The sequence below is a fragment of the Streptosporangium sandarakinum genome, assembly GCF_013409935.1.
Classification (GTDB): Bacteria; Actinomycetota; Actinomycetes; order Streptosporangiales; family Streptosporangiaceae; genus Streptosporangium; species Streptosporangium nondiastaticum.
The window spans coordinates 1-55,603 of record NZ_JACCCO010000002.1; the positions used below are offsets into that span (position 1 = coordinate 1).

Below are 55,603 nucleotides of genomic sequence, written 5' to 3' on the forward strand. Positions count from 1 at the left end.
CGCCGCCGGCATGCCGTCCCCGTCGTCATCCGGCGCCGCCGCGGCGGGTTCGATCTCCGGTGCGGCACCGGCGCCACCGGAGACCTGACGCAGCCGGGTGAGGGTGTGGTCGAGCTGCGTCGCCAGGTGGGGGATGGTCGCCGGCGGCAGGTACGCCTCCGCGCCGGCGTCCAGCATGCGCCGTACCGGGCCGTGGTAGTTGACCCCGAGCTCGTCGTCGTCGATCTCGGTGATGACGAGCCGGGCTTCCGGGAACATCGACCGGAGGCTCCCGATCAGCTGGGGGCTGATCGGCGGTGTCAGCAGTACGTCGGCCGTCCTGGGGGCGGCGTGCATGTCGAGCACGACGTAGTCCGGGCCGAGTTTGTCGGACAGCGACACCCGGGCCGACGCCGGCAGCTTCATCGCCGTGGCGACGACCGTCACGCCGTCGTAGTCGATCGGAGGTCGTTCATCCGGAGGTCGTTCGCCGGTCTCCTCCGCGGTGGCGGAATCGACGACGGCGCCGTGGAGCACGGGAAGGGTGCTGGAGATCACCGCGATCCGCTCGCCGCCCTTTGTGACGGCCAGCTCCTCCCCGGGTTCGAGGGCGTCGACGAGCGCCAGGACGTCCTCGGGAAGGCGGGTGACGTCGATCGACCGGGCGGTCCGCGCGGCGCGCTTGCCCGCCATCAGGGCCGGAACGCGCTCGGGGCGGCGGATGGAGGCGGTGCCATGGAACAAGATTCTTCCACATCGGCCCGCTGTTCCCCCGGAAGACGGCGACCGTGGACCTGAGACGAGCGATCGGCCTCCCGGCTCCACGTCACCGGCGCCGGCCGACGGTGAGGACGTCCGGCCGGTGGCGGGTGAGCCGTCCGTCCGGGCGCGCGGCGAGGAGGCTACCGCCGGACGTACTCCCGGATGGCCAGGGTGGCGGCCAGGAGGTACGGGCCGAGCAGCAGGGCCGCGCACAGCAGCGCGTACCAGAACCGCGGGCTGAGCGGTCCGAGCAGCAGCCCCTCGGCCGCCCAGGCCAGCACGGTCACCGCGACGGGGGCCACGAAGAAGACGAACCAGGCCAGCACCACGGCGAACCCGGCCAGCCACACCCACCGGAACCACCGCCCGGCCCGCACGTCGGCGGGAGCGGCCGAGTCCAGCTCCGCGGCCTGCGCCGGGGTGAGCCCGCCGAACGCGCGCCGCAGCAGCAGCGTCTTGACCCGCCACAGGTCGCGGCAGCCGAGCGCGTTGACCAGCACCCCGTACAGGTCGGTGCGCAGGAAGACCATGCACTGCCACAGCAGGCCCGCCAGCTTCACGAACACCCAGGTCGAGAGCGTCGCGTCCACCACGGGGTCCGGCGACCACGCTCCCTGCCGGATCAGCAGACGGGCGCCCAGCAGCAGGCTGAGCAGGACCACGTCCACCGCCATCCCGCCGAGCAGCGGCCCGTAGCGGCGACGGCGCGGCACCGTCCAGATCTGGGAGAGATCGGTCTCCAGGACGAGCAGCATCATCCGCCGGTCCACCCCGAACCGGGACTCGACACCGATCGCCCGGGCGGCGAGCCAGTGCCCGCACTCGTGCAGAAACGTCGAGACCAGGACGAACGGCATGAGCAGCAGCGCGCTCAGCCCGATGTCGTCGAGCAGGAACGCGTCCCGGGCCGGGTCCGGGAAAAGGGACGGCGAGACGACGAAGACGGCCAGGCAGAGCAGTGCGAGGACGGCGTAGCAGGCCCAGGCCACCGGCCCGAAGAAGGGGCGGGCCACGCGCCGGCTCACCCCCGCCATCCAGCGCCGCATCTGGATGGGCGCGGTGCGCACGGCCCGGCGTTCCATATCGGGCCGGTCGTCGACGAATCCCAGTTCGGCGAGGGTCGCCACGAACGACGGCATGTCCACGGGCTCACCGGCGAACGCCTCGGCCTCGGCCGCGGCCTCCTCCTCGGTCGCGCCGCGCAGCAGCGCCGAGATCACCACTCCGCCCACGGCGGGCATGGACACGAAGGTGCCGGTGGCGGGATCGCCGACCAGGACCTCGTCGCCCTCCTCGACCACGCTGAGCGGACGCAGCTGGACCGTGCCGCTCATCGGCTCACCGCCGGGCCAGCGCGCACGCCGGGCAGTCGGGGTCACGGGGGAACGGTTGCCACACCGGGACGAGCCCGTTGAGCAGGTCGATGACGACCCGGGACCCGGCCGCGCGCGGCTGCTCGACGCCGGTCAGGTAGCGCATGGCCTCGTAGGCGACCAGCGACCCGACCTGCATCGCCATCGGCCCGGTGAGGCCGTTGGCGAGCCGCAGCCCGCGGGTGAGCCGCTGGGCGACCGCCGCGGTCGTGCGCTCCCGCGGATCGGGGAGGTCGGACTCGTCGCAGCGCAGGCAGGCGCTCACGCCCGGGTCGACGGAGAAGTAGATGAGCTGGGTGCGGGTCATCCCGCCGGCGACCCAGGGGACGCCCGCGCGCAGCGCCGCCTCGTTGACCCACAGGTTCGCGTCCGGATCGCCGTCGAGGCCGCCGGCGATCAGGTGGACGTCCTCGGTGAGGTCCTTGAGGTCGTCCGGGCCGGAGATCCACCGGTCCACGGCGCGGACCTCGATGCCCGGGTCGTACTCGCGCACCCATTCGGCGGCGCGGTCCACCTTCGACCGGCCGACGTCGGCGTGCCGGTAGAGGAACTGGCGGGCGAAGTTGCGCGGAGCGATGTCGTCGCGGTCCACCAGTGTCAGCGCGCCGACGCCGAGCCCGGCCAGGCACTGCACGAGGGACGAGCCGCCGCCGCCCGCGCCGAGCACGAGGACGTGGGAGTCTCGCAGCCGCCGGACGAACTCCGCCCGCGACCTGCCGAGCCGGGCGAAGACCCCGAAGAACGTCAGGTTGGAGAAGTGCCGCTCGTCGGCGTCCGGGTCGCCCAGCAGGCGTTCGGCGGCGTCCTCGACCAGGCCGAGGGAGTCGAGCCCGGCGAGACCGTCGCGGACGTCGTCTTCCGTGACGGGTACGCCTCGCGCGCTCAGCGCCGCGCTCAGTTCCTCCGCCGTGGCCGGCCCGCGGGCCAGCTCGTCGAGGAGCGCCGCGATCCGGCCGTCCGGATCGGCCAGCGTGTACGCCTCGCGCGGGTCGTGGACCACCACCAGCTCGTCACCGAGAGACTCCCAGGCGCACTCTTTCAACATCACCTGCATCGCTCATCCGCATCGCTCGTCGGGAGGGAGAGGGCCGGGAGGCGGCCAGAGCCGCCTCCCGGCCTACTGAGAGGCGGTGCCTCAGGTCATGAACTGGGTCGCCTTGACGGCCTCCACCTTGCGAACCTCGATCTTCACCTTGTCCACCTCCTTCTTTCCGATGTCCTTGATCAAGGTCCTCCCTTCGCCCACAGAAACCGCATATGGTCGCCATAGAAGGGACAGAACCGCTGATCGTTCGGGGAGACGAAGTGGACTTCGCGGTCCTCGGACCGGTCCGGGCCGCCGACGCCGGGCAGCCGATCCGGCTGGCTTCCAAGGCTCGTACGGTGCTCGGCGTCTTCCTGCTCCATCCGAACACCGTCCTGTCCAGGGACCGGCTGATCACCTCGGTGTGGGACGACCCGCCCCGGTCCGCCCTGCCGAACCTCCAGACGTACCTGACCGCGCTGCGCCGCGCCGCGATCGAGGTCGAGACCGTGCCGTACGGCTACCGCCTGTGTCTGGGCCCCGACCGGCTCGATCTGCTCGCCTTCGACGAGGCCGTACGGCAGGCCCGGCTGGAGGCGGCGCGCGGCGACGCCGCCACGGCGAACCGGCTGTTCACGGAGGCGCTGGCGCTGTGGCGCGGCCGGCCGGCAGAGGACGTACCGCTGGCCGCGGCGATGCAGGCGCGCGTCGCCGAGCTGGAGGAGCGCCGGGAGAACGCCCGGCTCGGCTGGATCGACGTGCGCCTGCGGCTCGGCCTGCACGACGAGCTCGTCGGTGAGCTGACGCCGCTGGTGGAGGCCGCGCCGCTCAACGAACGCCTGTGGCACCGGCTCATGCTGGCGCTGCACCGGGCGGGCCGCCGCGCCGAGGCGCTGGAGGCGTACCGGCGGGCCCGCTCGACGCTCGTCGCCGAGCTGGGCGTGGAACCCTCCCAGGAACTACGCGGCCTGCAGGCGGCGATCCTCGACGACGCCCCCGTCCCGCCCCCCGCGCTGGAGACGGTCCGGGAACCCGTCTGGACGGGGATCTGCCTGCTCCCGGCCGACATCGCCGACTTCTCCGGCCGCGAGGGCGAGACCCGCGACCTGGTCGCCGCGCTGGACGGCACCGGGACGGCACCGGTGATCGTGACGTTGTCGGGGCCGCCCGGGGTCGGGAAGAGCACGCTGGCGGTCCATGTCGCGCATCTGGTGCGGAAGCGGTATCCCGACGGGCAGCTGTTCGTCCGGCTGTGCGACGCCTCGGCGTCGCCCCGCGACCCGTCCGACGCGCTAGCGGAGCTGCTGCGGACGCTCGGCGTGGACTCCGCCGGCATGCCCTCCTCCGTCGGGGAGCGGGCGGCGATGTACCGGGCCAAGGTCGCCGACCGGGCGGTTCTCCTGCTGCTGGACGACGCGGCCGGCGAGGCCCAGGTGGAACCGCTGATCCCCGGGACCCCCGGATCGGCGGTCCTCGTCACCTCCCGTGGGCCGCTGCCCGCGCTGCCCGGCGCGATCGCGTACCCGCTGGACGTGCCGCCGCCCGCCGACGCCCGCGATCTGCTCGCCGGCGTGGCCGGGGCAAGCCGGGTGGCGAGCGACCCCGAATCGGCGGAGGCGATCATAGGCGCCTGCGGGCGGTTGCCCCTCGCGCTGCGCATCGCCGGAGCGCGGCTGGTGACCCGGCCGGCCTGGCCGCTGGCCGAGCTGGCGCGGCGGCTCGCCGACGCCTCGGCGCTGAACGAACTGCGTGCGGGCCACCTGGACGTCCGCGCCACGTTCGAGGCGAGCTACGCGGCGCTGTCGGCGCCCGCACGGCACGCGTTCCGGCTGCTCGGGTCGGTGGCCGCCGACGGCGTGGCCGCCTGGACGGTGGCCGCGCTGGCGGGCACGAGCACGCACGAGGTGGACGGCCCCCTGGAGGAGCTGGCCGCCGCCGGGCTGGTCACCGCCGGTGACGCCGACGCCGCGGCCGAACCCCGCTACCGCATGCACGACCTGCTGCGCGGCTTCGCCGCCGAGCTGTTCGCCGCCGAGGAGAACGGGCGGAGCCGGGCGGCGGCGCTGCGCCGGGTCGCCGCCACGGCCCGGGACCACGCCGCCGCCGCCGCTCGCGAACTGCCCCTCGCCTTCGCCCCGCCGCCGCCCGGCGTCCCGGACCGGACGCCGCCCTGCCCGGAGGGCGGTGCCTGGCTGGCGGCGGAGCGCGCCGTGCTCGTCGCCGTGGCCGAGACCGCCGCCCGCGCCGGGCTGGTACGCGAGGCGGCCGAACTCGCCTACGCGCTGGCGCCGTTCCTGATCGTGCGCGGTTTCCACGACGACGCCGTCCGCGTGCTGGGGACGGCCTCCGGCGCCGCCGCGGCGGCGGGGGACGTCACCGCCGAGACGCACCTGCGGCTGGTGCGCGCCGATGTCGAGGTGGACCGCATACGCGCTCGCGGGGTCGCCGACGAGTTCCGCCATCTGCTCGGCCGCTGCTCACGGGACGGGGATCGGCACGCCGCCGCGTACGCGTTGCTCGGGGTCGCCGCCACCCTGGAGACGGACCTGGGGTCCGCGCTCGCCACCGCCACCCTGGCCGCCGGGCGGTTCGACGCGCTGGGCGACCCGCACGGCCTGCTGAGCGCGTGGACCGAGATCGCCGCGGTCCAGTTCTACCTGGGCCGCTACGATGACGCCGCGGCGACCTGCCGCCGGGCCCTCGCCCACGCCGAGGGGCACAGCGCCGTCCACCGGGCCCGCTTCCTGCGCACGCTCGGCGTCGCCCGCTACGAGACGGGCCACGTCGAGGAGGCGATCGGCCACTACCGGGCCTGCCTGGACCTCTGCCGGGACCTGCGGTGGGCCACCGGGGAACGGCTGGCGCTGCGCCGGCTGGCCCAGGCCGAGGCCGCGCTGGGCCGCCATGACACCGCCATCGGCATTCTCGCCCAGTGCGCGGAGATGTACGTCAACGCCGGAGACACCCAGGGAGAGGCGCTGATCGCCTACACGCTGGGCGAGATCAGCCGGTGGCGGGGCGACGAGCGGGCCGCGCTGGCCCACTTCACCACCTGCCTCCACCGGCTCGACCCGCTCAACGAACCCGTCTGGTCCGCCCGCACCCGCGACCAGATCGCCCGCTCCCGGGCCGCCCTCGGCTGACCGGTCACGCGGTGCCCGTGGTCGCGCCACGGCCCGGGTGTGTGACGTCTCCTCTTCCGGCGTGCCCGGCGATGCGATCAGCAACTCTTGTCGCGGGTGGGCAGGTTTCCGGTGGTCAGGAAGGAGGTGACGGTCTGGTCGCCGCAGGTATTGCCGTTGGCGAGGTAGACACCGTGACCGCCGGAGTCGACGGCCACCATGCGAGCCCGCTGCCCGAACGCCCGGCGCATCTTCAGCGCTCCGCCGTAGGGCGTGGAGGGGTCACGCAGGTTCTGGATGAGCAGGACGTTGGCGGGCCCACGCGAGGTGATGCGCACGGGGGGTTCGGCGGGCTTGAAGGGCCAGAACTGGCACGGCCCCGCGTTGACGGGCATGCCCGCGGTCAGCGGGTGGGCGGACCGGCTGCTCGCCACCTGGCGCTCGTACCCGCTGGTCGAGTCCTGCCACTCGACGTCGTTGCACATGGTGGCGCCGGCGGTGGCGGCGGTGTTCTGCATGGCCGCGGCCGGGGGTGTGTTCGACGGAGGCAGTTCGCCGGTGGTCAGGGCGGCGTGCATGAGGGTGGCGAGCATGGGGAAGTTCGCGTCGGAGTACAGGGCGTTGAGCATGGTCTCGCGCAGGAGGTTGCCGTTCAGTTCTTCCGGATTGGCGCCCGGCCAGGGCAGGGGCTCGCGGTCCAGCTCGGCGGCGAGGTCGAGGAAGGTCCGGCGGACCTGCGCCGGGTCGGTGCCGAGGCCGTACTCGCCGTCGCGGGTCGCGGCCCAGGTGGCGAAGTCGGGGAAGCGGTCTTCCACGCCGACGGTGTAGTTGGCCAGCCACCGGCGCGCCACGCGGCGCGGATCGGGATCGTCGTTGCTGTCCAGGATGACCCGGTCGGTGCGCTGCGGGAACATGGTGGCGTAGACGGCGCCCGCGTAGGTGCCGTAGGAGACGCCCCAGTAGGAGATCTTCTTCTCGCCCAGCGCCTGGCGGATGCCGTCGATGTCGCGGGCCTCGTTGCGGGTGCTGATGTGCCGGATGAGCGGTCCGCCGTTGTGGGCGCAGGCCTCGGCGATCCTGCGTGACCAGGCGAGGTTGTCCGCGATGCCGCCGTCGGCGTCGGGATACGGCTTGAGCTTGGTGACCGACAGGTCGCCGGTTGCGAGGTCGCACGAGACAGGCGAGCTCTGGCCCACGCCGCGCGGGTCGAACCCGATGATGTCGTAGCGGTCGAGCACGTCCTGCGGCAGTTTCTTGACCTGGACGCTGGGGCGGTTCAGGCCGGGGCTGCCCGGCCCGCCGGGGATGAGCAGCAGCACGCCACGGCGCAACGCGGGCTTGGCGGTCTTGATCCGCGACACGGCCAGCGAGATCGTCGGCCCGCCGGGCTTCCGGTAGTCCATGGGGACCCGCAGGGTGGCGCATTCCTGGCGCGGATCCACGCCGGAGCCCGCGGGGCAGGAGGCCCATGAGGTGGCCGCCGCCTGGGCGGGGGTCATGAGGGCTGTGGCAAGGATGGCGGTGGACGCTCCGACGGCTGACAGTCTCGCGAGGCTTCGCATCAGGATTTCCCTTTAGTGATCGTTCGGCTTGTGTCAACGACACTGCCGCACCGCTGATCTCCAACCCAGAGACCTGGTCATCGAAGACCCATGACGTCATCACGAACGGGACAGAACCCCCAGTCGGCGGCATAGCAGTACCAGAGCCTGTACGAAGTCCGGATCTTCAGGCCCGCCGGAGGCTTCGAATCCGCAAGACGGTTCCGGCGGGCAGGTCAGACAGCCGCCGGGTGTCCTGCCGAACCGGAGGGCCGGCCCACGCCGCTCCTTCATGGGGTCCCGGTGGTCCTGGCCGAAAAACCACCCGCGGACCGGCGGTGCGGCGTGTCTCGTTGAGCGGACCTCGATTGAGACGGTCAAGATCGCAGTCGCACTTCGTGGTGGCTGGCGACATCCGTCACCGCAGGTAGCCGTGTCGGCGATCGGCGGGTGTTTGTGTTACTGGTTGTCCTTGAGGAGTTGTCGTGTGCGGGTGAGGAATGCCTGGCGGACCTCTTCCGGGTGCAGTATCCGGAGTGGTCGGCCGAGGCTGAGCAGGTAGCGGGCCAGGCCGTCGGCGTCTGGCCCGCCGATGTCGATGATCGTGGCGTCATCGCCGTCCGGGTGGTGGACGCCGACCGTTGGTGGCACCAGCCTGCGGGCCTCATCGGCCGGTACGGCCAGGCGGATGGTCACCCGCACCGGGTAGGGCTTCAGCGCGATGCCCGTGCTGACCATCTGTGCTGGATCTGGTGGGTCGGGCAGGGCAGTGGCCTGCCCGGTGGCTGTGGCATCGATGATGCGATCGGTACGGAAGGTGCGCCAGTCCTGCCGCGTCAGGTCGTAGGCGAGGAGATACCAGCGGCGGCCGGTGTAGATGAGCCGGTAGGGGTCCACCCGGCGGGTGGACGTCGTTCCGCCCCTGTCGCGGTAGGTCAACTGGGTGCGTTCGCCTCGCCGGCACGCGGTGGCCAGGTCGAGCAGCAACGCGGGGGAGATCTGGCTGTCGTCGGGTCGTGCGGTGTGAGTGAACGCGGCGTCCAACTCGCCGAGCCGGTCGGCGATCCTGGCCGGCAGCACCTGGCGTAGTTTCAGCAGCGCCGACAGGGCTGCCTGGTCGCTGCCGGAGACTCCGCTGAAGGCGGCGGTGCGCAGCCCGACAGCGACCGCGAGGGCCTCCTCCTCGTCAAGGATCAGTGGCGGAATGCTGGTTCCGGGCCCGAGGTGGTAGCCGCCCCATGGGCCCATCTCCGATTCGATGCCGTAGCCGAGTTCACGTAGCCGGGCGATGTCCCGGCGAACCGTCCGTTCGGTGATCTCCAGCTGGGCGGCCAGATCAGCGCACGTCCAGGACCGCCGCGTTGACAGCAAAGACAGCAGCCGCAGCAGCCGCGCCGAGGTGTTGATCACGGCTGACAGTCTGCTCGATAACCAGGACCGTTTCTGACCGGGTCATACCGTAACGTCGCCGGCATGACCGAGAACTCCTCGGCCGAGAAGTCCATTACGACGACGATGACCTCCGCCAAGGTGCGTTAGATGGCGGGCCCGGATGGGCGCACGTGACCGACGAGGGGCAGGCCCCATGGAAGCACGCATGAAGAGCGTGGCGAATCCCGACGTGATCACAGGGATCCAGCATCTCCACAAGGCGATTCACGCCGGTGGCGTCGACCCGCTCGTGCTCGAGCTGGTCCATCTGCGGGCCAGCCAGATCAACGGCTGCAGCCCGTGTGTTGTTCGCCGGCGTCCAGTCGGCGAAGAAGCATGGAGAGACCGAGGAGCGGCTGCACAACGCGGTCACCTGGCGCGAGACCCCGTTCTTCACCGAGGCGGAGCGGGCGGCGCTCGCGCCGACCGATCCAGCGCCACTTCCGGCAGGCCCCCGTCCTGGGCTCCCACCTTCGGGTGACCGCCGACGACCATACCTTTGATGATCATCAGGGGCACATGACGATGAGCGACGAACTACTGGAACTGACCGTTACCGATGCCCGAGCCTGGCGGGAGTGGCTCAGCGGACACCACGACGGCTCGGCAGGGGTGTGGCTGGTCCTCGCCAAGCAGAACACGACCCACCCCACCAGCCTGACCTATGACCAGGCGCTCGACGAAGCCCTGTGCCACGGCTGGATCGATGGTCGGCTACGACGGCGGGATGAGACCACCTTCTGCCGGCGCTTCACCCCTCGCGGAAGGCAGAGTCCCTGGTCAGCGCGGAATGTTTCCATCGTCACCCGTCTGATCAGCGAGGGCCGGATGCATCCGGCCGGAATGGCCGAGGTCGAACGCGCCAAGACCGACGGCCGCTGGGACACGGCCTACGCGGGACAAGCCGGTATCGAGGTACCAGCCGACCTGGCCGCCGCATTGGCCGCGAAACCCCAGGCGCAAGCGATGTTCGACATCCTCACCTCCCAAAACCGCTACGCCGTTCTCTATCGGATCGCGAACGCCAAACGCGCCGAGACCCGAGCCCGCCGTATCACCCAGTTCGTTGACATGCTCGCCCGCGGCGAGGCGATCCACCCACAAAAGCGCACCCTCGGCAGTTGAAGGCCGACCCACTCCTCTCCCCGCCTCGCTCCTCCAAGCCCACGCACATGGCGGCTCGGTGTTCGGCCAGACCCGGACCCCCCGAGAACCCGTCATGGGCGCAGGCTCGGCTCGACAACGGCCGGGCGCAAGGGGTGCCGGCCGCCTCCGTCCGACCGGCGAGGTGCGGCGTGGTGATGGTGCCCTGCTGGGCGTCGCCGGCACGTTCGGGGTGAACCACCGCAGGTCGGCAACGCCGACAAATCCAGCAGATGCGCGTCCATGCCGCGCATCCACTCCAGCTTCTCGATGGTCGCCTTCACCGGCCTGGCCGTCGCCTCCACCGCCGGAGTCGTCGGCCAGGCCGGCGCGTTCGATCAGCGCCCGGATCGAGGCCCCCGAACCGGGGCTGAACGGTGCCGCATCAACCGATGAGATTCTCTATACCGATCCCCGCGGCCGCGAGGACGGCGGAAAGGGACGTGATGGCGAGCACGACGAGAACGCACCCGCCCGAGGGAGGTTTCGGCGAGTTCATTTTGGCGGCGGTCTCGTGGTAGAGCTTCACGGCGGGGTCGTTTTCGTCGTCGTAGTCCCCGTTGTGGTAATTGACCATTTTCGCGGCACACAATGCGCAGAGTCTTCCCTCTGACACCTCATTGCCGCAGGCGTTGCACTTCGCCATGCTCTCACCCTCCGCGTGGTTCGGATATCGGAGCGTATCGATCCAGGCGGAGCCTCACACCTGATATGCCTGCCGGATGTGTTCCCTGGCCGTCAGTTCACCGATACCACCGGGACCTCTCAGCGCTGGCGCCGCAGAGTCCAGAACAACCAGTTGCCGTTGGCCGCGCACGTGGCCACGTCCCAACCCTGACCGCCGAGTTCGGAAAGCACCGCGACCACCTCGTCGTAGCTGCCGGAGAACTTACGCTCGCCGCTCCCGGGCATGTTCACCCGGATGGCCTCCAGATCCCATAACCACTCGACAACGCCGAACTCGTACCGGAACATCATCGCCCCACATCTGTCGGTCGCCGCAGGCAGCAGGAAAATAACACGGCCTCGTGACCTTCGGACGGAATGCCGTCGGGAAAAGGGGTCGAGAAGAATCGCCACAGGATATGGAGGCAGCCCGTCCACCGGTCGATGGTGAGTCGGCCCACCGCATGGGCCCTATCCGCTTCGGTGGGCCTTTCCGGTGGCGGGGGTGAGGCGGCGGACGCCGTCACCGCGGTCAGGACGAGCGGCGCGCCGGCGGCGATGGTGATCCCTGAGGCGTGTCTGACAATTCAGCGTGGCGGAGCCAGAGCAGCAGGGAAGCGATGGTGACACCCGCGAGGTAGCGGCCGGCGATCTGGTCGGACCGCTCGGGGATGACCGCGCCGATGAGGGTGTTTCGGACATCCAGTCGTTTGCAACAACTCATGAAACATGATCGCCGCAGGTGGACCGCCGGACGGTGGGGTGCTTCATGAGCGACCGCCTGTGAAACATCGAGAAGTACGTCGACGCGTGGTGCCCTGCCGGTAGCAGGCCCGGCCGTTGCATCGAGGCCTCTCACCGTAGGCGGCGGGCGTTGACCTCTTGGTCGAGCCGCCAGGTGTGTCCGCCGTCGGTCGATCGTTCGTTCCGCCAGTGGAACGTGTCGGCGGTGATGTCGGCGAAGGCCCAGCGGACCAGGTCGCTGCCTGCGGCGCGTTCCATGACGATCTCATCGTCGATCTGTCGGGCGTACATGTGCACCAAGTCGCCGCGGGCGGTGCCGTGGAAGGTGAACCGCCACAGTCGCAGGCGCGGGTCCCAGATTCGTACGCACAGGCCGCACTCCTGGTCGGGCGCACGCCCCGTGTCGGGGAGTTCCTGGCGCCCGGGCCATTGCCAGACGTCCAAGACTGCTCTGCCCTCCAGGGCGTAGCCGAACTCCCATTCACCGCTGACGCTGCGGGCCGGTGAGCCGTCGGTGGGGTAGTAGGTGATCTGGGTCACCCAGTGTCCGGCCAGGCGTCCGAACTGCTCCATCTCGGTCGCATACAGGTCGCTGGGGCCGTCGGCGAGCAGCGTCTTCATGCGTGCGCCTCCACGGTCGCAAGCGGGGTCAGAGCGGAGGCGAGGCAGTCGACGATGGGGGCGGCGTACACGCCGTCCGGGTCGCGTTCCGGATCGTAGATGGCGACGTCGAGCCCCACCACCCGGCCGGTGCCGACCAGGGTCGAGACGAGCTCGGCGAGCTGGGAGAAGTCCAGGCCGGGACGGCCCGGAGAGTCCACTGCGGGCAGGACGCGTTCGTCGAGCACATCGAGGTCGAGATGGAGCCAGGCGCGGTCCAGCCCGCGCCGCTCCAGGTGGGTGATGATCCGCCCGCCCAGATCGGCGATGCCGATCCGCTGGATCTGCTGAGCGGTGAACCGGGTGACCGGGGGCATCCCCGCGTCCTCCCGGTCACCGATCTGGATCACGTCCTCGTCGGCGACCAGCGGTCGGCCCACCACCGGCCAGTGCGTGAGCAGCAGCTCACCACGGCCGGTTGCCAGGGCCAGATCCATCCCGGCTGCCGAGCCGAGGGACGAACCGGCGTCGTAGTTGCCAGGATGCCGGAAGTCGCTGTGGCCGTCGAGATGAACCAGGCCGCAGCGTCCGTCGCGCCGGGCCCCTAACAGGCACCCCAGCAGGATGCTGCAGTCGCCGCCCAGCACGACCGCGAACCGGGACGCGGCGAGCGCGGCCTGGACCGCCTCGCCAAGCCGCAGCGCGTGCTCGCGGATGGTCACTCCGTTGCGGACGCGGGTCGCCGGCTGCGCGTCGAACTCGTACGGCGGACGGGCGAGTTCCACCACCCGGGCCGGCCGCAGCCGCGCCTCCAGCCCCGCCGACAACAGCGCTCGCGGGGCCCGCCACGTGCCGGGCTCGCGGCCCGGCGCGGGCGGTCGCAGGCCGAGATTCCAGGGGGCCGCGATCACCTCAACGGCAGCAGCCATGGCCCTCTCCTTTCAACCGGAAGACATTCCAACCGGATAACATCATTACACTGGTTGGATGGAACGAGGCAAGCCGAGGAAGGCGGTCATGGGCAGTGGGAAGCATCCAGGCGCACACCTTCAGGCCCCGCGACCTGGTCGGTGGGCACATCATCATCGACCTGGTGAACACGGTCACAGCGCGTGACACCGAGCCGATCGACTGGCTCGATGGCTATCCGCGCCTGCTGGAATGGGCCGCCCTCACCAGTCAGTTCGACCCCGTCGCCCTCACGGTCTTGCAGCGGCTGGCCGACACCGAGCCCGACAACGCCGCGCTGGCCCTGGACCGCACCCGCGAGCTGCGCGAGGCTCTGCACGATCTCATCACGACACTGATCCGCAAAGACGCTCCAGCCTCTCCGCAGGCGGTCGACCAGGTTGAGAAGCACTGGAAGCACGCGGTCGCCAGTGCTCGCCTCACCGTCCGCGGGAACACGCCACAACCCCAGGTCAACGTCGAGACCTCGGGGCTTGAGTACCTCAACCACGAGCTGGCCCTGCAAGCGTTCGACCTGCTCCGGTCACTGCCGCTCGAACGCACCCACGTCTGCCCTGGCCTGCGGTGCGGCTGGCTGTTCATCGACCGCTCCCGAGGCGGCCGCCGCCGCTGGTGCGACATGGCCACCTGCGGGAACGCCGCCAAAGGCCGAACCCACTACCAACGGAAACGGCAAACCGCCAGCAACCGGGCCACCATCACCCGCCCAACGACCAGTAGCTCCACACATCCCGTTGCCGAGCCCTCCGCCTGAGGCGTGTCTGACGATTCAGCGTGGCGGAGCCAGAGCAGCAGGGAAGCGATGGTGACACCCGCGAGGTAGCGGCCGGCGAGCTTGTCGTAGCGGGTGGCGACGGCTCGCCATTGCTTGAGCTGGGCAAAACACCGCTCCACGACGTTGCCGCCGGTCAGGTGCAGGGTGAGCGGCAGGCCACGGCTTTCGGTGATCAGATGGAGCTTGGTGGTCGGCCCGCCCCGGGACCGGCCGAGGGCCTGCCGTCCTTGGGAGGCTCTCGCGTCGATCGTCCCTCCGTCGTCCCCCTTTTCCGAGCGCCGGCGGCATGCTGGTGAGCCCGGGCGATCACGCCTTAGGCCCGGAGGCCGCGGAGGTTCCTCCTCACCGTGCGTGCGCAGAGGGCCCTGAAGTCGTCCTCTTCCAGGCCGACGCGTCCGCCGAGATACAGCTGGACGAGTCCCTGGACGGGCGAGGTCAGGGCCAGGGCGGTCTCCAGCGGGTCGTCGGGGTGCAGCAGACCCAGGCGCATGCCTTCCTCGGTCAGCTCGACGACGCGGGTGAACGCCGGTGACCCGTTCCGCCGGAAGTCGTCGGGGAAGCGCCTGGCCCGGTCGCGCCGATCGGTCATCAGGAACGTGTACAGATGCGGGCGGCCGAGGGCGAAGTCCAGGAAGTCGTCCAGCAGGCACATCAAGCGGGTCTCCCAGTCGCCGTCCGGGACCTTCGTTCCCCAGTCTTCGCCCAGTTCGTCGAAGGTGCGGTCCGCCACGGCGGCGAGGAGGGCCTCGCGTCCGGGGTAGTGCTTGTAGATCGCCATGGCGGTGACGCCGACCATCTCCGCCACCCTCCGCATGGTCACCGCGTCGGCCCCCTCACCGACGAGGATCGCCCGCGCGGCCTCGGCGACCCGCTCCTTTGTCGCGTTCACGGTGTACAACATAAACCATCGGGGTGTACGACTGACGGAGCGGCGGCCGGGACCGGCGGGGGATCGCGTCTTCAGGCGAGGGCGGTCAGCAGGGCGCGCCGTTGCCGTTCAGTGAGGTCGGCGACCCACTGCCTGCCGTCGAGTCCGGTGCTCAGCAGCAGGGCGTGGACGGTGACGGGGGTGGCGCCGGGCAGGGCGAGCAGGATCCGGCGGATCGGGGTGCGGCGGGTGATCTCGTCGTCGCGCTGGAAGACCTCGGCCAGGCTGAGCTGCCCGGCGGTCAGCGCCCTGCGCAGCTGCGCCCTGCTGAGGGTGGCGGCCGGCGCCGGGCGGTGCGGCGGCGGAGCCTGTGTGGGCACGGGCGGGGTGGCGGCCGGCCCGGTGCGGGGGAGTCCGGCGGAGGGCGTGGCCGCCGGGGCGGGATGGGACGCCTTCACGGGGTCGTCGTCGCCGCCCAGGATGTTCGCGGTGATCAGCAGGACGCCCGCGCAGACCGCCGCGACGGCCGCGGCGGTGATCTGCCGCCGGGACAGCCGGCCGCTTCTCCGCTTACTGGCGGCGAGCTTCATCCCGACGATCGCGGTACGGCACAGCACACCCATGACCATGCTGAGCAGGATCGGCACCAGGGCGGCGGGCAGGGGGCTGATGGTGGCGATCACGACCCCCACGGCCGGGCTGATACAGGAGACGATCAGCCAGGGGGTCAGGCGCTGCTTGGCGATGTCCAGCAGAGCGGCCAGGGCGAGACCTTCGCTGGCCGAGTGCACGACGAGCGCGATGATGACGACGATGGAGGCGGTCAGCGCCAGGGCGGCGCCCTCGATGGCGCGGTGCAGCGTCAGCGCGGCGGCGGTGCCCATGCCGCCGAACACCGCGGCGTCCATGCCCTGTTTGACGCGGCGGTGCAGCCCGGGGCCGTGCAGGGCGGTGCGGGCGGCCGCGTCCTCGGGGCAGGCGCAGCCGTGGCGGGTGAAGTAGGTGATGACCAGGAAGCCGAACGCGGCGGCCAGGGCCAGGCCCCACAGCGGGACTCCGGTCTCGGCCGCTTCGCTCCAGGCGTCGGGCAGCAGGTCGACCAGCGCGGTGACCAGCATCATCGCCGACGCGATGGCCAGCCACAGCGTCATGCGCTCGGAGTCGCGCCGGGCGAGGTAGGCGCCGACGAGGGTGGAGACGCAGACCAGGAGCACCGCGCCCCAGGCCGCCTGGTGGGGAGGTTGTGCCTGCGGGACCGGCCCCATTGCCCAGGCCAAGGCCGATGGTGGCATTGGTGAGCACCTCCTGATGATCTGAAGGGGTGGGTGAACACGGTGGAAAGCGCACGGGAGGCAGGGGGTACGGCGCGGCGCGGCCGTCGCCGGTGAGATCCGGATCGGCGCCGCCCGCCCTCCGGAAAGAGGGCGGGACGGCCGGTGGTCGTCAGCCGGTGGGCCGTTCGGGGGCGGCGTGCCGGGCGGACGGCGGGGCCTGTGCGGGGCCGGTGAGGTCCCGCAGTTCGTCGAGCAGGGCGTGCAGCCTGCTGATCTGACCGTCGAGCGCGTCCTTGAGGTCACCGCCGGATGCGGTGACGACGGCGCGCAGGCTCTGGATCCGCTCGTTCAGGACCTCGGGGGAGACGGCGGGGTCCCGGGGATGCCGTGTCGAGGCGTCGCACCAGGCGGCGCGTTCCAGTTGCCCGGCCGTACGGCGGGCCTGTTCCAGGATCGCCTGGGCCTCCTGATGGGCCAGGGCGAGGGCGCGGTCGGCCGCCTGCCGGACGATGTCGGAGACGTGGGCGCCCTCACCGCCGGCCGCCCGCTCGCCGTTCCCGTTCACCGCGGCGCGGGCCCGTAGCTCCGCGTTGTCGCGCAGCACCCGGATCAGGGTGGTCTCGACCTGTCCGAGGAACTGGTCGACCTCGGTCAGGTCGTAGCCCTCACGCAGCCGGACGACGGTGAACACCTGGTTGCGTACCGCGGCGGGGGTCAGCAGTCCCGCGGCCGCGGGCGGGTCGGGGAGCGCCGGCGCGGCCGGCGGGCCGTCCTGTCCGGCGTGCTCGGCAGATCCGTGTCCGTGTCCGTGTTCTTCGCCCATGGACGTCTTCACCGTTCTTTCGCCGTTTCGAGGTTCCGAGGTTCCGAGATGAGCTGGAAAAGGGACAGAAGGGGTCGGGCGTGTGTTCCACCGGTCGCGGGTTCGCGTGTTTCCGCCGGGGGCCCGCCATCGGGCTCTCCTCGCCGAGGACGGTGAGAACCCGATGGCGGGCGGTACCGGTGATCAGTCGTGGCCGCAGGGGCAGTCGTCGTCCCCGTGGCCGTCGTCCCCGTGGCCGTCACCGCCGTGGTGGTGGGGGTGCCGGTCACCCCACTGCGGATGGGCGACGCGCTGATCGGCCGGAATGTCACAGCCGGTGCCGGCGCACTGCGGGTCCCGGGCCGGGGTGCCAGGTTCGTCTGTCATGGAAACGCCTCCGGTGTGTTCTGTTCGCTGAGATCGCACCTGGGTCGATGGGGTCGCCGCGGAAGACCACGGCGCGGAACGCGATACCGGGCGCGACGCCGCCTTCGCGGCGAGGAGCGCGGCCCGGCGGCCGGCCGGCGCCGCCGGGCGGGTCACCTCCGGCTCACCCGGCGCAGGTAGTAGCCGAAGGACCAACCGGACGTGCCGGTGGGGGTCTTGACGGCGATCCAGCCGTGGCGGGCGGTGCAGGAGCCGTAGACGCGGCCGTCGGCCACCCGTAGCCGTCCGATGGGCCGGCGGTTCAGCCCCGGTCCGGAGCGGACGCGCAAGAAGCTGCCGCGCCGTACATGGACGACCCGGTAGCCGCAGGTGCGCGCCGAGGAGGTGGTGGCGCCGGCGGCGGGAGGGTTGACACCGGTGGGCCGGGGGGCGGCGGTGGTGGGGGTGCCGATGCCGGTGGGCCCGGGGCTGCCGGAGTCGGCCTGCGCGGATGGAACGCCGATCGCGAGCAGGCCGGCCGCGGCGCATGCGGCCAGCGCGGGGAGGATCCGCTGGGTGTTTCGCATGGGACTTTTCCTTCCGGTGAGCATCGCCGTAACCGGTTGAGCGCCGGGGGCCGGACGGGTCTAATGGGGATCGACCTGCGATGTTCACTCTTCGTGGTTACCCGACTACTGAAGCATCACACATATGAGCAACCATGCAAGTGAGGTTTCGCTCTCCTTCAGGGTCGAAGGTCTGCGTAGTCGGACAATCACCGAGTGCATTGACGGACGACAGGAGAGTCCTCACAATTGCACAGGTGAACAGTCATTCAGTTGTTCCTCTGCGGCCGGACCGCGACTGCTCGGTCACGGTGGTCGACGCCGAACGGGTGGCCGGCGTCCGCGAGGCGCTGCCGGCGGACGGGTCCATCGAGGAGCTGGCCCAGATCTTCGGACTGCTGGCCGACCCCCGGCGGCTGCGGCTGATCGCCGCCCTGCTCGAAGGCGGCGAGATGTGCGTGTGCGACCTGACCGCGATCACCGGCCACAGCATGTCGGCCGCCTCGCACGCGCTGCGGCTGCTGCGCGCCAAGCGGGTGGTGAAGGTGCGCCGCAGCGGCCGGATGGCCTACTACCGGCTCGCCGACTCCCACGTGCGGATGCTGCTCGACGTGGCCCTCGCCCACATCAGGCACGAACAAGGAGAACGCGATGACTGACCTGCACACCTCCGGCCTGCACGGCGCCGGCGAGCCCGGCCCTTCCGCCCCCCGCGGACACGGCCACGGACACGGGCACGGGCACGCAGTCAGCGCACAGGCCGACCGCCGCTACCTGACGGGTGCGCTCGCCCTGATCGTCGTCTTCATGGCGGCCGAGGTGGTCGTCGGCGTCATCGCCCGCTCCCTCGCGCTGATCTCCGACGCCGGGCACATGCTGACCGACGCCTTCGCCATCGTCTTCGCCCTGGCGGCGATGCGGATCGCCGCCCGCCCGCCGCGGGGCGGATTCACCTACGGCCTCAAACGCGCCGAGATCGTCTCCGCCCAGCTCAACGGCATCACCCTGCTGCTGCTGGCCGCCTACTTCGTCTACGAGGGCGTCCACCGGCTCATCGCCCCTCCGCAGGTCGCCGGCGGCTACATGCTGGCCACCGGGCTGGCCGGCATCGCCGTCAACCTCGCCGCGACCTGGCTGCTGCGCAGGGCCGACCGGTCCAGCCTCAACGTCGAAGGCGCCTTCCAGCACATCCTCAACGACCTGTACGCCTTCATCGCCACCACCGCGGCCGGGGCGGTCATCATGGCGACGGGCTGGGCGCGGGCCGACGCCGTCGCCGCCCTGGTGGTGGCCGCCCTGATGCTCAAGGCCGGCTGGGGCCTGGTGCGCGACGCGGGCCGCGTCTTCATGGAGGCCGCCCCCGTGGGCGTCAGCCCCGCCGAGATCGGCCGCAGGGCCGCCGCCCTGCCCCACGTCGTCGAGGTCCACGACCTGCACGTGTGGGAGGTCACCTCCGGCTACCCGGCGATGTCGGCGCACATCCTGGTCGCCCCGGGAGCCGACTGCCACGCCGTACGGCAGGCCGTCGAGCACCTCCTGCACGACGGCTACGGCATCAGGCACACCACCCTGCAGGTCGATCACGCCCCGGCCGAGCCGCCCGCCGACGACTCCGGCGCGTTCCACTGCGCGGACCCGCACGGCCCCGCCCACCGATCCGAGGACCCGCCGCCTCCCGGCGGGTCGCCGGCGAGACGGGCATCCGCCGGTGCGGTGCTCGGTCGCGTCGCCGACCGATGACAGTGTTCCCGCACACGTCATAGGCGTCAGGATATCCTGACGCCTATGACGTTCAAGTGCCCCGATATTCCCAGCCACGAGGGCTTCGCCGCTCCGGTGCTCCCCAACGGGGATCCGGCCTCGTCCGGCGGCGCCTTCACCAAGACCTTCGTCGGCTACCAGGCCGGATGTTCATGCGGATGGACCGACCAGCGCCGGTTCCCGCCCACGGCGGAGGGGGCCAAGGAGACGGAGTATCGATGGTGGAGCAGGCACGCCGCTCCGCTGATCGCCGCCGCGCCACCCGGCGAGCTGGTGACGAAGTCGAATCTCCTGTGCGAGCGGATCGTCAAGCTCGCCGCCGAACGTCCTCTCGCCGCCCTCACGCTGCTGTCTCAGATGGAGAGCTGGCAGCGCACCCTGCTCGACCAGGTCGTCGCCGGCGCCCGGGAGGCCGGCGCCTCCTGGACGCAGGTGGGGGAGGCGATGGGGATCTCCAAGCAGAGTGCTCACGAACGGTTCAGGGGGCACGTGAGCACGTGATGCGACCCGCCGGGCGCCTTCCCGGCGCCGACCGGTGAGGCCGGCGGGGCCGGGGAATCGTCTACCGGTGGCCGGGGTCGTACGGCATCTACCGGGGCTCCCACATCAACCCGGCCCCAGACGATCCTCATCTTGAGTGGCGATCGACAGCGGGTCCTTGACCGGGCAGAGGCCGTGCCGGCCGAGCGGCACCGACCACGCCGCATCGGGGCATCGCGCGGGAACGGGCCTGGTGTGCGCCCACGTCACGGTGCGCTCTTTTGCGCCCGCTCTTCCCCGAGAGGTTTCAGGCATCGGTCAGGTCACGCTGCCGCCAGGCCACGATCGCCGAGGGCAGCAGGACCAACGTGATGATCGCACCGGCGATCAGCGGCTCCCAGGTCACCGTCACCAGTCGGCGGTCGGCCATGGCCGCCGCGAATAGCAGCCCGAGCATCACCCCGTTGGCCGAATAGGCGATGCGCAACGCCTCCCGCACCTCGCCGCGCTCGCGCTCGTCCAGATCGCCGTCGGCGATCTCCGCGGTCCGATGGGTCGCCCGGCGCAGTGCCACGAACACGATGGCCGCGACCGCCACCGCCGCCAGACCCGCGATCATCGAGATCGCGGAGTCCTGATCGGTGAGCGCGGTCACCGCCAGCAACACCATCGGGGCGGCGGCGAGCACCGCCAGCACCCGGCGGACCGTACTGCGCGCGAGCCGTAACGGCCCGGCTCCTGCGGACGTGTTCATCACTGACCTCCGTAGAGCTGCTGCGACATCGGCTGGAACGGGTGTCGGGAGAAGACGGCCTCGACCGGCAACTGGAAGAACTCACAGATCTTCAAGGCCAGGTCGAGGGACGGCCCGTAGTCACCGCGTTCCAGGAACCCGATGGTCTGCGGGTTCACCCCCACCGCCTCGGCGACCTCGGCTCGTGACACGCCGCGCTCGGCGCGGAGCACCGCGATCCGGTTATGGAGGTCCGTTCGCTTCTCCTTGCCACCCACATAAAAAGCATTGCGTATACGCAATGCTTTGTAAAGAGAAGGCAAGAGAAGAGCGTTGATGACCACCCCGGACCGCGGGTTCATCGAGGTCATCGCCGCGGAGTGAAAGAGCGTCTCCGTTCGAGCGAGGTCCGGCCCATGGCGGCCTCACGGAGCGCGCCGCGCTCCAGGAGGGCGGAGAACGCCGAGCCTGACCGGTCACCAGGCGGTACCGAACCGATACGGCGTCACACCAGGCCGCCATCGGCCGTGAGGTTCTGGCCGGTCAGCCACGCCGCGTCCGGGCTGAGCAGCAGCGCGACGACGCTGGGCCCCTGCCGCACGGTCGCGACGGTGCACGCCCCGGCCTCGGCCGCCAGCGAGCGGGTGCCTCCGATGGCCAGGGTCGAACATCTCGACGACGAGCGGTGCCTCCTGCACATCGGCGCCGCCACTCCGCTGACGCCGGCCGTCTATCTCGCCGCGCTCGGCCTGCCGTTCACCGTGGACGGGCCGGCCGCGTTGCCGGAGGCGGCACCGGGTGCGACGGGTGCGGAGGGCCGCCGCGGATCACCACCCGGCGGCGGGTGCCCGGTGGTGGTCCAGGCAGTCCTGATAGGAAGGCAGCAGGCCGCGCTCCAGTGCCTCCCGCAGGGTCGGCGCCGCCGCGTCGCCTGGCGACAGGATCGGCGGCTCCGGCGTCCGGAACGGCAGCCCGATCTCCGGATCGAGAGGGTTCACCGTGATCACGTCCCGCGGGCGGTAGGTCTCCGAGCACTGGTACTGCACGCAGGTGTCGTCCTCCAGCGCCAGGAACGCGTGGCCCAGCCCCTCGGAGAGGTAGACGCAGGCCCGGCTGCGGTGGTCGAGCACGGTCACCTCGTACCGGCCGAAGGTGGGGGAGCCGGCCCGCAGGTCGACCACCGCGTCGAGCACCGCGCCGCGCACGCACGTCACGAGCTTCGCCAGCCCCGGCGGGACCACCGCGCCGTGGATGCCGCGCAGCACCCCGCGGTGCGACACCGAGAAGTTGGTCTGCACGACCTTCGGCGGGTGGCCCAGCGCCTCGGCCAGGACGTCCTCCCGGTACGCCTCGTAGAACGTGCCGCGCTCGTCGTCGAACCTCTCGGCCGTGACCAGGAACGCCCCCGGTACGGCCATCTGCCGGACATGCATGCTGCGGGTGTGAACGTCGCGAACAGCCATGGCGGCAGGCTAGGAGGGCGTGCTCGAAGCCGGTTCGAATACCGGTCGGAGCCGGGCTGAGCCGGGCTGAGCCGGGCGGCGGCGGCCCGGCCGGGTCCGCGGCGGTCTCCGGACGGCATCCGCCGGCCCCGGACGACACCGGCCCCCGCACCGCGGCTCAGATGGATCCGCGAGCGGTTCTCGACCGGGTGCGCCGACGCTCGGGGCGTCGCCCTGTTCGCCACCGTCAGGATGGGAACGTCCATGAGCAACGCCACCTTGACCCGGCACCCCGCCCAGCCCGCCGCGGTCGGCGGCCCCGACCTCGCCCGCCGGTTCGCCCGGTCGGCGCGCGTGACCGACAGCTGGGTCACCTCCAACGACCACCTCGACACGTGGCTGGCCGAGCAGCACCGGGCCAACCGCTTCTCGGTGACCCCGATCCCGTTCTCCGGGCTGCGCGGCTGGCGTTTCCGGCCCGGCACCGGCAACCTGACGCACGACAGCGGCCGGTTCTTCAGCATCGAGGGCCTGCACGTGCGCACCGACTTCGAAGGCGGCGGCGACTGGTCCCAGCCGATCATCAACCAGCCGGAGATCGGCATCCTCGGTCTCCTGGTCAAGGAGTTCGACGGCGTCCCGCACTTCCTCATGCAGGCCAAGATGGAGCCGGGCAACGTCAACACCATCCAGCTGTCGCCCACGGTGCAGGCCACCCGCAGCAACTACACCGGCGTGCACGGCGGCCGGCCTATCGACTACCTGGAGTTCTTCACCGACCGCTCCCGTGCCGCCGTGCTCGTCGACGTGCTGCAGTCCGAGCAGGGGTCGTGGTTCCTGCGCAAGCGCAACCGCAACATGGTGGTGGAGACGACCGGTGAGGTGCCCGAGCACCCCGACTTCCGCTGGCTGACGCTGGGGCAGATCCACCGGCTGCTCCAGCGGGACAATGTGATCAACATGGACGCGCGGACGGTCCTGTCGTGCATTCCGCGGCTTCCGGACGGCGACGGCGACGAGATCGGGGACGACCCTGACCGCTATCGGGCGGCGCTGCGCGCGTCGCTGTCGCCGTCGGTGTGGGCGCTGCACACCGACGCCCACATCCTGCACTGGCTCACCGACCTCAAGTCCCGCCACGAGATGGTCCAGCGGCAGGACGGACTCGACACCGTCAAGGGCTGGCACCGGGACGACCACCAGATCGCCCACGAGAGCGGCCGGTACTTCAGGGTGATCGCCACCGAGGTGCACGCCGGCAACCGGGAGGTGCCCGCCTGGACCCAGCCGCTGGTCCAGCCGGTCGAGCGGGGCGTCAGCGCGTTCCTCACCCGGCCGATCGGCGGCGTGACGCACCTGCTGGTCCACGCCCGGGCCGAGGCCGGGTCGCGCGACGTGGTGGAGCTGGCCCCCACCGTCCAGCTCCAGCCGGGCAACTACGCCGGGCTGCCGCCCGAGCGCGTCCCCCGCTACCGCGAGGAGGCGCTGCGGCCCGACCCAGCCCGGCTGCGCTACGACACCGTGCAGTCGGAGGAGGGCGGCCGGTTCTACCACGCCGAGAACCGCAGCATGATCATCGACGTCGGGGAGGGCTTCCCGCTGGAGACGCCGCCGGAGTTCTGCTGGATGACCCCACGGCAGATGAGCGCGCTGCTGCGGCACAGCTACTACGTCAGCATCCAGGCGCGCAGCCTCTTCGCCGGTCTGCTGTCGCTGGCGTGAGAGCCATGGACGGCATGAGCGCCACGGGCGGCGTGAACGCCGTGACCGACGTGAACGCCGCGGGGAGCCTGAGCACCGCGGGCGGCATGAGCGATGTGAACGCCGCAGAGGGCCTGAGCACCGCGGGCGGCATGAGCGCCATGAGCGATGTGAACGCCGTGGAGGGCCTGAGCGCCGCGGGCGGCGTGAACGTGGCGTCCCGGCCCGTGCGGATGGCGGTGCTGGGCGCCGCCGACATCGCCCGGCGCCGCATGCTGCCCGCCATGACCCGGGCCGCCGGGGTGGAACCGGTCGTGGTGGCCGGCCGCCGCCCGGCCGAGACCGGACGGCTCGCCGCCGAGTTCGGTGTGGAGGCCGCCGGCGACTACGAGACCGCGCTGCTCCGCGACGATGTCGAGGCCGTCTACCTGCCGCTGCCCAACGCCCTGCACGCCCCCTGGGCCGAGCGGGCGCTGCGGGCCGGCCGGCACGTGCTGGTGGAGAAGCCGCTCACCACCTGCGCCGCCGACACCGCCCGCCTGCAGCGGCTGGCCGACGAGCGGGGCCTGGTGCTGATGGAGGCGATGATGTTCGTCCACCACGCCCAGCACGAGGAGGTGCGCCGGCTGCTGGACGGCGGCGCCCTCGGCACTCCGCTGGCGTTCACCGCCGCTTTCACCGTGCCGCCCCGCGACCCCGGTGACATCCGCTACCGGGCCGATCTCGGCGGCGGCGCGCTGCTGGACACCGGCGTCTACCCGCTGCGCGCCGCCCAGCACCTGCTCGGCGGCGACCTGGAGGTGCTGGGGGCGGTGCTGCGCTGCGGCGACGAGGTCGACGTGGGCGGCGCCGCCCTGCTGGTCTCCCCGCGCGGAGTGACCGCGCAGGTGGAGTTCGGCTTCGACCGGCCCTACCGCTGCTCCTACGAGATCCGCGGCAGCCGGGGCGGGCTGCTGCTGGACCGCGCCTTCACCCCGCCCGCGGACCTGACGCCGGTGGCCCGCCGTACCGGACTCGACGGCCGGACCGATGACCTGCCGCTGCGGGCCGACGACCAGTTCGCCGCGCTGCTGCGGAGCTTCGCCCGGGCGGTGCGCACCGGGGAGCGCCACGGCGACGCCGCCGCGTCGCTGGCCCAGGCGCGGCTGGTCGACCGCATCCGCGAGACGGCCCGGCGGGTCCCCGCCTGACCGGCACCGGACCGGCACTCGACCACATCCGACCGCACACGTCCGGCACCCGACCGACATCCGACCGCAAAGGAGGCACGGTGCGCGCTCACCACGACCCGGAGAAACGAGTGGTCGTCCTGGGGGGAACCGGCTTCGTGGGCCGGCACGTCCACGCCGCCTTCACCGCCGCCGGCTGGGAGGCGCTCACCGTCGGCCGCACCGCCGCGGCCGACGTCGCGCTCGACCTCACCGCCGCCCCGCCGCGCGCCCTGGCCGCGGCCCTCGACCGGCACCGCGCCACCGCGGTGGTCAACGCGGCCGGCGACTACTGGGGCCTGAGCGAGGAGCGGATGCGCCACTCCTTCGTCACCGTGACCGAGCGGGTGCTGGCCGCGGCGGACCTCGCCGTACGGCGGCCGCGGCTGGTGCAGCTCGGCACCGTCCTGGAGTACGGCCCACTGCCCGAGGGCACGCCGCTGACCGAGGACGCCCCGATCGACCCGGTCGGCGGCTACGGTCGCACCAAGTACGCCGCCACCCGCGCGGTCCTCGACGCGGACGCCGACGCGGTGGTGCTGCGGGTGACCAACTCCGTCGGCCCCGGGGCCCACCCCTCCAGCCTGCTGGGCAAGGTGGGCCACGCGCTGCTGGACGCCGTACGGCGGGGCCGGCCCGCGACGCTGGAGCTGGCGCCGCTGCGGGCGGTGCGCGACTACCTGGACGTGCGCGACCTGGCCGAGGCCGTCGTGGCCGCGGCCGGCGCCGACGCGAGCGGCCGGGTCGTCAACATCGGGACCGGCCGGGCCGTGCCGATCAGGCGGCTGGTGGGCGACCTGATCGAGGTCAGCGGGGTCCGCGCCGAGATCGTCGAGCGTGAGCCCGCCTCGACGACGCAGGTCTCGCCCGGGGCGATCGCCGAATGGCTCCAGGTCGATCCGGCGACGGCGCGGCGGGTGCTGGGCTGGACGGCCCGGCGGACGCTGCGGGACGCGCTCGACGACTTCTGGAAGGACCTGCTCGACGGCACACGGCGCTGAGCGGGAAGAAGAACGGAAGGGCCCCGGGGCGTCTCGTCGCCCCGGGGCCCTTTCGCCCCGAGGTTCTTCTCGGCCCGGGGTTCTTTTCGGCTCGGAGTCCTTGTCGGTCCGGGGTTCTTTTCGGCTCGGGGCGACGATGGCGGGCGCCGGGACGCACCTCCTGGAGGGCCGGAGGAACGGCCGGGAAAGAGATCGGGCCCGTCGCGGGTGCGCGCGGCACGCCCGCGACGGGCCCGATCCGGGTCCGGTTGCGGCGGTGGTCTCGGCCGGGGCAGGTCAGGCGGGGGCGGGCACCGGCTCGTCGGGGACGGTGTCCGGGACGACGTCGGACGGACCGGCCTCGGAGCCGGAGCCGGCGGTGCCGGAGGGGCCGGCCGGGGCCGGGTCGCCGGACAGGTCGAAGATGGGGCGCAGCCGGTTGAGGCCGGAGATCAGCGTCACGAAGTCCTCGCGCGGGAAGAACAGCTTCTTCGGATCCACCAGCGCCTGGGCGTACTCGTAGTAGGCCTTCCGGTCCAGCCCGGCGTCGTAGAAGAAGCGGACGAAGGAGATGATGTTCCCCAGGAACTCCCGATAGGAGTTCTCGTACCGCTCGCGGACGGCCTCCTCCCTGGCCGGGTCGGCGAGGATGTGCGGCACGGCGTCGGCGGCGGCCCGCGCGGCCATCATGGCCAGGGTCACGCCGGTGGAGAACAGCGGGTCGACGAACCCCGCCGCGTCGCCGACGAGCATCCAGCCCGGACCGGTGAACCGCTCGCAGGTGTAGGACCAGTCGCGGGCGTTGCGGAAGGCGCTGACCTGCCTGCCCTCGGCCAGCAGATGCTTGACGTGGACCGACTCGGCGATCTTGGCGGCGAACAGCGCGGGCAGGTCCAGCCCGCTCGCCTTGGCCTCGTCCACGGGGGTGACGAAGCCGACGCTGTGGGTGCCGTCGTTGAGCGGGATGTACCAGAACCAGCCGCCGGGGACGTGCTCGATGAAGATGTTGCCGGCCTCGTCGCCGGTGAGGCTCTCGCCGTTCTGGTAGTAGGTCCACACCGCGACGTTGCGCAGGTCGTCGTGCCACTGGACCTCGGACACGTGGCGGCCCAGGGCACGTCCCTGGCCGGAGGCGTCCAGCACGAAGGAGGCGCGGACCTCCTGCTCGCCGCCGCCGCGCACGGCGTAGCGGACGCCGGTGACGCGGCCGTCCTCGATGACGGGCTCCTTGACGACGGCCTCCTCGACCACCTCGGCGCCCAGCTCCCTGGCCCGGGTCAGCAGCAGCGCGTCGAAGTCGGCGCGGCGGACGTTGTAGGCGTGGGGGTACTCGGGCTGGCCGTGGTCGAACGAGAAGTTCCACCGCCCGTCCTTGCCCCAGACGAGGCTGCCGCCGTACTTCCTGACGAAGCCGAGCGCCTCGACGCGGTCGCGGACGCCGAGCTCCTCCAGCACCTCGATGCATCCGGTGATCAGGGACTCGCCGATGTGGTAGCGGGGGAACTTCTCGCGTTCCAGCAGCAGGACGTTGACGCCCTTCTTCGCGAGCAGGCCGGCGGCGGAGCTGCCGGCCGGGCCTCCGCCGATCACGATGACGTCGAACTGTCGGCTAGACATGGGACTTCCCCTCGTTGCGGCTGAGAGCATTCACGGGCGCGATCGCGGACTCGATGACGGGTGCGGGAGCGGTCATGGACGCGTGTCTTCCGGAAGGATCCCCGCGGCCGCTGAAGGACCGCTCGGGGATCGGTACAGCGGGACGTCGCCGCCGTCGGCGGCCGCGAGGCGGACCGGGCTGGGGGCGGGGCGTCCGCGGGCGGGACCGGCGGATACGGCGGGTACGGCGGGTACGGCGGGAGTGACGGTGGCGGCGGGGACCTCGTCAAGGCCGCCGGGGTCGTCGAGGGGCCAGGTGGGCGCGCCCCAGAACGTGTAGAGCCAGCTGGTCAGGATCTCGCGGGTGAGGGGGCCCACGGGTTTCCCTCCGATCTGTACGGCGCGGAGCCGGGACGGGCGGTTCGGTTCAGTTCGATACGGTTCGTTTTGGCACGGGGCCGGTGTACGGTGCGGAGCCGGGGCAGGCGGTCCGGTTCGACAGGGCACGGGACCGGTGTACGGCGGGGCCGGGACGGGCGGTTCGGTACGGCACGGAGCCGGCGCGGGCTGTCAGCGGGTGAGGGAGCAGGCCAGGTCGAGCAGCGTGGGCTGCTCGAACAGGGCGGCGTTGGGCACGTCCACCCCCAGCGCCGCCTCCAGCCGGGCGCGCAGCTGCAACAGCTGGATGGAGCTGACGCCCAGCTCGTAGAGCCGGTCGCCGGGCTGCACCGGCTGGCCCGTGAAGTCGGTCATCGTCTGCCGCAGGGTCTCCCAGGCGGCGCTCTCGGCCGGGGTGAGGGATCCGTCCCCGTCCGCCGGGGACGCGTTCTCCTCGCGGATCACCTCGGCCGTGACGCCGAACGGGTCGGTGTAGACCAGCGGTTCCCCCGGAAGACCGGGGGAGTGGCACGACAGGCGCTCCAGCGGGCCGGTGCCGCTCATCCGGGTGCGGATCTCCGCGGCGCGGGGGTTGAGCCCGGCGTAGAGGACGCCGGGCGGCCGGCGCAGCAGGACCCGGGTGAGCAGGTGACCCTGGTCGGCCGGCAGGGACAGCACGCCGCGCTGGACGGCGGCCGCCTCGTAGGGGTTGTCCTCGTTGACGCCGAGCCCCCGCCACAGGCCCCAGGCCAGGCTGTGCGCGGTGACGCCGGCGCGGGCGACGAGGTGCTCGGTGAACGCGTCGGCGAAGGCGTTGCCCGCGCCGTACGCGGCGCAGCCGGCCGAGGCGAGGTGGCCCAGCAGCGAGGAGAAGGTGACCAGACGGGCACCGGGGCGGCGCCGTACCAGGTCGGCGAGGTTCAGCAGGCCGGCGACCTTGGGCTGCCGGGCGGGGTCCCAGTCGGCGGGGTCCTCCTCGGCGATCGGCCGGAAGCGGTAGTCGCCGGCCAGGTGCAGCACGCCGTCCAGCGGCCCTCCCCAGGCGGCCTCGGCCTCGGCGGCGGCCCGTTCCAGGGCCTCGGCGTCGCGGACGTCCACGCTGCGGTAGCGCACGTCGCGGCCGGGGACGGCCAGGCCGGAGAGGACGGTCCGCAGCGCGGCGTCCCGTTCCGGGTCACGCCGCCCGACGAGGAGGAAGCGGGCGCCGTAGCGGTCGGCGAGGGAGGCGACCAGCGGGGCGCCGACGCCGCCCGCGCCGCCGGTGACCAGGTAGCGGCCGCCGCGGCGCAACGCGTCCCGTCCCCCGGCGGCCCGGCCCGTCCCGGCGGCTCCGGCGCCTTCACCGGTGCCGGTGCCGGCACCGGTCAGCGGCTCCAGCTGCACGGTGTACGGCCGGCCGCGCCGCCAGGCCACCTCGCCCTGCCCGGCGGCGTGGTCGGACAGGGCCGCCAGCAGGTCGCGGGCGTCCTCGGCGGGTGAGGCGCCGGCCAGGTCGACGTGGCAGGCGCGGCTCGCGGGGTTCTCCCGCCCGGCGACCGCGCCGAGGAGCGCGGCCTGGGCGGCGGGGTAGCACAGGTCCTCCTCGCCGGTGACCGGCCGCAGTCCGCGGCTGACGGTGACCAGCCGCGGGTCGCCCGGCCTGCCGGATAGGAAGGTCCGGCAGGCCGTCAGCAGGTCGCGGCCGCAGCGGCGCAGCGCCTCCTCGACCCGTTCGCGGGGACCGGCCGGGTCGGGCGCGGGCAGGTAGCTCCACAGGTACAGCAGGGTCGCGGGTGGCGTCCGGCGCAGCCGCAGGGCGTCGCGCAGGGCGTACCAGTCGACGGCGGAGGCGGGGTCGATGGTGTAGCCGCCGTCGTCCAGGGTGCTGAAGTGCGGGCCGGGGCGGACGACGACGACCGGGCCGGGCGGCTCCAGCGCGGCGGCCAGCCCGAGGTCGTCGGCGAACACCACGGTGACGCCGTCCGCGACCGGCGCGGCGACCGGGCGGGGCTCGGCGGCGCGCCAGACGGGCCGCGACAGGCAGTCCGGCACGGTGGCCGCGGTGCCGCGGGCCGCGGCGATCGCGCGGACCAGTTCGTCGAAGTCGCCGGACTCCATGCGCCGCACCAGGGCGGCGCGCTGGATCTTCCCGCTGGTGGTGCGGGGGAACTCCGCCTCGGTGATGGGCAGCGCGTGGGCGGCGGTCAGCCGGATCCGCTCGGCGACGGCCCGGTGGACCCGTTCGACGGTCTCCACGACGGCGGCCGGCGGCCGGCCGCCGGGGCCCGCGGCCTCCTCGCCGGGGGCGGGGCGGGGGACGAAGAAGACGGCCAGCACCTCGCTGCCGGTGGCCGGGTCGGGCACGCCGCAGGCGGCCACCAGCCCGGAGGCCACCCCGTCCAGGCCGCCGACGAGGTCCTCGATCTCGTGGCAGTAGTACTTCTCGCCGTTGATGACGATGAGCTCCTTGGCGCGTCCGCTGATGACGACCTCGCCGTCGAGCATGAAGGCCAGGTCGCCGGTGTCGAACCAGCCGTCGGCGGTGAACGCCTCGGCGTTGGCGGCCGGGTTGTCCAGATAGCCGGGGGTGACGCGGGCGGATCTGACCTGGAAGCGGCCGATCATCCCCTCGGGCAGCACGCGGCCCTCGTCGTCGGCCACGCGCAGGTCCGCCCCGGGGGCGGCCGGGCCCATGCTCATGAACTCCAGGCAGTCGGCCGCGGCGTCGCCGGGGCCGGCCAGGCGCAGCGTGCCGTTGAGCGAGGACTTGGCGACGCGCAGCACACTGGCCGGTTCGGCGAAGAACTTGCAGGTGGCGCCGGTGGCGGTCTCGGCCATGCCCCACATGTGGACGACGGCGCGCTCGTCGATGCCGAGCGGCGCGACCTGGACGAGGAAGTCGCGCATCACCGCGGGCAGGCACTGCTCTCCGGCGTTGAGCATGGTGCGCACCGACGACAGGTCCCACCTGCCGGTCGGGTCGCCGCCGTCCCTGCGCAGGTCGCGCAGGGCGTCGGCGGCCAGCCGGTAGGCGAAGTTGGCCGACCAGGTGTGGTGCACGCCGTACCGGCTCAGCACGTCCAGCCAGCGCAGCGGCTGCTCGGCGATGTGGCCGGTGGGGGCGTGGACGCCGTCGCAGCCCAGGACGACGTCGCGCAGCAGGTACATCACCAGCGGCGCGACGTGGTCGAACGGCAGCCAGTTGAAGCTGGTCTCGCCGGGCCGTACCAGGTCCACCTGGCGGGCCGACAGGGCGTTCTCCACGATGGCGCGGTGCGTCACCGGGATGACCTTGGAGGCGCCGGTGCTGCCGGACGACAGGGCCATGATCGCCACGTCGGACGGCCGGGCGGGGTGGACGTCGTCGCTCTCGGGGGAGATCTCCAGCTCGGCGACCGACAGCCAGTTCAGCCCGGGTTCGCCGTAGAGGGCGGCCAGGCCGGCCACGCCGTCGGCGGAGGCGTCGTCGGTGATGATCGGCGGGCGGCCGAGGGCGCGCCAGGCGTGCATCAGCTTGTCGAGCACCGGGTGGCGGTCGTCGAAGGAGGGCGGCGCGGTGACGGTCACGCAGGTGACGCCGCCCAGCACGCACGCCCACACGGCCGGGAAGTAGTCGGTGAGGCCCGGCACCAGCAGGATGGCCGGGGAGCCGGGCCGCATGCCGCGCTCGCGCATGCCGCCGAGGATCCTCCTGCCGCGCCGCAGCAGCTCGGGGTAGCCGACGAAGGTGTCGCCGTCGCGGGTGACGGCCCGCACGCCCAGGTGGGGGAAGCGCTCGGCGGCCGAGACGATGGCCTGGGTGACGGTCTCGGGGTCGCCTGCGAGCCGCTCCAGCGGCGGCCCCTCGGCCAGGGAGGGCCGGGCCGCGCCGTCCGCGCCGTCCGGAGTGTCCGGAGTGTCCGGAGTGTCCGGTGCCGCGCCGGTGGCGCGGGCAGGGGCGTCGTCGTCGGCCAGGACGACCCGCGGCGCCTCCTCGCCGACCGGTACCGGTTCGGCGCGCACGCCCCACCGCGCGGCGAAGGCGTCCAGCGCCTCGGCGGCCGGCACCGGGATCCGGGTCAGCGCCGCGAGGTCCGGCTCGCCGTCGCCGGTACGCGGGACGCGCCGGACCGGTACGGTCGCCACGGCACCGGCCGCGTGCCCGGCCAGGGCCTCGGCGATCCTTTCGCGCAGCTCCCCGAGGTCGGCGTCGTGCGCGGCGACCGGGTAGGCCACCGTGAGCGCCGGGGCGGTCCCGGCGCCCGTGGGTCCGGAGCCGCCTCCGTCGAGAGGACGGCCGGGACCGTCTTCGGCGGGCCGGTCCGGCGGGGTCCGTCGCAGGACGACACCGTCGAGCACGCCGTCGAGACCGAGCAGCAGCGGTTCGAGGTCATTGAGGCGAGAGTTCACGGTTTCTGTCTCCTTGCGGTCGATGCCGTCGGTTCCCGGCCGGGAACATGTCCTTCCTGAAGTCCCGGGTGGTCCAGATGTGGTGGAACCTCTCCCAGATGCCGTGGCGCTCCTCGTCGGTCAGGTGCGGCAGGGTCAGCCCGAAGATCTGCGACAGCGCGGCGAGGTAGTCCTCGGCGGTGGTGAGCGTGCGGGTGGTACGGCCCGCGGGTCCCACGGCGCTGAGCTGGCAGCCGATCAGCTCGTCGAACCCGGTGGCGTGGTGCCGCTTGACCCAGCCGTAGACGAAGAAGATCGACATCTCCTGGTCGGCGAGCCGGTCGAAGGTGGCGGCGAACTGCTCGGTGGTGGCCTCCTCCAGGGTGAAGTCGACGCCGCTGCACGACTCCAGCCGGTCGTAGTCGACGCGCCAGCCGCCGGGGGTGGCCTCGGAGGGGCGGACCCGGTAGGTGAAGGGGCCCTGGGTGTAGGTGCCGGGAGCCAGCGGCAGCGGCCGGTGGAAGCCCTCGCCGGAGCCGACGTCCAGGATCCACCGGCCGCCGGGGTTGCCGGGCGCGGGCAGGCCGGAGACGGTCAGCACGTTGTGGGTCCCGTTGGCGCCGACCGGGTTGGGGTTGTAGCCGCTCTGCACGCCGGCGGCGTGCATGCCGACCCGGTAGCCCAGCTCGCGCAGCAGCAGGTGGAAGGCCCCGTTGAGGTGGTAGCAGACCCCGCCGCGGCCCTGGCCGACGATGCGGGTCAGCGACCGCCGCGGGTCGATGCCCGGCGGCCGGTCCAGCGTCTCGAACGGCACCCGTTCGACGTGCGCGGCGTGCAGCGCGGCCAGCGCTTCGGCCGACGGCGGGGCCGCGGGGAGGCCGAGCCGGGCGAGGTATGCGGAGATGTCGATGCCACTCACGCCTGCGAGGCTAGGAAGGGCCGCTAGAGGCCGGCGCGAGCCGCGGTGGAGCCCGGCTCGATCCCCGTGCCGGGCCTCGGTCCCGGCCCCACGCCCGGGGCCGGGGCGCCGGGCCTGGGGTCAGGCGCCGGACCGGACACCGGCGCGGGCCAGTTCCTCCAGCTCGGGCACCAGCTGCGCCGGGGTGGGCAGGGCGAGCATGTCCTCGCGCAGCCGGCGGGCCGTGTCGCGGTAGGAGGGGTCGTCCAGCACGGCGGTGATCTGCCCGCGCAGGGCCTCGACGGTGGCCTCGGCGCCGGGCAGGCAGCGGCCCACCCCGCCGCGCTCGACCTGGCGGCCGTGGAAGATCTCGTCCGGCATGTGCGGCACGACGAGCTGCGGCACGCCGTTGATGAGCGCGGTCATCGTGCCGCCCGCGCCGCCCTGCTGGACGAGCAGGTCGCAGTCGCGCAGCAGCGTGTCCAGCGGCATCCGGCCGATCCGCAGGACGTTGTCCGGCAGCGGGTCGAACGCCGCCCGCTGCCCGTCGGTCACCGCGACCACGACCTCCGCCTTCAGACCGGCCAGGGCCTCGACGGCCCGGGGGGCGATCATCATCCGGTCGAAGCCGAGCCGTTCCTGCGAGGTGCCCCAGGTGACGCAGACCCGCGGCAGGCCGGTGGGCGGCTCCAGGCCGGCCGGCAGCACCGAGGCGCCGTTGTAGGGAACGAAGCGGAAGCGCCTGCGCGGCAGGTCCAGGTCGTACTGCAGCTCCGGCGGGCAGGGGTCGAGGGTCAGGTCGCCGTTGACGTCGAGCCGCTCCAGGCCGAAGCGGTCCAGCAGGTCGCCGACCACGTCGGCCTCGAACCGGGCCATCGGCCCGGTGAAGTCGACGCTCCACAGCACCCGCACCGCCGGGACGCCGCACAGCTTGCCGACGAGCGGGCCGACGAACGCCACCGGCTCGAACAGCACCAGGTCGGGGCGCCAGTGGCGGGCGAACGCGGCGACGTCGTCGGCCTGGGCCAGCGCGGAGCGGGTGGCGACGCGGAATCCGTGCAGGCGGCGGCGGGTGTGGTCGGCGCTTCCGCCGGCGTCTCCACCGGCGCTTTCGCCGGCGGAGGGCCGCGCCGCCGCGGAGCCGTCCGTCCCGCCCGCGCCCGCCGGGCCGCCTGCCGTACCCGCGGTGTTCGCCGTACCGGTGGCCGCGGTGTCGGCGGGCGGGACCGGCCGCCAGGACCGGGCGGCGAGCTGCTCGCGCAGCACGGCGTAGGAGTCGAAAGCGGGGTCGCCGGCCGGCAGGGCGGGCAGCCCCGCCTGGACGATGGCCGGGACGAGGCCGGGGTTGCTGACCACGACCACCTCGTGGCCGGCGGCGCGCAGCGCCCAGCACAGCGGAACCAGCGGATTGAAGTGCCCGGGCATGTCCCAGGTCGCGGCGAGAACTCGCACGCCTGCCTCCGTATCGGTGTGACGGCGGATCGGTGACCGGTCGCCGCGGCCCGTCCCGGGGTGGCGACCGGGCCATCGTGGGCGGCCGGACTCGCGGCGTCCTCAAGCGCCGCTCGATCGCTCGGGCGATCCTCGAGCGGCATGGCGCACAGTGGCGCGAGCAACGCGCGGACGCCGCCGTCGTCCCGGCGACGGTGTCCGCGCGGACAGGTCGGGACGGGCCCGGCGGGCCGGGTCCGGGCCGGCGGGAACGCCCGGAGAGCGTCCGCGGAACGTCCGCAGGACATCCGCGAGAAGAGGGAGCGGTTCATGGAACTGGGGATTTTCCTCAACTACGACGGCGCGGTGCCGGTGGCCCGGGAGGCCGAACGGCTCGGCTTCGCCTACGCGCTGGCGCCGGAGGGGTTCCGGTCCGACGCGGTCAGCGTGCTGGGCGCGGTCGCCGCGTCCACCGAGCGGATCCGCCTCGCGCCGGGGGTGATGCAGATCCCGGCCCGCACCCCGGTGATGACGGCGCTGGCCGCGGCGACGCTGGACGGGCTGTCCGGCGGCCGGTTCTGCCTGGGCCTCGGGGTGTCCAACCCGGACGTCTCGCGCGGCTGGTACGGCGTCGACTTCGACGCGCCGCTGGCCCGTGCCCGCGAGTACGTCGAGGTGGTACGGCTGGCGCTGACCGGCGGCCCGGTGCGCTACAGCGGCGAGCACTTCCGGCTCCCGCCGCCGGGCACCCGGGAGGCCGCGCACCTGCGGGCCGCCCCGGTCCGCGCCGACATCCCGGTCTACCTCGCCGGGGTGGGACGGCGCAGCCTGGAACTGGCCGGGGAGATCGCCGACGGCTGGATCGGGGTGTTCTGCCCGCCGGAGCGGCTGGCGGAGTCGCTGGGGCACGTGCGCGCCGGGCGGGCGCGGGCCGGCAAGGGACTTGGGGGTTTCGAGGTGATGCCGTCGATCCCGATCGGCGTGGGCGACGACCCGGAGAGGGCGGCCGAGCCGCTGCGGCCGTACTTCGCCAACTTCATCGGCATGGGCAGCAGGGAGCGGAGCGTCTACTTCGCGCTGGCGGTCTCGATGGGGTTCGGCGCGGCGGCCGAGGAGATCCACGACCGCTGCCACGCCGGGGACCGGGCCGGGGCGGCGCGGGCGGTGCCGTTCGAGCTGATCGACCGGACCTCGCTGGTCGGCGACGCCAAACGGATCTCGGCGCGGATGGCCGAGTACGCGGCGGCCGGGGTGACCACGCTCGGGCTGACCTCACTGGCCACCTCCCTGGACGGCCACCTGGAGACCCTGCGGGTGGCCGAGGAGGCGCTGCGGCTGCAGCGGGGGTGACCCGGCGGACGACGCCCCGGGGAGACGCCGATCAGCGGACGCCGTGCGCGAGCGAGGCGTGCGGGATGACCATGGGCGTGGCCGTACGCGGGTCGGGCACGATGTCGCAGGCCAGGCCGAACGCCTCGGCGACCAGGTCGGGCGTCAGCACCTGCGACGGCGGACCCTGGGTGACCACCCGGCCGTCCTTCATCACGATCAGGTGCGAGGCGAAGCGGGCGGCCTGGTTGAGGTCGTGCAGCACGGCCACGATCGTCTTGCCCTCGCGGTGCAGCTCGCGGCAGAGCTCCAGCAGGTCGTACTGGTGGGCGATGTCGAGGAAGGTCGTGGGCTCGTCCAGCAGCAGCAGGTCGGTCTGCTGGGCGAGCACCATCGCGATCCAGGCGCGCTGGCGCTGGCCGCCGGACAGCTCACCCGCCTGCGCCTCGGCCAGGTCGTGCAGGCCGGTTCGCTCCAGGGCGAAGCCGATCGCGGCGTCGTCGTCCGGCGACCACTGGCGCAGCAGTGTGTGGTGTGGGAAGCGGCCGCGCCGTACCAGGCCGCGCACGGTGATGCCGTCCGGCGCGACCGGGTTCTGCGGCAGCAGGGCGACGTGCCGGGCGGCCTGCCTGCCCCGGTAGGACCAGATGTCGCGGCCGTGCAGCAGCACCTGCCCCCGTTCCGGCTTCATGATCCGGGCCAGCGTCTTGATCAGTGTGGACTTGCCGCACCCGTTCGGCCCGATGATCATGGTCAGCTCGCCCTGCGGGATGTCCAGGCTGACGTCGCGCACGACCGGGTCGCCACCGTAGGAAACAGTCACGTCCCGTGCTCCCAGGCCGGTCGTGCTCATAGCGTGCCCTTCTTCCATTCGCGGATCAGCAGGTAGCCGAGGTAGAGGCCGCCGAGGCCCAGCGTGTAGATGCCGACGGGCAGGCTGACGGGCAGCGGGAGCTGCTGCGCGGCCAGATCGGCCAGCACCAGCAGCAGCGCCCCCGTCAGCGCCGAGAGCATCAGGTGCGGGCCGGTGCCGCGGGTCAGCCGGCGGGCGATCTGCGGCGCGGTCAGGGCGATGAACGAGATCGGCCCGGCGACCGCGACGGCTCCCGCCGACAGGAGGATCGACAGCGCCACGGCCGCCGTCCTGGTGCGGCCGGGCTCGGCGCCGAGCATGGCGGCCGTCTCGTCGCCCATCTCGGCCAGACCCAGGCGGCCGGCGATCGCCGCCGCGAACGGGGCCGTCACCAGCAGGACGATCCAGATGGTGGCGGCGTGCTCCCAGGAGCGGGCCGACAGGCTGCCGTTGACGTACGCGGTCAGCACGGTGGCCTTGTCGCGCTCGACGGCGTACACGACGTACTGGATGAAGGCCACCGCCATCGCTGAGACGCCGATGCCCGCCACGATGAGACGGCCGGGGTTGCGGAACCCGGTGCCCGTGGAGAGGTAGACCAGCGCGATGGCCAGCACCGCGCCCGCCAGCGCGCCGAACGGGACCGGCACCGCGCCGGGCAGCAGCAGCGCGACGGCCGCCGCGCCCGCGCCCGCCCCGGCGGCCAGGCCGATCACGTCGGGGCTCCCCAGCGGGTTGCGGGTGACGGTCTGGAACAGCGCTCCCGACAGGCCGAGCGCCGCGCCGGTGCCGACGCCGACGACCAGGCGGGGGCCGCGCAGGCGTTCCAGCACGAACGCGGCCTTGCCGCCCGCGCCGCCTGTCAGGGCGCCGGGGAGGTCGGCGAGCGGGATGCCGAGGCGGCCGAGCGAGAGCGTGGCCGCGCAGGCGGCGAGCATGAGCGTGAGGAGGGCGAGACCGGTGACGGCGGAGACGCGCGAGAGGGGCACGGCCATCGTCCGCCCCAGCACGAGGAACCCCTTGGGCCTGCTCACGTCCCGCTCCTCATTCTCCGCACGGCGACCAGCAGCGCGGGCGCGCCGATGAACGCCGTCACGATCCCGACCATCAGCTCCTGCGGGCGCAGCACCACCCGGCCCGCCACGTCGGCCAGCAGCAGCAACGCCGGACCCAGGATGGCCGAGAAGACGACCTGGGCCCGGACCTCCGCGCCCACGACGGCCTTGACGATGTGCGGCACGGCCAGGCCGATGAAGGCGATGGGCCCGACGGCCGCGGTCGCGGCCGCGCTGAGCAGCGTGGCCGCGACCAGCCCGAGCGCCCGCGTGAGGCCGGGACTCGCGCCGAGCGCGGAGGCGGTCTCGTCGCCGAGCGCGAGCGTGTTGAGCGCGGGCGCCAGCAGCAGCGCCATGAGCAGGCCGAGCCCTGCCGCCGGCAGCACCGACAGCAGCACGTCGAAGTCCCGTCCGCCGAGCGCGCCGACCACCCAGTAGCGGTAGCTGTCGAAGACCTTCGGCATGCCGAGGGTCACGGCCTGCACGTACGCGGTCAGCACCGCGGTCACGACCGCGCCCGCCAGCACGAGCCTGGCCAGCCCGGCGCCGGAGCCGGCCGAGCCGATGACGTGCACGAGGACGCCGGCCAGCAGCGCGCCGGGCAGCGCCCACCACACGGTGTTCCACTGGCCGGACACGCCCAGGAAGGCCGTGGCGCTGACGACTCCGGCCGAGGCGCCGGCGGTGATGCCGAGCAGGCCGGGGTCGGCCAGCGGGTTGCGGGTGACGCCCTGCATGATGGTGCCCGCGACGGCCAGGCCCAGCCCGGCCAGCAGGCCGAGCGCGGTACGCGGATAGCGGCTCTGCACCACCGCGGTGGTGCTCTCGTCGGCGGTGCCGCGCAGCACGTCCACCGCGTCGCCCACGGAGGTCGGCAGGCTGCCGAAGGTGATGCTGGCCAGCATCGCCAGTGCCAGCACGGCCAGCGCGACGATCAGGAACCACACGAGCCGGGAGGCTCGGGCGCGGGGGGCGCCCGCGTCTCCCGGCACGGTGCGTACGACGGTGACGGTCACGGTCAGCGGTCGAGCTTCGCGACCGCCTCGTCGATGAGCGGCAGATAGCGCTCGATCACCCACGGCACGGTCAGCGGGTTGATGATCGAGGACGCGGTGACGAACGGCTGATCGTCGCTCGCCACCACCGAGCCGCGCTTGATCGCGGGGATGCTCGCGTACAGCTTCTGGGCCTCGACCTCCTTGCGGGTCTTCGCGTCACTGTAGAACGTGAAGATCAGGTCGCTCTTGGCCAGTTTCTGCCCGTTCTCCAGGCCGATCACGGCGGAGTCGGTGCCCTCGGTCTCCTTGAACGTGTCGACGACCGGGTCCACGGTCAGGCCGAGCGAGGAGACCATCTTGACCCGCTGCTCCTCGGGCTTGAACACGCCGAGGGTGCCGGGGCCGGTGGTGTAGATGTAGGAGAAGGTCACGTCCTTGTACTGCGGCCGGGTCGCGGCGGCGTCGGCGAGCCGCTTCTTGACCTCGGCGATCAGCGTCGCGGCCTGCTCGGGCTTGCCCAGCGCCTTGGAGATGATCTCGATCTGCTGGTCCCAGTTCGTGCTCCACGCCAGGTCCGGATAGGCGACGGTGGGCGCGATGTCGGAGAGGATCTTGAACTGGTCGGCGGTGATGCCCGACCACGGGGCCAGGATCACGTCGGGTTCGAGCTCGACGATGGCCTCGATGTCGATGTCCTCGCCGCCGGTGAACTGCTTGGGCAGCGTGCCGCCGGCCTTGGTGACCGCCTCGTGGATCCACGGCAGGTAGCCGGTCTTGTCGCTGCCCCACGCGTAGCTCTCGATTCCGACGGGCGTGTGGCCGAGTGCGATCGCGGTCTCCGCGGAGCCCTGGCCCAGGGTGACGATCCGCTCCGGCTGCTTGGTGATCGTCGCCTTGCCGAGGGCGCTGTCGATCGTCACCGGGAACGCCCCGGCCGCGCCGCCGCTCGCCGCGGAGGCGTCCGCCGACGTCGCGGGCCCGGCGGGCTTGGGGTCGGACGTTCCGCAGCCGGTGATGACCAGCAGGGCGGTGGCGACGACGGCCGAGAAGGCGCGGCGGCGGGTGAACCTGAACGGCATGGATGTTCCTTGTACGTCGTCACACTTGGGAGACCGCGCAGGCGTACCACCACCGTCAGGTTGCGGTGCCGCACAGGCCATAACCTGAACCTTGAACCACTTAGGCAAGCCTAACCTACAATACTTTCGGATCAAGTCCCTTCCGAGTGGGACAAGTCACCCTCCGGCCATGACCGGACGTGGTCACGCCGGCCTCGGCATCGCCCGGCTGCCGCCGCGGGCCGGCGATCGTCTCGGTGCCGGGTCCGACGTGGCGCATGGCCCCGCTCAGGTCAGGGCGAGGAGGCAGAAGGCGACGGCCGCGGCGCACAGCCGACGAGCCGGCCGCGGTGGACGCGTTCGGCGAGCACGCCGCGGGCGAGCAGGAGCACGACCGGCCCTCTCCCGGCCTATGACCGCCCGTCCTGTGATCGAGGAGGCTGTGGCGCGGGAAGCGGGAGGGTCAGGCCGGTTTTGACGGTGTCGAACACGAGCAGCGTCTCGTAACGCCTGATGTTGTCGTCCGCCTTGAACAGGCGGTTGCCGAGGCGGCTGCATTCGCGCATGCTCCGCGCGGCCAGGACGACCACATAGTCCCACGGTCCCGCGACCTGGTAGCACTGCTGGACCTGCGGGGTGGAGCGCATCCGTTCGGCGAAGGCGCGGTGGTGCTCGAACGATTCCCGGTCGAGGGTCACCAGGACCGTGGCCAGGACGGTGGGGCCGAAGCGGTGTGGGTCGAGGACGGCGACCTGCCTGGTGATGAGGCCGTCCCTGCGGTAGCGGGCGATCCGCCGCTGGACGGCGCTCGGTGAGAGCCCGACCCATTCGCCGAGGTCGTGCAGGGTGCGTCCGGCGTCGCGCTGGAGGAGGTCCAGGAGCTGCACGTCGATCTCGTCCAGGCGGGGCGGCGGCGGTTCAGGCACGCAAGATTATTGCGTGCCGGCGCGAAAACCCTCAATCGCCTCGATCGGATGCTCGATTAGCGTCGGCCGGGTCCGGAAAGCCCCCAGGAAAGGCGACGCGCATGGATCTGGACGTGGTGCGGATCGAGAAGGCCATGCAGGTGATCGATCCGGTGTTCCTCAACACTCCGCAGTACATCGATGAGCAGCTGTGCCGGGCGCTGGGCGGCCGCACGGTGACGGTGAAGCTGGAGACGGCCAACCCGGTGCGCAGCTTCAAGGGCCGGGGCGCCGATCTGATGCTGAGCACGCTCGCCCCCGGCACGCCGGTGGTGTGCGCCAGCTCGGGCAACTTCGGGCAGGCCGTCGCCTACGCGGGACGGGCCCGCGGGATGCCGGTCGAGGTGTTCGTGCCCGAGACGGTCAACCCCGCCAAGCGGGAGCGGATGGAGACCTTCGGCGCCCGGGTCATCATGGCCGGGACGGACGGCGCGTCGGCGCGGAAGGCCGCGGCCGCCCACGCCGAGCGCCATCCTGACCGCGTCCACCTGCAGGACGGTCTCCAGGCTGCGATCGCCGAGGGCGCCGGGACGATCGGGGTCGAGCTGACCCGCGGCGCGCCAGGCGGCGCGGGCGGTCCGGGCTTCGACGTCGTCGTGCTCCCGGTCGGCGACGGCGCGCTGATCAACGGCGTGGCGCGCTGGATGAAGGAGCACGCACCCGGCACCCGGATCGTGGGAGTCAACGCCGAAGGCGCCCCCTCGATGCTGGAAAGCCTGCGCGTCGGCCGCGCGGTCTCCATCGAACACGCTCGCACCTTCGCCGACGGCATCGCGGTGCGCACCCCGCTGGAGGCCTCGGTGCGACGGGCCCGCGCGCTGGTGGACGAGATCGTCCTGGTGACGGACGAGGCCATCGCCGCCGCCATGGAACTGGCGGCTCGCACGCTCGGGATCGTCCTGGAACCGGCGGGGGCGGCGGGCCTGGCGGCGATCGCCGAGGGCGCGGTCCCCGGCGATCGGCCGGCGACGGTGCTGACCGGCGCCAACCCACGTCCCGAACAGGCCGGCGAACTCGCGGCCCGGCTCGCACGGCCCGCCCCGGACACGCGAACCTCAGCCCGATGACCGCCCGAGGCAACCGCGCCGAGGCCGCCCCGTCGGTCGGACACGGGACGGTGACCGGTTCGAAAAGGACATGTGCGGCCATCCCGGGCTCCCGCGCTGATGACCCGGTGGCTCGCGTGACCGATGAGCGCGTCGTCGCGTGCGCCGGGAAGACTCGCGGCAGGGCGCGCCTCAGTGGGTCGCCTGCCGTGCGGCCTGGTCCCGGATCCCGCTCAGCACGGCATCGAGCAATCGGTCGAACTCCGCTGCGGACCCGAAGTCGGCTTGGAGAGGCGCGAGGGCGGCCATCGTCGGGTATGCGGTGGCGTCGATCGCGGGCCCGCCGGGGCCGCCGCTGAGGACCGCCAGCAGATAGCCGTTGAGAAAGCCGAACAGCGCCATCGGCGCGTCCGCGGCCACCCGGTCGGGCAGGCCGGCCTGGCGCATTGCGGCGACCAGATGTTCCAGGGCCGCCAGGGCCACCGGCGAGTTCTGCGGGCGGGTGGCCAGCAGCGGGAACACCCGAGGGTGCCGGTAGGCCACCTGCCGGTAGTTGTGCGCCGTCTGGCGGGCGACCTGCTCCCAATCGTGGGGCGCCTCCTCCGCGCCGGCCTCCATCTCGGCGATCACGGCCTCGGAGATCGCGTCCAGCAGCGCCGCCTTGCCCTTGAGGTGGTGGTAGATCGACATCGGGTCGACTCCGAGCTCGTCGGCGAGCCGCCGTACCCCGAAGCGGTCCAGGCCGTCGCGGTCGACCAGTGCGACGGCGGCGGCCGCGATGCGTGCGCGGTCGAGCCCCGCCGAGGTGCCCCGTGTGCGTCTGGTCACGTCTGCTCCTCCTCCTTGCCAAACCTACACCGTAGAATCTACTGTGTCAGTGAAATCTACGCCGTAGGTTTAAGAAGGGAGAAGCCGTGACCCGCACCGTCAACCGCCCCCTGTCCGAGGGGAAGCCCCCGAGCGAGGTCATCGCCGCGGATCGGCCTCCTGAGCCGGACCGGCCGACGATGACGGAGGAGGAACTGGTCGCCCACCGCGAGGCGGAGAACCGCTGGCGGGCGTCCAGCGCGGCGCGGACGGCCGCGTGCGACGAAAGGAAGGCACTCCGATGACGAAGACACCTCAACGGCGATCGGCCATCGCGGCGATGTACACGGGCCTGGGGCTCACCGTCATCGCGACGATCATCCCCTACCTCGACCGTGCCACCACCCACCTGCTGGCCGACCACATCCGGGCCGGCTATCCCACCTACATCCAGACGCGTGTCGACTCCGCCGTCACCACCTACCTGGTCCTGTCGTCGGTCATCGGAGCGCTCGGCGTCATCGCCTGGCTCTGGACGACATCGGCGGTCAAGGCGGGCAAGCGGTGGGCCCGCCCCGCCGCGACCGTGATGTTCGTGCTCGGCACGAGCGCCGGCCTGACCGGGCTGCTCACCAGGGACACCTCCGGCGAGACCGGCCTGCCACCGGAGCTGGGCTGGGCCGGCATGGCTCCCTGCCTGGCAGGTCTTCTGGCGGTCGCGTTGTTGTGGAGACGACCGCGACCGGTGTGACACCGGCTCCGGCGGACTCCGCAGGCGATCGGCGCGGGCGGCAGCGCTCCCGGCACCGGCCCGAGCGACGGCCCCGCCACCGGCGCCCGGGGAGCCCGATACGGCGATCACGGCATCGGCATGGTCGGCCGATGAGCCCCGTGGCGAACGGCGTCTCCGACACGGACCCGACCGGCACGGATCACGACCACCACGCACCATGGAGGAAGGCACGGTGAAGCGCATCGGCATCATCGGGGCAGGCGAGACTCGCCGGCCTGACGGTGGCCGACGACAAGATCGTGATCAACGTGATGTCCGGCGTCGGCGGCGACGACCTGCGCAGGACACTGGCCACCGACGCCCCGATCGTCCGGGCCATCCCCCTGTCCCCGATACATGCGGGATGACCGCGCGAACCGGTCTCCGCCGTGATCTCGACCCGAGACAGACGTGTTCGCATTCGTTTTCGGCCGCTCAGGCGAAATCAACCGGCGGGCTCGCCGAACCAGCGGGAGAGATGGCCGTCCAGGTCCTGCTGATCGTCGCCGATCCAGGCGACGTGGCCGTCGGGACGTAGCAGGACGCACGGAACATCCAGTACCGCAGCGGGATCCGCGAGGTAGTCGACCCGGTCCGACCAGCCGCCGACGGTCAGGCGTTCGGTGCGGTCCAGCAGCAGACCGCGGCCGCGATGCAGCAGACCGTAGAGATGGCCCTGTTCCACGTCGATGTCGCGCAGGCGGCGGCCGAGCAGGTCGGGGCCTTCGCCGAAGTCGTAGCGGATGCCGATCGCGGTGATCTTCTCGATCAGATGGCGGTTCACCTCGTCGAAGTCCATCAGTTCGGTGAGCAGCCTGCGCACGGCCCGCGGGCCCGGTTCGGTGGACAGCAGTTCCATCTGGGCGCGGGTGTTGTCCAGCACCTCCTCGGCGACCGGATGACGTTCGGCCTGGTAGGTGTCCAGCAGTGCTTCCGGCGCCCAGCCGCGGATCTGCGCGGCCAGTTTCCAGCCGAGGTTGAACGCGTCCTGAACGCCCAGGTTGAGGCCCTGTCCGCCGGTGGGCGGATGGATGTGTGCCGCATCGCCGGCCAGCAGCACCCGCCCGACCCGATAACGTTCGGCCAGCCGGGTGGCGTCCCCGAAGCGGGACAACCAGCGCGGGGAGTGCACGCCGAAATCGGTTCCGGCGATGGCGCGCAGCCGTTGTTTGAAATCCTCGAGGGTGGGCGGTTCCGCGCGGTCGCTGACTCCCGCGGCGGGGACCACGACGCTGTAGACCCCTTCGCCGAAGGGCCGGAGCCAGAATCGCTGATGGGTCTCGCGGATCTCGGCCATACCGGCGGTGATCTCCTCCTGCGGCACGCCCACCTCCATCTCGCCCATCAGCGTCTCGGTCCGCGAGGGCTCGCCGGGGAAGCCGACACCGAGCAGTTTGCGCACCGTACTGCGCCCGCCGTCACAGCCGACGAGATAGCGCGAACGCAGCCGTTCCCCGTCGGCCAGCTCGACGGTCACACCCTCGTCGTCCTGCTCGAAACCGGCGACCGCGCAACCGCGCCGGACCTGCGCGCCCAGTTCGATCGCATGTTCTTCCAGCAGACGTTCGATGACCGGCTGCGGGATGCCCAGCAGATAGGCGTGCGCGGAATCCAGGCCCTTGGGCGCGGGTTTGGGGATGGCGGCGAAGAAACCGCCGGCCGGACGCCGTCTTCCGTGTTCGAGGATGCGCTCCAGCAGTCCGCGCATCGCCATCAGCTCGAGACTGCGAATATGCAGACCGACTATGCGGACGAACGACTTGGGCTCGGTTCCCTTCTCCAGAACGAGTACCCGCACGTCGTGCAGCCGCAGCTCGGCGGCCAGCATCGCGCCGGTCGGCCCGCACCCGGCAATGATCACGTCGAACACGAGGGGCGCGCGATCGGCGCCGGAGGCCGGCGACCGGAGTCCGGGGACGTCGCCCACGGTGAGGTCGCGCTCGGCCGTATCGTTCGACGACGGCTCGGCGGCGAACTGAGAATGCACAGGTGTTGCCTTTCGGGAGTGCCTTGTGGTGAGGCGCTCCCGGCGACACCTACGTCGATCGCCCGACCGTGACGGGAAGGGGGAGCACCCACAGCGATACAGCGTTCATGGGTCTCACCTCCTCGGGCGGTGTCGCGGTCAACCGCAAGCTACAAGCCGGAACATCATCCCGTCCAGTCCTTTCCCTGCCGCGTGACCACGACTCCTGACGGGCCCGTACGGCAGCGTCCCGTCCACGGCCGGCGCGGGCCGCCCCAGCCCGAGCAGCCGCGGCCCGGCCTCCTGAGGAGGCTCCTCACGGCTGCCATAGCGCGAGGGGCGGCGCTGGTCAGCGCTTTTGGGAACGGATCGGCAAGTTGCACCGTGTCGGGACACGTTCGGGAGGAGAACGCCTTTACGTTCGTCCTGTTCGACGTCTCCGTCACGAGCGAGGACCCGTCATGCGAGCCATCACCGTTCGAGAGCGCACCGCCGGTCTGGCCGGGCTTTCCCTGACGGAAGAGCCGTACCCGCACGCCGCCGAGAACGACGTCATCGTCCGGGTGCATGCCGCGGGGTTCACCCCCGGAGAGCTCGACTGGCCGGGAACGTGGTCCGATCGCGCCGGCCGCGACCGGACGCCCAGCGTGCCCGGACACGAGGTGTCGGGTGTCGTCGCCGAACTGGGATACGGAACGACCGGCCTGACCGTCGGCCAGCGGGTGTTCGGGCTGACCGACTGGACCCGCAACGGCTCGCTGGCCGAGTACGTGGCGGTGGAGGCCCGCAACCTCGCGCCGCTGCCGGCCGATGTCGGCCACACCGTGGCCGCCGCTCTGCCGATCTCAGGACTGACCGCGTGGCAGGGACTGTTCGACCACGGCCGCCTGGCCGCCGGCCAGACCGTCCTGATCCACGGCGTCGCGGGCGGTGTCGGTTCCATCGCGGCGCAGTTCGCACGCGAGGCGGGAGCCCGGGTGATCGGTACCGGCAGGGCCGGCGACAGGGACACGGCACTCGGCCTCGGCGTGGACGCCTTCCTGGACCTGCAGGCCGATCCCCTTGAAGACGCCGGTCAGGTCGACGTGGTGCTCGACGTGATCGGCGGTGACATCCTGGACCGCTCGGCCGCGCTGGTGCGCACCGGCGGCACGCTCGTCACCATCGCCTCGCCACCCACGGTCCGGCCCCGGGACGGGCAGGCGATGTTCTTCGTCGTCGAGTCCGATCGTGTCCGGCTCGCGGACCTGGCACGACGGGTCCGGGACGGACGGCTCCGCCCGATCGTCGGGGCCGTACGGACGCTCGCCGAGGCGCCCTCCGCGTTCGCACCCGCCCGGCGCACCCCCGGCAGGACGATCATCCGGGTCACGGAAGACGAATAGCCGGCAGGCCCGGCTCAGGTGCCGGCGGCGTCATATCGGCTCGGCCGCGTTTGAGCAGACCATCACCAAGCCTTGGACCCGCCCGTGGTTAGCCTCCGGGATGCCTGGACAGCGTAATCATCACTCCTCCTGACCGGGAACCCGGGCACAGCGGCCGCGTGGGGACGGAATCCGGGACGTCTCGCGACCACCCGGCGCGTCTGAAAGGTCTGAGCAGGATGGGAGAGGTCATGATCCGAGCACGGTTCGCCGGTGGCCTTCTGGCCGCCGGCATGGTGGCCGCGTCCGTGGCGTGCGCGCCCACGGCAGAGCGTGCGACCGGCCAGGCGCCGGTGGCCGCCATGGTTTCGCAGCCACCGTCCGAGACGCTGTCGCCTCTTCTGGAACAGGCGCTTCCCGATGTCAAGGGCAAGACGTTCACCGCGGCGATCGTGAACTTCCCGCCCGCCGCACGCGCGGCGCCGCATCGCCACGGCAGGGCTTTCGTCTACGCCTACGTACTCGAAGGCATCGTGCGCAGCCGGCTCGGTGGCGAACCCGTGCGCACGTATCGCCCAGGCCAGAACTGGGTCGAGCAGCCGGGCGCCCACCATCTGCTCACGGAGAACACCAGCCGGACGCGACCGGCGAAGCTGCTGGTCGTCTTCATCTCCGACACGGGGGACAAGCTCAAGGTCGACGATCCGCCAAGGTAGGACCATCGGCCGGGCGCGGCGGCGCGGGTCCGGTCAGCGTGGCCCCCGCATCGGGTACCGCCCCTGGCATGCGACCGAGGTCGGACATCGGGACCTGACGAGCAGATGAGAAGCTGGCCCCGTGTTTCCGGAGACTCCCGCCGCCGCGGCGGCGCTGTCGGTGGTCACCCGTTTCTGCCCACCCGCGCTGTTCAACCACTGCGTCCGCTCCTACCTGTGGGGAGCGATGTACGGCACAGCGCACGGGATCGCCTTCGACGACGAGCTCTACCACGTTTCGGCGCTGCTCCACGACATCGGGCTGACGGAGGCCTTCGACAGCCACAGGCTGCCGTTCGAGGAGGCGGGAGGGCAGCTGGCCTGGGTCTTCGGCGTGGCGGCCGGCTGGCCGGCGGAACGGGCCGCCAGGTCCACCGAGATCATCGTCCTGCACATGCGCGACGACGTGTCCCCGGCCGCCGACCCCGAGTCCCACCTGTTGCAGGTCGCCACAAGCTGGGAGGTGGCGGGACGGCGGCCGGAGGAGTTCCCGCCCGACGCCAGGGCGGAGGTGCTCGCCCGCTATCCCCGGCTGGGATTCGGCGCGGAGTTCCTGGCGTGCTTCGAGGACCAGGCGAGGCGCAAGCCGGACAGCGCCGCCGCCGCGTCGGTCAGGAGCGACGTCGCGGGGCGGATCGCCGCCAACCCTCTCGAAGGCCGCCCGCCCGCCTGACTTCCAAGGCCGCGAACCCCGCCGTCGGCCCTGCTCGGGATGCCGTTGGCCAACGTGCCGCAGGCCGCCGAACCTCGAAGATCCCCAGCCTGACCTTCTGTGACGCCGAACGGCAGCCCGGCCGGGTCCGCGAGGAGCTGCTCAAGCAGTGCCGGGCCGAACGGGGCCGGCCGGTGTCTCGTACAGGGCCGGGAAGCGAGCGGTCATCGTGCCTCCCGTCCGTACCGGGTCAGGACGGCGGCGCCGGCCGGTGCGGCCGACAGGCATTCCAGGTAGGCGGGTGGTCCACCGGCGGGGAAAAGCCGATCGCCGGTGCCGAGGATGGTGGGGAAGGTCAGCAGCCGGTATTCGTCGATCAGGTCCCCGGCCATCAGGGCATGGACGACGCTCAGGCTTCCGGTGATGATCACATCCCGCTGTTCGCGCTTGACGGCGTCGATGAGGTCACCGTCGATGACCTGGGAGTTGGACCAGGCTGCGGTGTCGATCAGCGTGCGGGAGGCGACCAGTTTCGGCACGGCGTTCATCCGCGCGGAGAACGGGTCGTCGCGTCCCGGCCAGAGCCGCGAGAACAGCTGCCAGGTGCGGCGTCCCAGCAGCATGACGCCGTCATCGAGGACGCCGCCGAGCCGGAACTTGTCCCCGGCGACCGTTTCGGGCCCGTGCCGGAACGCCCAGCCCCCGGCCGGCGTGCCGGCGGAGCCGTCCGGGTCGGACACGATTCCGTCCAGGGTGATGAACTCGATGACGATGACGCTCACGATGGGTGTCCCTTTCGTTGGATGCTCACCCGTACGTACCGGCGGCATCGGCCGGACTCATCGCAACCCGTCGAACGTGTCGAAGACGATCTCCTGGGACAGGCCGAACGCCTCGAACACGGCGGGATCGGCGAACACGACATTGCGCGCGATCCGGCCGCCGGTGACCGTGAGGACCTGGAGCGTGTGCAGGCGATGCCCGCCACCGGGCTCGGGGGCGTACGCGGCCAGCGCGGGCTGGCCGTTGGCGGTGAGGCGCCTGAGGGCCCAGCCGGTCCCGCGCATGCCGAACACGCGACGCATGAACAGGCCGTAGTCGTGGCTGCCCCGGTACCACAGCGGCACGGGCGGCATCTCCAGGACGGCGTCGTCGGTGAGGAGCCGCACGAGTGCGGGAACATCGGCCGTCTCGAACCCCCGCATGTAATGTTCGATCACCTCGCGTACCTTCGGGTCGTCCGGCTCGCTGACCTCGCTGACGTCCGTGGCCTCGCCCGCCTCGGCGAGGGCGGCGCGGGCCCGCTGCAGGGCGCTGTTGACGGCCGGGACCGTGGTGCCGAGCTGGACGGCCACCTCGGCGGCGCTGAACTCCAGTACCTCGCGCAGCATGAGCACGGCCCGCTGCCGCGGCGGCAGCGTCTGCATCGCCGCCACCAGCGCGAGCCGCATGTCGGCCCGCACCTCCACCTCGAACCGGGCGTCGGGAAACGGCTGAAGCCAGGGAATGTCGAAGGCCGGTGCGAGCGGCGCCTCGGGATCATCGCTGGGCGCGCCCAGCCCGGACGGCAACGGCCGCCGCGCGCGGCCCTCCAACGCGGTCAGGCAGACGTTGGTCGCGATCCGATACAGCCAGGTCCGCAGCGACGCGCGGGTGGCGTCGTACCGGTCTCGGGCCTTCCACGCCCGCAGCATCGTCTCCTGCACATGGTCCTCAGCCTCGTGGAACGAACCCACCATCCGATAGCAGTACGCCACCAACTCAGCCCGATGCGGCTCAAAATCCACCGCCCCATCATGGCGCACGCGACATCCCGCACGTCTGAGGGTGTTGAGGGGGAGGCCGGAATACGGCGGAAGGACACCGCTGGAGGAGCCGGTCCGGGCGCGGTGCGAGCCACCGGGATACACGGTGGGGCGTGCCCCTGCGTCCCGGTGCCGGACGGCTGAACCTCTGAGAGGCCCGACCAGCTGCGGTTGAGGGTGGCCGGGCGGCAGGGAATGACGCTCACGGCGAGCCGCGCGGGGACAGACGGTGTGCCGCCCGGCCCCGCGCGGATCTGGCGATCAGCGCTTCATCAGGGCGAAGACTCCCCAGCCGAGATACTCACGCGTGTAGCGCGCGTAGCGTGCGGGCTCGGTGCTGAGCTCGGCCCGTACCTCGGGCGCCAGTTCGTCGTCCGGGTTCCGGTCGAGCCAGCGGCGGAGGTTGAGCCACTGTGCCGCGCAGTACCGGTCCCAGCTGTCCTGGTCGGCCAGCATCATTTCCACGACGTCGTACCCGAGGTCCCCGAACTGCTCGATCAGCTCGGGCAGCGGCAGGAAGTCGGCCGGGCCGGTGGCGTGACAGGCCTCCGCGGTCTCCTGGTCCGGCGGAGTCCGACGCCAGTAGGGCTCGCCGATCAGCATCAGACCTCCGGGGCGGAGGCTGCGGCCGAGCAGCTCGGCCGTTCCGGCGACGCCGTTCCCGATCCAGGTGGCGCCGACGCAGGCGGCGAGATCGACCGGCTCGTCCGCGACATGACCGGAGGCGTCGCCGTGGACGAACTCAACCCGGTCGGCGACGCCGAGCTCGATGGCACGTGCCTGGGCCTGCTCGGTGAAGACCGTGCTGATGTCCACGCCCGTACCCGTGAAGCCCAGGTCACGTGCCCAGGTGCACAGCATCTCGCCCGAGCCGCTGGCCAGGTCGAGCACTCGTGTCCCGGGGGCCAGGTGAAGTGCCTGGCCCAGGACGGCGAGCTTGCCGGCGGTCAGCGGGTTGTGGATGCGGTGGCTGCTCTCGCGGATGGTGAAGATGCGGGGAAGATCCATGACCGAATTCCTTTCCGTCATGCCTTGCGGTGGGAAGAGCGGTTGATGGCGCGTCGCAGGCGCGCGATGTCCTTCTTGGGACGTTCCTGCTCGGCGCAGCCGCGCGTCGGTGCGGGAGGCGGCATAGGCGTTCTCGCCCAGCAGGCGGTTGCCGAGGGTGGGCTTGCCCGCGCTCGGCCCGCACGACCCGGCCGGGAACCAGCCCGTCGGCGCGGAAGGGGGCGAAGGATGGTCGCGTTCCTCGTCCCAGCCGTGGTCGGCCGGATTCAGGACGCGCGCGGGCGAGAAGAAGGCAGGTCGCTGAGAAGCAGGTTGATGAGACAACGCGGAGACCCTTGGGAAGGGGCCTCTCCGGACGGCACGTGCGACCAAGAACTCCCGCTAGGGAAGAGGAAGGCAGGTGCGGGTCAGGACGAGGCCCGGGAAGTGAGGATGATCCGGGCGCTGCGCACGGCAGCGGTCTCCACGACAGTCATCAACTCACCTCCTTCGATCTCCGCAGCGGACCCGGTCGTCGCTGCGCCGCCCAGAGTACCAGTCTCTGCCGTCGCCGGGCCGCCCTTCACCGGCCACTGATGCCGACGACAGCGCGCGCCGTGACGGTCGATTCCGGCGCGGCGCGCACCTGGCCGACGCCGTCAGCCGAGCCAGTCGCCACCGGACATGACGATCCTGCCGGGGATCTCCGGCAGGCCGCGCCAGGCGGAGATCCGCTCGGGGCGCAGGCACAGCGCGATCACGCCGGGGACCCGGTCGGGGTTGAGCGGCAGCCGGTCGAACAGCGCGCGGACCCGGCCGGGCAGCTCGGCGGGCTCGCGCAGGCTCACCGGCCCGTCGACGAGCACCACGTCGCGGGCGGTGCCCAGGGCCGCGCGGGCGCGGGCGGTCCGCCGCAGGTTGGCCACCGTACGGCTGCCGCGCTTGGTCATCATGAGCAGGTCGGTACCGTCCCAGGCGAAGGCCAACGGGATCATGTGCGGACCGTCGGGCCCGGCGGTGGCCAGCCACAGATGCCGCTCGCCGGTGAACATCTCCTCGATGTCGGCCCGTCGCCGGGCGGCCGGGCGGGGCGGCGGCCCGGCGGGCGGGCCGGTTCGGGAAACGGCGGGCGCGGGGACCGGGGACATGGCGGCTCCTTGGGAGTTGCGGGCAGGTGAGGACGGGCGACGCCGTGCCTCAGGCGGGCTGGGAGGAACGTTCGGCCAGGCGGCTCAGCACCGGCACCAGGTCGGCGGTGCGGGGCTGGGCGTTCATCTCCGCGCGCAGCCGGGCGACCGCCCGCCGCCGTTCGGCGGAGCCCAGCAGGTCCGCGACCGCCGCGCGCAGCGCCCCGGCGTCGGCCTCCTCGGGGGCCAGGACCGTCCCCGCCCCGGTGGCAGCCAGCCGGGCGGCGCCGAAGACCTGGTCGGGAAGCTGCGGCAGGACGAGCTGCGGCACCCCGTGGTGGACGCCGGTCAACGTGCTGCCGAACCCGCCCTGGTGGATCAGCGCCGAGCAGGTGGGCAGCAGCTGGTGCAGCGCGACACCGGTGACGGCGCGGACGCCGTCCGGCACCGGGCCGAGCCGCTCCAGGTCGTCCCGGCCGACCGCCACCACGATCTCGGCGTCCGCGCCGGCCAGCGCGGCCACCACCCTCGGCGGCAGGAAGCTCTTCGCGCCGCCGACGCTGGTGGTGGTCGCCCCCCAGGTCAGCGCGATCCGCGGCCGGTCCGGCGGCTCCCACAGCCACCGCGGCAGCACCGCCCGGCCGTTGTAGGGGACGTAGCCGACCGTGGCGCGCTCGACCTCGGCGGGGATCTGCATGCTGGGCGGGCACGGGTCGACGGTCAGGTCGCCCAGCACCGCGCAGCCGTCCAGGCCGAGCCGCGCGGCCGTGGGGGCCAGCACCTCCGGCACGATGTCGCGGGCCTGGTAGGTCATGTCCACGCCGTGGATGTGGCGGACGGCGGGGACGCCCAGCAGCGCGGCGACCAGGGGACCCGCGTAGCTGGTGGGCTCGAACACCACCAGGTCGGGACGCCAGTGCCGGGCGAAGCGCAGCGTGTCGTCCACCATGAGGTCGGCGCGGGCGGCGAACGCGCCGAACACCCGCGCGACCTTCTCCCTCTGGCCGGACCGCCAGTGCCCGGCGGCCTCCGCGCCCGGCGGCGGCGCGGCCGGGACGCGGTCGTGGCTCAGGCCGCGCATGTGCCGGGCGCGAAGCTCGGCGTGGTCGACGTCCGGGCCGGCGGCGACGAACGCGGCGCCGGAGCCGGTGACGACGCCGGCCATGGAGTCCTGGCTGGCGACGCACACCTCGTGGCCCGCGGCGCGCAGCGCCTGCACCAGCGGGACCAGCGGAAGGTAGTGCGAGGACCAGGCCCAGCAGGTCACCAGCACGCGCATGGCCGTACCCTCCTCACCAGGTGACCGGGATCTCGGTGAACGCCTCCAGCAGCGACCCCTCGTGGCGGCGCAGCCGCTCGGGCGGTACGGCCAGCCGCAGCCCGGGGAAGCGGCGCAGCAGGGCCTCGGTGGCGATCTGCAGTTCGGCGCGGGCCAGCGCGGCGCCGACGCAGAAGTGCGGGCCGACGCTGAAGGTCAGGTGCCGGCCCGCGTCGCGGGTGATGTCGAAGACCTCCGGCCGGTCGAAGACCGTCTCGTCCTGGTTGGCGGAGTCGGCGGCCGGGATCACGCTGGCCCCCTTCGGGATGGTGTAGCCGTCCATCTCGATGTCGTCGACGGCGTAGCGCAGCATCGACACCGACGAGCCGGCCAGCTTCCAGCGCAGGGTCTCCTCGACCGCGTCCGGGATGCGGCCGTAGTCCTCGCGCAGCAGCGCGAGCTGGCCGGGGTGGGCCAGCAGCAGCGCGACGCCGCCGCCGAGCTGGGTGGCGGTGGTCTCGTAGCCGACCAGAAGCAGCAGCCGGCACCACCACTGCAGCTCGTACTCGGCCAGCCGGCCGTCCTCCCGGTCGCGGACCCTGATCATGTCGCTGACCAGGTCGTCGCCGGGGGAGCGGCGTTTGGCGGCGATCAGCTCGGCGATGTAGCGGTTCATGTCGGCCATCGCGGCCCTGATCCGCTCGGGCGGGAACCGGCTGACCGACAGGAAGTGGTCGGTCCAGGAGCGGAACAGCGCGGTGTCGCCCTCGGGCACGCCGAGCAGGCGGCAGATCACCCGGATCGGCAGCGGGAAGGCCAGGGCCTCGTTCAGGTCGGCCGGGCCGCCGCGCTTCTCCATGGCGGTCAGCAGCTCGTCGACGACCTCGTGGATGTGGGGCCGCAGCGACTCCACCCGGGTGGGGGTGAAGGCGCGCATCACCAGGCGGCGCACCCGGGTGTGCTCCGGCGGGTCGGGGTCGATCTTCGGGTCCTGGAACATCCGGTTGTTCCTGGCGATCCGCGCGGCGCCGGGCCGGTTCAGGTTGCGGCTGAGCCGCTCGTCGGTGAGCAGCCGGCGCACGTCGGCGTGCCGGGTCACCAGCAGCGCGTGGTCGCCGCTGGGCAGCGTGACCGGCACGACGGGGCGCTCGCGCAGGCCGGTCAGCTCGCGCGGCACCTCCAGGGCGGACGGGCGGGGGAACGGGTAGCGGCGGGGCTCGCCGGGTCCACTGGAGAACGGGCAGGAACGCGGGGTCTCGCTCGCGGGGAGCGTCTCACCAGGCAACGGGCACCTCCGTGAAGCCCTGGAAGAACACGTCGTGCTGCCGGTTCAGCTCCGCGGCCGGTACGGCGAGCCGCAGCCCGGGGAAGCGGCGCAGCAGCCCGGCCAGGCCGATCTGCAGCACCGCCCGCGCCAGCGGCGCGCCGACGCAGTAGTGCTGGCCGGTGCTGAAGGTCAGCTGGGTACGGTCCCGCCGGGTGACGTCGAACCGCGCCGGGCAGCCGAAGGCGGCCGGGTCGTGGTTGGCCGACTCCAGCGCGGGGATGATGCTCGTCCCCTTGGGGATGACGGTCCCGGCCACCTCGATGTCCTCGGTGACGTAGCGCAGCATCGACAGCGAGGAGCCGACGACCTGGCAGCGCAGCAGCTCCTCCACCGCGGCCGGGACGCGGCCGGGGTCCTCGCGCACCAGCGCGAGCTGGCCGGGGTGGGCGAGCAGCAGCACCACGCAGCCCGACAGCTGGCTGGCCGTGGTCTCGTACCCGGCCAGCAGCAGCAGCGTAGACCACCAGTGCAGCTCCTCCTCGCTGAGCCGGCCGTCGTCCTCGTCGCTGACCTTGATCA

General features: G+C 72.4%; 55 protein-coding genes and 2 pseudogenes (1 of these 57 cut by a window edge). 19 read left to right on the plus strand and 38 right to left on the minus strand.

Going from position 1 to position 55,603, the window contains the following annotated elements; genetic code table 11:
- The 3 genes from HDA43_RS18585 to HDA43_RS18595 form a co-directional block, all read right to left on the minus strand.
- Window positions 1–723 (minus strand): hypothetical protein (locus HDA43_RS18585; protein ID WP_218912309.1); only part of this gene is annotated, 723 nt, incomplete at its 3' end.
- 158 nt (window positions 724–881) lie between these two features.
- Window positions 882–2,075, minus strand: coding sequence for a hypothetical protein (locus tag HDA43_RS18590; RefSeq protein WP_179823448.1), 1,194 nt, complete (start codon window positions 2,073–2,075; stop codon window positions 882–884).
- A gap of 4 nt (window positions 2,076–2,079) precedes the next feature.
- The gene (locus HDA43_RS18595; protein WP_246424520.1) at window positions 2,080–3,159 is read right to left on the minus strand and encodes a HesA/MoeB/ThiF family protein; all 1,080 of its coding nucleotides are present in this window, start codon (window positions 3,157–3,159) and stop codon (window positions 2,080–2,082) included.
- A gap of 260 nt (window positions 3,160–3,419) precedes the next feature.
- On the opposite strand from HDA43_RS18595, the gene HDA43_RS18600 reads away from it, so the two are divergent.
- The gene (locus HDA43_RS18600; RefSeq protein WP_179823452.1) at window positions 3,420–6,281 is read left to right on the plus strand and encodes an AfsR/SARP family transcriptional regulator; all 2,862 of its coding nucleotides are present in this window, start codon (window positions 3,420–3,422) and stop codon (window positions 6,279–6,281) included.
- A gap of 77 nt (window positions 6,282–6,358) precedes the next feature.
- Here the strand turns inward: HDA43_RS18600 and HDA43_RS18605 are convergent, their stop codons facing one another.
- Window positions 6,359–7,759 (minus strand): alpha/beta hydrolase, encoded by a 1,401-nt coding sequence (locus HDA43_RS18605; RefSeq protein WP_218912310.1) that lies wholly within the window; start codon window positions 7,757–7,759, stop codon window positions 6,359–6,361.
- Window positions 7,760–8,260: 501 nt separating this feature from the next.
- Window positions 8,261–9,211 (minus strand): helix-turn-helix transcriptional regulator, encoded by a 951-nt coding sequence (locus HDA43_RS18610; RefSeq protein ID WP_179823456.1) that lies wholly within the window; start codon window positions 9,209–9,211, stop codon window positions 8,261–8,263.
- Window positions 9,212–9,398: 187 nt separating this feature from the next.
- On the opposite strand from HDA43_RS18610, the pseudogene HDA43_RS36735 reads away from it, so the two are divergent.
- The 3 genes and pseudogenes from HDA43_RS36735 to HDA43_RS36440 form a co-directional block, all read left to right on the plus strand.
- Window positions 9,399–9,485: pseudogene (locus HDA43_RS36735) on the plus strand (carboxymuconolactone decarboxylase family protein); the annotation flags it as partial.
- Between the two features lie 49 nt (window positions 9,486–9,534).
- Window positions 9,535–9,735 carry a carboxymuconolactone decarboxylase family protein gene (locus HDA43_RS36740; RefSeq protein WP_376770522.1) on the plus strand — a complete coding sequence of 67 codons (201 nt, stop codon included), beginning with the start codon at window positions 9,535–9,537 and terminating at the stop codon, window positions 9,733–9,735.
- On the plus strand, window positions 9,710–10,357 hold the full coding sequence (locus HDA43_RS36440; RefSeq protein WP_218912311.1) for a YdeI/OmpD-associated family protein: 648 nt from the start codon (window positions 9,710–9,712) through the stop codon (window positions 10,355–10,357). The genes HDA43_RS36740 and HDA43_RS36440 overlap by 26 nt, the downstream gene beginning before the upstream one ends.
- Before the next feature lie 403 nt (window positions 10,358–10,760).
- Here HDA43_RS36440 and HDA43_RS18625 read toward each other — a convergent pair whose 3' ends face one another.
- From HDA43_RS18625 to HDA43_RS18640, 4 genes are all read right to left on the minus strand, one after another.
- Window positions 10,761–11,021 carry a hypothetical protein gene (locus HDA43_RS18625; RefSeq protein ID WP_179823458.1) on the minus strand — a complete coding sequence of 87 codons (261 nt, stop codon included), beginning with the start codon at window positions 11,019–11,021 and terminating at the stop codon, window positions 10,761–10,763.
- A 119-nt stretch (window positions 11,022–11,140) separates the two neighbouring features.
- A complete protein-coding gene (locus HDA43_RS18630) occupies window positions 11,141–11,353 on the minus strand; it encodes a hypothetical protein (protein WP_179823460.1) in 213 nt (70 codons plus the stop codon).
- Window positions 11,354–11,896: 543 nt separating this feature from the next.
- A complete protein-coding gene (locus HDA43_RS18635) occupies window positions 11,897–12,406 on the minus strand; it encodes a hypothetical protein (RefSeq protein WP_179823462.1) in 510 nt (169 codons plus the stop codon).
- Window positions 12,403–13,314 carry an arginase family protein gene (locus HDA43_RS18640; protein WP_179823464.1) on the minus strand — a complete coding sequence of 304 codons (912 nt, stop codon included), beginning with the start codon at window positions 13,312–13,314 and terminating at the stop codon, window positions 12,403–12,405. Before HDA43_RS18640 ends, HDA43_RS18635 begins: the two co-directional genes overlap by 4 nt.
- Window positions 13,315–13,409: 95 nt before the next feature.
- On the opposite strand from HDA43_RS18640, the gene HDA43_RS18645 reads away from it, so the two are divergent.
- On the plus strand, window positions 13,410–14,108 hold the full coding sequence (locus HDA43_RS18645; RefSeq protein ID WP_179823466.1) for a CGNR zinc finger domain-containing protein: 699 nt from the start codon (window positions 13,410–13,412) through the stop codon (window positions 14,106–14,108).
- A 194-nt stretch (window positions 14,109–14,302) separates the two neighbouring features.
- On the opposite strand, the pseudogene HDA43_RS36835 reads toward HDA43_RS18645, so the two are convergent.
- From HDA43_RS36835 to HDA43_RS18675, 6 genes and pseudogenes are all read right to left on the minus strand, one after another.
- Window positions 14,303–14,436, minus strand: a pseudogene (locus tag HDA43_RS36835) (IS5-like element ISMra2 family transposase); the annotation flags it as partial.
- Window positions 14,437–14,442: 6 nt separating this feature from the next.
- Complete coding sequence (locus HDA43_RS18655; RefSeq protein WP_218912312.1) at window positions 14,443–15,018, minus strand: TetR/AcrR family transcriptional regulator; 576 nt, start codon at window positions 15,016–15,018, stop codon at window positions 14,443–14,445.
- A gap of 71 nt (window positions 15,019–15,089) precedes the next feature.
- On the minus strand, window positions 15,090–16,289 hold the full coding sequence (locus tag HDA43_RS18660) for a ZIP family transporter (RefSeq protein WP_179823472.1): 1,200 nt from the start codon (window positions 16,287–16,289) through the stop codon (window positions 15,090–15,092).
- A gap of 151 nt (window positions 16,290–16,440) precedes the next feature.
- The gene (locus HDA43_RS18665; RefSeq protein WP_179823474.1) at window positions 16,441–17,094 is read right to left on the minus strand and encodes a DivIVA domain-containing protein; all 654 of its coding nucleotides are present in this window, start codon (window positions 17,092–17,094) and stop codon (window positions 16,441–16,443) included.
- A gap of 183 nt (window positions 17,095–17,277) precedes the next feature.
- Window positions 17,278–17,460 carry a hypothetical protein gene (locus tag HDA43_RS18670; protein WP_179823476.1) on the minus strand — a complete coding sequence of 61 codons (183 nt, stop codon included), beginning with the start codon at window positions 17,458–17,460 and terminating at the stop codon, window positions 17,278–17,280.
- Between the two features lie 152 nt (window positions 17,461–17,612).
- The gene (locus HDA43_RS18675) at window positions 17,613–18,026 is read right to left on the minus strand and encodes an SH3 domain-containing protein (RefSeq protein WP_179823477.1); all 414 of its coding nucleotides are present in this window, start codon (window positions 18,024–18,026) and stop codon (window positions 17,613–17,615) included.
- A 236-nt stretch (window positions 18,027–18,262) separates the two neighbouring features.
- Between HDA43_RS18675 and HDA43_RS35165 the strand changes: the two genes are divergently transcribed.
- From HDA43_RS35165 to HDA43_RS18690, 3 genes are read left to right on the plus strand one after another with little or no spacing between them, the layout of a single operon-like run.
- A complete protein-coding gene (locus tag HDA43_RS35165; RefSeq protein WP_312873420.1) occupies window positions 18,263–18,664 on the plus strand; it encodes an ArsR/SmtB family transcription factor in 402 nt (133 codons plus the stop codon).
- Window positions 18,657–19,745 (plus strand): cation diffusion facilitator family transporter, encoded by a 1,089-nt coding sequence (locus tag HDA43_RS18685; protein WP_179823481.1) that lies wholly within the window; start codon window positions 18,657–18,659, stop codon window positions 19,743–19,745. The genes HDA43_RS35165 and HDA43_RS18685 overlap by 8 nt, the downstream gene beginning before the upstream one ends.
- A 45-nt stretch (window positions 19,746–19,790) precedes the next feature.
- Window positions 19,791–20,267, plus strand: coding sequence for a hypothetical protein (locus HDA43_RS18690; RefSeq protein WP_179823483.1), 477 nt, complete (start codon window positions 19,791–19,793; stop codon window positions 20,265–20,267).
- 286 nt (window positions 20,268–20,553) lie between these two features.
- Here HDA43_RS18690 and HDA43_RS18695 read toward each other — a convergent pair whose 3' ends face one another.
- The 4 genes from HDA43_RS18695 to HDA43_RS18710 form a co-directional block, all read right to left on the minus strand.
- Window positions 20,554–21,000 carry a hypothetical protein gene (locus tag HDA43_RS18695; protein ID WP_179823485.1) on the minus strand — a complete coding sequence of 149 codons (447 nt, stop codon included), beginning with the start codon at window positions 20,998–21,000 and terminating at the stop codon, window positions 20,554–20,556.
- On the minus strand, window positions 21,000–21,350 hold the full coding sequence (locus HDA43_RS18700) for a helix-turn-helix transcriptional regulator (protein ID WP_376770511.1): 351 nt from the start codon (window positions 21,348–21,350) through the stop codon (window positions 21,000–21,002). The genes HDA43_RS18695 and HDA43_RS18700 overlap by 1 nt, the downstream gene beginning before the upstream one ends.
- 134 nt (window positions 21,351–21,484) lie before the next feature.
- A complete protein-coding gene (locus HDA43_RS18705; RefSeq protein WP_179823487.1) occupies window positions 21,485–21,679 on the minus strand; it encodes a hypothetical protein in 195 nt (64 codons plus the stop codon).
- A 127-nt stretch (window positions 21,680–21,806) separates the two neighbouring features.
- Complete coding sequence (locus tag HDA43_RS18710; RefSeq protein WP_246424453.1) at window positions 21,807–22,442, minus strand: dTDP-4-dehydrorhamnose 3,5-epimerase family protein; 636 nt, start codon at window positions 22,440–22,442, stop codon at window positions 21,807–21,809.
- Window positions 22,443–22,685: 243 nt separating this feature from the next.
- Here HDA43_RS18710 and HDA43_RS18715 point away from each other — a divergent pair, with 243 nt between their 5' ends.
- The 3 genes from HDA43_RS18715 (at window position 22,686) to HDA43_RS18725 (ending at window position 26,331) form a co-directional block, all read left to right on the plus strand.
- Window positions 22,686–24,143 (plus strand): NDP-hexose 2,3-dehydratase family protein, encoded by a 1,458-nt coding sequence (locus HDA43_RS18715; protein WP_218912313.1) that lies wholly within the window; start codon window positions 22,686–22,688, stop codon window positions 24,141–24,143.
- Between the two features lie 5 nt (window positions 24,144–24,148).
- A complete protein-coding gene (locus tag HDA43_RS18720) occupies window positions 24,149–25,312 on the plus strand; it encodes a Gfo/Idh/MocA family protein (protein WP_246424528.1) in 1,164 nt (387 codons plus the stop codon).
- 80 nt (window positions 25,313–25,392) lie between these two features.
- Window positions 25,393–26,331 (plus strand): NAD-dependent epimerase/dehydratase family protein, encoded by a 939-nt coding sequence (locus HDA43_RS18725; protein ID WP_179823491.1) that lies wholly within the window; start codon window positions 25,393–25,395, stop codon window positions 26,329–26,331.
- Between the two features lie 276 nt (window positions 26,332–26,607).
- On the opposite strand, the gene HDA43_RS18730 is transcribed toward HDA43_RS18725, so the two are convergent.
- The 5 genes from HDA43_RS18730 to HDA43_RS36005 all read right to left on the minus strand — a co-directional run bounded on the left by HDA43_RS18730 (window position 26,608) and on the right by HDA43_RS36005 (window position 34,981).
- Window positions 26,608–27,927, minus strand: a complete 1,320-nt coding sequence (locus HDA43_RS18730; protein ID WP_179823493.1) for an NAD(P)/FAD-dependent oxidoreductase — start codon at window positions 27,925–27,927, stop codon at window positions 26,608–26,610.
- Window positions 27,928–27,999: 72 nt separating this feature from the next.
- Window positions 28,000–28,284, minus strand: a complete 285-nt coding sequence (locus HDA43_RS18735; RefSeq protein ID WP_179823495.1) for a hypothetical protein — start codon at window positions 28,282–28,284, stop codon at window positions 28,000–28,002.
- A 192-nt stretch (window positions 28,285–28,476) separates the two neighbouring features.
- Window positions 28,477–32,652, minus strand: a complete 4,176-nt coding sequence (locus tag HDA43_RS18740; RefSeq protein WP_179823497.1) for an SDR family NAD(P)-dependent oxidoreductase — start codon at window positions 32,650–32,652, stop codon at window positions 28,477–28,479.
- Complete coding sequence (locus tag HDA43_RS18745) at window positions 32,633–33,550, minus strand: arylamine N-acetyltransferase family protein (RefSeq protein WP_312873421.1); 918 nt, start codon at window positions 33,548–33,550, stop codon at window positions 32,633–32,635. The genes HDA43_RS18740 and HDA43_RS18745 overlap by 20 nt, the downstream gene beginning before the upstream one ends.
- Before the next feature lie 120 nt (window positions 33,551–33,670).
- Window positions 33,671–34,981, minus strand: a complete 1,311-nt coding sequence (locus HDA43_RS36005; RefSeq protein ID WP_179823499.1) for a nucleotide disphospho-sugar-binding domain-containing protein — start codon at window positions 34,979–34,981, stop codon at window positions 33,671–33,673.
- A gap of 309 nt (window positions 34,982–35,290) precedes the next feature.
- On the opposite strand from HDA43_RS36005, the gene HDA43_RS18755 reads away from it, so the two are divergent.
- On the plus strand, window positions 35,291–36,310 hold the full coding sequence (locus HDA43_RS18755; protein ID WP_179823501.1) for an LLM class flavin-dependent oxidoreductase: 1,020 nt from the start codon (window positions 35,291–35,293) through the stop codon (window positions 36,308–36,310).
- 31 nt (window positions 36,311–36,341) lie between these two features.
- Here the strand turns inward: HDA43_RS18755 and HDA43_RS18760 are convergent, their stop codons facing one another.
- The 5 genes from HDA43_RS18760 to HDA43_RS18780 form a co-directional block, all read right to left on the minus strand.
- Complete coding sequence (locus tag HDA43_RS18760) at window positions 36,342–37,160, minus strand: ABC transporter ATP-binding protein (protein WP_179823503.1); 819 nt, start codon at window positions 37,158–37,160, stop codon at window positions 36,342–36,344.
- Window positions 37,139–38,137 carry a FecCD family ABC transporter permease gene (locus HDA43_RS18765; protein ID WP_179826208.1) on the minus strand — a complete coding sequence of 333 codons (999 nt, stop codon included), beginning with the start codon at window positions 38,135–38,137 and terminating at the stop codon, window positions 37,139–37,141. The genes HDA43_RS18760 and HDA43_RS18765 overlap by 22 nt, the downstream gene beginning before the upstream one ends.
- 35 nt (window positions 38,138–38,172) lie before the next feature.
- A complete protein-coding gene (locus HDA43_RS18770; RefSeq protein WP_376770512.1) occupies window positions 38,173–39,213 on the minus strand; it encodes a FecCD family ABC transporter permease in 1,041 nt (346 codons plus the stop codon).
- 2 nt (window positions 39,214–39,215) lie between these two features.
- Window positions 39,216–40,274: an iron-siderophore ABC transporter substrate-binding protein gene (locus HDA43_RS18775; protein WP_179823505.1), complete on the minus strand. Its 1,059-nt coding sequence runs from the start codon at window positions 40,272–40,274 to the stop codon at window positions 39,216–39,218.
- A 389-nt stretch (window positions 40,275–40,663) separates the two neighbouring features.
- Window positions 40,664–41,179 carry an Lrp/AsnC family transcriptional regulator gene (locus HDA43_RS18780; RefSeq protein ID WP_179823507.1) on the minus strand — a complete coding sequence of 172 codons (516 nt, stop codon included), beginning with the start codon at window positions 41,177–41,179 and terminating at the stop codon, window positions 40,664–40,666.
- Between the two features lie 101 nt (window positions 41,180–41,280).
- On the opposite strand from HDA43_RS18780, the gene HDA43_RS18785 reads away from it, so the two are divergent.
- Window positions 41,281–42,285, plus strand: coding sequence for a threonine ammonia-lyase (locus HDA43_RS18785; protein WP_179823509.1), 1,005 nt, complete (start codon window positions 41,281–41,283; stop codon window positions 42,283–42,285).
- A gap of 171 nt (window positions 42,286–42,456) precedes the next feature.
- Here the strand turns inward: HDA43_RS18785 and HDA43_RS18790 are convergent, their stop codons facing one another.
- Window positions 42,457–43,092, minus strand: coding sequence for a TetR/AcrR family transcriptional regulator (locus HDA43_RS18790; RefSeq protein WP_179823511.1), 636 nt, complete (start codon window positions 43,090–43,092; stop codon window positions 42,457–42,459).
- Between the two features lie 86 nt (window positions 43,093–43,178).
- On the opposite strand from HDA43_RS18790, the gene HDA43_RS18795 reads away from it, so the two are divergent.
- From HDA43_RS18795 to HDA43_RS36015, 3 genes are all read left to right on the plus strand, one after another.
- Window positions 43,179–43,376, plus strand: a complete 198-nt coding sequence (locus HDA43_RS18795) for a hypothetical protein (RefSeq protein ID WP_218912315.1) — start codon at window positions 43,179–43,181, stop codon at window positions 43,374–43,376.
- Window positions 43,373–43,822, plus strand: coding sequence for a hypothetical protein (locus HDA43_RS18800; RefSeq protein WP_179823513.1), 450 nt, complete (start codon window positions 43,373–43,375; stop codon window positions 43,820–43,822). The genes HDA43_RS18795 and HDA43_RS18800 overlap by 4 nt, the downstream gene beginning before the upstream one ends.
- Window positions 43,823–44,085: 263 nt before the next feature.
- Window positions 44,086–44,211: a hypothetical protein gene (locus tag HDA43_RS36015; RefSeq protein ID WP_281395422.1), complete on the plus strand. Its 126-nt coding sequence runs from the start codon at window positions 44,086–44,088 to the stop codon at window positions 44,209–44,211.
- A 77-nt stretch (window positions 44,212–44,288) separates the two neighbouring features.
- Here HDA43_RS36015 and rox read toward each other — a convergent pair whose 3' ends face one another.
- Window positions 44,289–45,713: a rifampin monooxygenase gene (gene rox, locus HDA43_RS18810; RefSeq protein WP_312873551.1), complete on the minus strand. Its 1,425-nt coding sequence runs from the start codon at window positions 45,711–45,713 to the stop codon at window positions 44,289–44,291.
- A 557-nt stretch (window positions 45,714–46,270) separates the two neighbouring features.
- Here rox and HDA43_RS18815 point away from each other — a divergent pair.
- The 3 genes from HDA43_RS18815 (at window position 46,271) to HDA43_RS18825 (ending at window position 48,601) form a co-directional block, all read left to right on the plus strand.
- Entirely contained in the window at window positions 46,271–47,194 is a 924-nt protein-coding gene (locus tag HDA43_RS18815) for an NADP-dependent oxidoreductase (protein ID WP_179823517.1), read from the plus strand.
- 230 nt (window positions 47,195–47,424) lie between these two features.
- Window positions 47,425–47,889, plus strand: a complete 465-nt coding sequence (locus tag HDA43_RS18820; RefSeq protein ID WP_179823519.1) for a cupin domain-containing protein — start codon at window positions 47,425–47,427, stop codon at window positions 47,887–47,889.
- Between the two features lie 121 nt (window positions 47,890–48,010).
- A complete protein-coding gene (locus HDA43_RS18825; protein ID WP_179823520.1) occupies window positions 48,011–48,601 on the plus strand; it encodes an HD domain-containing protein in 591 nt (196 codons plus the stop codon).
- Window positions 48,602–48,804: 203 nt separating this feature from the next.
- Here the strand turns inward: HDA43_RS18825 and HDA43_RS18830 are convergent, their stop codons facing one another.
- The 7 genes from HDA43_RS18830 to HDA43_RS18860 form a co-directional block, all read right to left on the minus strand.
- Window positions 48,805–49,362 (minus strand): dihydrofolate reductase family protein, encoded by a 558-nt coding sequence (locus tag HDA43_RS18830; protein ID WP_179823522.1) that lies wholly within the window; start codon window positions 49,360–49,362, stop codon window positions 48,805–48,807.
- A gap of 57 nt (window positions 49,363–49,419) precedes the next feature.
- The gene (locus tag HDA43_RS18835) at window positions 49,420–50,385 is read right to left on the minus strand and encodes a sigma-70 family RNA polymerase sigma factor (RefSeq protein ID WP_312873425.1); all 966 of its coding nucleotides are present in this window, start codon (window positions 50,383–50,385) and stop codon (window positions 49,420–49,422) included.
- A 261-nt stretch (window positions 50,386–50,646) separates the two neighbouring features.
- Window positions 50,647–51,393: an SAM-dependent methyltransferase gene (locus HDA43_RS18840; RefSeq protein ID WP_179823526.1), complete on the minus strand. Its 747-nt coding sequence runs from the start codon at window positions 51,391–51,393 to the stop codon at window positions 50,647–50,649.
- A 638-nt stretch (window positions 51,394–52,031) separates the two neighbouring features.
- Entirely contained in the window at window positions 52,032–52,520 is a 489-nt protein-coding gene (locus tag HDA43_RS18845; RefSeq protein WP_179823528.1) for a pyridoxamine 5'-phosphate oxidase family protein, read from the minus strand.
- 49 nt (window positions 52,521–52,569) lie between these two features.
- Window positions 52,570–53,778 (minus strand): nucleotide disphospho-sugar-binding domain-containing protein, encoded by a 1,209-nt coding sequence (locus HDA43_RS18850; protein WP_179823531.1) that lies wholly within the window; start codon window positions 53,776–53,778, stop codon window positions 52,570–52,572.
- Window positions 53,779–53,791: 13 nt separating this feature from the next.
- On the minus strand, window positions 53,792–55,042 hold the full coding sequence (locus tag HDA43_RS18855; protein WP_179823533.1) for a cytochrome P450: 1,251 nt from the start codon (window positions 55,040–55,042) through the stop codon (window positions 53,792–53,794).
- Window positions 55,032–55,603, minus strand: partial view of a cytochrome P450 gene (locus HDA43_RS18860; protein ID WP_179823535.1) — the 3' portion only. It continues 568 nt past the right edge of the window; only the last 572 of its 1,140 coding nucleotides appear in the window; its start codon lies beyond the right edge, outside the window — the gene reads right to left on this strand; the stop codon is at window positions 55,032–55,034. Before HDA43_RS18860 ends, HDA43_RS18855 begins: the two co-directional genes overlap by 11 nt.

Coding starts and splice junctions, on each gene's coding strand:
- HDA43_RS18840 (WP_179823526.1), bottom strand. CDS start 51,393: ATGGATCTTCCCCGCATCTTCACCATCCGCGAGAGCAGCCACCGCATC.
- HDA43_RS18755 (WP_179823501.1), top strand. CDS start 35,291: ATGGAACTGGGGATTTTCCTCAACTACGACGGCGCGGTGCCGGTGGCC.
- HDA43_RS18630 (WP_179823460.1), bottom strand. CDS start 11,353: ATGATGTTCCGGTACGAGTTCGGCGTTGTCGAGTGGTTATGGGATCTG.
- HDA43_RS18785 (WP_179823509.1), top strand. CDS start 41,281: ATGGATCTGGACGTGGTGCGGATCGAGAAGGCCATGCAGGTGATCGAT.
- HDA43_RS18760 (WP_179823503.1), bottom strand. CDS start 37,160: ATGGAAGAAGGGCACGCTATGAGCACGACCGGCCTGGGAGCACGGGAC.
- HDA43_RS18590 (WP_179823448.1), bottom strand. CDS start 2,075: ATGAGCGGCACGGTCCAGCTGCGTCCGCTCAGCGTGGTCGAGGAGGGC.
- HDA43_RS18815 (WP_179823517.1), top strand. CDS start 46,271: ATGCGAGCCATCACCGTTCGAGAGCGCACCGCCGGTCTGGCCGGGCTT.
- HDA43_RS18720 (WP_246424528.1), top strand. CDS start 24,149: ATGGACGGCATGAGCGCCACGGGCGGCGTGAACGCCGTGACCGACGTG.
- HDA43_RS18845 (WP_179823528.1), bottom strand. CDS start 52,520: ATGTCCCCGGTCCCCGCGCCCGCCGTTTCCCGAACCGGCCCGCCCGCC.
- HDA43_RS18625 (WP_179823458.1), bottom strand. CDS start 11,021: ATGGCGAAGTGCAACGCCTGCGGCAATGAGGTGTCAGAGGGAAGACTC.
- HDA43_RS18820 (WP_179823519.1), top strand. CDS start 47,425: ATGATCCGAGCACGGTTCGCCGGTGGCCTTCTGGCCGCCGGCATGGTG.
- HDA43_RS18690 (WP_179823483.1), top strand. CDS start 19,791: ATGACGTTCAAGTGCCCCGATATTCCCAGCCACGAGGGCTTCGCCGCT.
- HDA43_RS18850 (WP_179823531.1), bottom strand. CDS start 53,778: ATGCGCGTGCTGGTGACCTGCTGGGCCTGGTCCTCGCACTACCTTCCG.
- HDA43_RS18715 (WP_218912313.1), top strand. CDS start 22,686: ATGAGCAACGCCACCTTGACCCGGCACCCCGCCCAGCCCGCCGCGGTC.
- HDA43_RS18765 (WP_179826208.1), bottom strand. CDS start 38,137: ATGGCCGTGCCCCTCTCGCGCGTCTCCGCCGTCACCGGTCTCGCCCTC.
- HDA43_RS18710 (WP_246424453.1), bottom strand. CDS start 22,442: ATGGCTGTTCGCGACGTTCACACCCGCAGCATGCATGTCCGGCAGATG.
- HDA43_RS18670 (WP_179823476.1), bottom strand. CDS start 17,460: ATGACAGACGAACCTGGCACCCCGGCCCGGGACCCGCAGTGCGCCGGC.
- HDA43_RS18800 (WP_179823513.1), top strand. CDS start 43,373: ATGACGAAGACACCTCAACGGCGATCGGCCATCGCGGCGATGTACACG.
- HDA43_RS18640 (WP_179823464.1), bottom strand. CDS start 13,314: ATGGCTGCTGCCGTTGAGGTGATCGCGGCCCCCTGGAATCTCGGCCTG.
- HDA43_RS18705 (WP_179823487.1), bottom strand. CDS start 21,679: ATGTGCAGGAGGCACCGCTCGTCGTCGAGATGTTCGACCCTGGCCATC.
- HDA43_RS18730 (WP_179823493.1), bottom strand. CDS start 27,927: ATGTCTAGCCGACAGTTCGACGTCATCGTGATCGGCGGAGGCCCGGCC.
- HDA43_RS18675 (WP_179823477.1), bottom strand. CDS start 18,026: ATGCGAAACACCCAGCGGATCCTCCCCGCGCTGGCCGCATGCGCCGCG.
- HDA43_RS18700 (WP_376770511.1), bottom strand. CDS start 21,350: ATGACCTCGATGAACCCGCGGTCCGGGGTGGTCATCAACGCTCTTCTC.
- HDA43_RS18775 (WP_179823505.1), bottom strand. CDS start 40,274: ATGCCGTTCAGGTTCACCCGCCGCCGCGCCTTCTCGGCCGTCGTCGCC.
- HDA43_RS18635 (WP_179823462.1), bottom strand. CDS start 12,406: ATGAAGACGCTGCTCGCCGACGGCCCCAGCGACCTGTATGCGACCGAG.
- HDA43_RS18695 (WP_179823485.1), bottom strand. CDS start 21,000: ATGAACACGTCCGCAGGAGCCGGGCCGTTACGGCTCGCGCGCAGTACG.
- HDA43_RS18685 (WP_179823481.1), top strand. CDS start 18,657: ATGACTGACCTGCACACCTCCGGCCTGCACGGCGCCGGCGAGCCCGGC.
- HDA43_RS18595 (WP_246424520.1), bottom strand. CDS start 3,159: ATGTTGAAAGAGTGCGCCTGGGAGTCTCTCGGTGACGAGCTGGTGGTG.
- HDA43_RS18605 (WP_218912310.1), bottom strand. CDS start 7,759: ATGACCCCCGCCCAGGCGGCGGCCACCTCATGGGCCTCCTGCCCCGCG.
- HDA43_RS18660 (WP_179823472.1), bottom strand. CDS start 16,289: ATGCCACCATCGGCCTTGGCCTGGGCAATGGGGCCGGTCCCGCAGGCA.
- HDA43_RS18665 (WP_179823474.1), bottom strand. CDS start 17,094: ATGGGCGAAGAACACGGACACGGACACGGATCTGCCGAGCACGCCGGA.